This is a genomic window from Siccirubricoccus sp. G192, from assembly GCF_019084075.1.
GTDB lineage: Bacteria > Pseudomonadota > Alphaproteobacteria > Acetobacterales > Acetobacteraceae > G192.
Window position 1 is genome coordinate 57,672 of sequence record NZ_JAHREN010000003.1, and the last position, 57,671, is coordinate 115,342.

The 57,671-nt window shown below is 68.0% G+C and carries 40 protein-coding genes and 2 pseudogenes (2 of these 42 cut by a window edge); 25 read left to right on the forward strand and 17 right to left on the reverse strand.

The window, feature by feature from the left end:
* Both KSF81_RS28220 and KSF81_RS28225 read left to right on the forward strand, forming a co-directional pair.
* A protein-coding gene (locus KSF81_RS28220) for a hypothetical protein (protein WP_217382180.1) crosses the window boundary here: on the forward strand, positions 1-703 show its 3' end. Its footprint begins 3,323 nt before the window's first position; the window shows 703 of its 4,026 coding nt (coding positions 3,324-4,026); its start codon lies beyond the left edge, outside the window; the stop codon is at positions 701-703.
* Between the two features lie 254 nt (positions 704-957).
* Positions 958-2,916, forward strand: coding sequence for a putative baseplate assembly protein (locus KSF81_RS28225; RefSeq protein WP_217382181.1), 1,959 nt, complete (start codon positions 958-960; stop codon positions 2,914-2,916).
* Positions 2,917-3,173: 257 nt separating this feature from the next.
* Here the strand turns inward: KSF81_RS28225 and KSF81_RS28230 are convergent, their stop codons facing one another.
* Positions 3,174-4,046 (reverse strand): hypothetical protein, encoded by an 873-nt coding sequence (locus tag KSF81_RS28230; protein WP_217382182.1) that lies wholly within the window; start codon positions 4,044-4,046, stop codon positions 3,174-3,176.
* Here KSF81_RS28230 and KSF81_RS28235 point away from each other — a divergent pair.
* The 7 genes from KSF81_RS28235 (at position 4,045) to KSF81_RS28265 (ending at position 11,914) form a co-directional block, all read left to right on the forward strand.
* Positions 4,045-5,052 carry a phage tail protein gene (locus tag KSF81_RS28235; protein WP_217382183.1) on the forward strand — a complete coding sequence of 336 codons (1,008 nt, stop codon included), beginning with the start codon at positions 4,045-4,047 and terminating at the stop codon, positions 5,050-5,052. The genes KSF81_RS28230 and KSF81_RS28235 overlap by 2 nt on opposite strands.
* 10 nt (positions 5,053-5,062) lie before the next feature.
* Entirely contained in the window at positions 5,063-6,550 is a 1,488-nt protein-coding gene (locus KSF81_RS28240) for a hypothetical protein (protein ID WP_217382184.1), read from the forward strand.
* A gap of 17 nt (positions 6,551-6,567) precedes the next feature.
* Positions 6,568-7,410 carry a hypothetical protein gene (locus tag KSF81_RS28245; protein WP_217382185.1) on the forward strand — a complete coding sequence of 281 codons (843 nt, stop codon included), beginning with the start codon at positions 6,568-6,570 and terminating at the stop codon, positions 7,408-7,410.
* Between the two features lie 396 nt (positions 7,411-7,806).
* A complete protein-coding gene (locus KSF81_RS28250) occupies positions 7,807-8,340 on the forward strand; it encodes a hypothetical protein (protein WP_217382186.1) in 534 nt (177 codons plus the stop codon).
* The gene (locus KSF81_RS28255) at positions 8,337-10,841 is read left to right on the forward strand and encodes a hypothetical protein (protein WP_217382187.1); all 2,505 of its coding nucleotides are present in this window, start codon (positions 8,337-8,339) and stop codon (positions 10,839-10,841) included. Before KSF81_RS28250 ends, KSF81_RS28255 begins: the two co-directional genes overlap by 4 nt.
* Complete coding sequence (locus tag KSF81_RS28260; RefSeq protein WP_217382188.1) at positions 10,838-11,590, forward strand: hypothetical protein; 753 nt, start codon at positions 10,838-10,840, stop codon at positions 11,588-11,590. The genes KSF81_RS28255 and KSF81_RS28260 overlap by 4 nt, the downstream gene beginning before the upstream one ends.
* A gap of 12 nt (positions 11,591-11,602) precedes the next feature.
* The gene (locus KSF81_RS28265; RefSeq protein WP_217382189.1) at positions 11,603-11,914 is read left to right on the forward strand and encodes a hypothetical protein; all 312 of its coding nucleotides are present in this window, start codon (positions 11,603-11,605) and stop codon (positions 11,912-11,914) included.
* A 33-nt stretch (positions 11,915-11,947) separates the two neighbouring features.
* On the opposite strand, the gene KSF81_RS28270 is transcribed toward KSF81_RS28265, so the two are convergent.
* The 3 genes from KSF81_RS28270 to KSF81_RS28280 all read right to left on the reverse strand — a co-directional run bounded on the left by KSF81_RS28270 (position 11,948) and on the right by KSF81_RS28280 (position 13,703).
* Entirely contained in the window at positions 11,948-12,382 is a 435-nt protein-coding gene (locus KSF81_RS28270) for a kelch repeat-containing protein (RefSeq protein ID WP_217382190.1), read from the reverse strand.
* A gap of 1 nt (position 12,383) precedes the next feature.
* Entirely contained in the window at positions 12,384-12,920 is a 537-nt protein-coding gene (locus KSF81_RS28275) for a hypothetical protein (protein WP_217382191.1), read from the reverse strand.
* Positions 12,921-13,049: 129 nt separating this feature from the next.
* Entirely contained in the window at positions 13,050-13,703 is a 654-nt protein-coding gene (locus tag KSF81_RS28280; protein ID WP_217382192.1) for a response regulator transcription factor, read from the reverse strand.
* Positions 13,704-14,070: 367 nt separating this feature from the next.
* Here KSF81_RS28280 and KSF81_RS28285 point away from each other — a divergent pair, with 367 nt between their 5' ends.
* From KSF81_RS28285 to KSF81_RS28295, 3 genes are read left to right on the forward strand one after another with little or no spacing between them, the layout of a single operon-like run.
* Complete coding sequence (locus tag KSF81_RS28285; protein ID WP_217382193.1) at positions 14,071-15,846, forward strand: tyrosine-type recombinase/integrase; 1,776 nt, start codon at positions 14,071-14,073, stop codon at positions 15,844-15,846.
* A gap of 3 nt (positions 15,847-15,849) precedes the next feature.
* The gene (locus KSF81_RS28290) at positions 15,850-17,031 is read left to right on the forward strand and encodes a site-specific integrase (RefSeq protein WP_217382194.1); all 1,182 of its coding nucleotides are present in this window, start codon (positions 15,850-15,852) and stop codon (positions 17,029-17,031) included.
* Positions 17,024-17,857 carry a hypothetical protein gene (locus tag KSF81_RS28295; protein ID WP_217382195.1) on the forward strand — a complete coding sequence of 278 codons (834 nt, stop codon included), beginning with the start codon at positions 17,024-17,026 and terminating at the stop codon, positions 17,855-17,857. The genes KSF81_RS28290 and KSF81_RS28295 overlap by 8 nt, the downstream gene beginning before the upstream one ends.
* Before the next feature lie 351 nt (positions 17,858-18,208).
* On the opposite strand, the gene KSF81_RS28300 is transcribed toward KSF81_RS28295, so the two are convergent.
* From KSF81_RS28300 to KSF81_RS28310, 3 genes are all read right to left on the reverse strand, one after another.
* Positions 18,209-18,832 (reverse strand): DUF3800 domain-containing protein, encoded by a 624-nt coding sequence (locus KSF81_RS28300; RefSeq protein WP_217382196.1) that lies wholly within the window; start codon positions 18,830-18,832, stop codon positions 18,209-18,211.
* 219 nt (positions 18,833-19,051) lie between these two features.
* The gene (locus KSF81_RS28305; protein ID WP_217382197.1) at positions 19,052-20,065 is read right to left on the reverse strand and encodes a replication protein RepA; all 1,014 of its coding nucleotides are present in this window, start codon (positions 20,063-20,065) and stop codon (positions 19,052-19,054) included.
* Between the two features lie 759 nt (positions 20,066-20,824).
* Positions 20,825-21,493 (reverse strand): ParA family protein, encoded by a 669-nt coding sequence (locus KSF81_RS28310; protein ID WP_217382198.1) that lies wholly within the window; start codon positions 21,491-21,493, stop codon positions 20,825-20,827.
* 293 nt (positions 21,494-21,786) lie between these two features.
* On the opposite strand from KSF81_RS28310, the gene KSF81_RS28315 reads away from it, so the two are divergent.
* A complete protein-coding gene (locus KSF81_RS28315; RefSeq protein WP_217382199.1) occupies positions 21,787-23,499 on the forward strand; it encodes a DEAD/DEAH box helicase in 1,713 nt (570 codons plus the stop codon).
* A 72-nt stretch (positions 23,500-23,571) separates the two neighbouring features.
* Positions 23,572-24,375: a hypothetical protein gene (locus KSF81_RS28320; protein ID WP_217382200.1), complete on the forward strand. Its 804-nt coding sequence runs from the start codon at positions 23,572-23,574 to the stop codon at positions 24,373-24,375.
* Between the two features lie 109 nt (positions 24,376-24,484).
* On the opposite strand, the pseudogene KSF81_RS28325 reads toward KSF81_RS28320, so the two are convergent.
* Positions 24,485-24,682, reverse strand: a pseudogene (locus tag KSF81_RS28325) (IS5/IS1182 family transposase); the annotation flags it as partial.
* A gap of 409 nt (positions 24,683-25,091) precedes the next feature.
* Between KSF81_RS28325 and KSF81_RS32615 the strand changes: the two are divergent.
* The 7 genes from KSF81_RS32615 to KSF81_RS28360 all read left to right on the forward strand — a co-directional run bounded on the left by KSF81_RS32615 (position 25,092) and on the right by KSF81_RS28360 (position 37,439).
* Positions 25,092-25,340, forward strand: a complete 249-nt coding sequence (locus KSF81_RS32615; protein ID WP_375293388.1) for a CopG family transcriptional regulator — start codon at positions 25,092-25,094, stop codon at positions 25,338-25,340.
* Positions 25,340-28,558 (forward strand): anti-phage-associated DUF499 domain-containing protein, encoded by a 3,219-nt coding sequence (locus tag KSF81_RS28330; RefSeq protein ID WP_217382201.1) that lies wholly within the window; start codon positions 25,340-25,342, stop codon positions 28,556-28,558. Before KSF81_RS32615 ends, KSF81_RS28330 begins: the two co-directional genes overlap by 1 nt.
* Before the next feature lie 189 nt (positions 28,559-28,747).
* Entirely contained in the window at positions 28,748-29,221 is a 474-nt protein-coding gene (locus tag KSF81_RS28340; RefSeq protein ID WP_217382202.1) for a DUF3780 domain-containing protein, read from the forward strand.
* Positions 29,222-29,223: 2 nt separating this feature from the next.
* A complete protein-coding gene (locus tag KSF81_RS28345) occupies positions 29,224-30,135 on the forward strand; it encodes a DUF1156 domain-containing protein (protein WP_217382233.1) in 912 nt (303 codons plus the stop codon).
* A gap of 154 nt (positions 30,136-30,289) precedes the next feature.
* Positions 30,290-32,416 carry a hypothetical protein gene (locus KSF81_RS28350; protein ID WP_217382203.1) on the forward strand — a complete coding sequence of 709 codons (2,127 nt, stop codon included), beginning with the start codon at positions 30,290-30,292 and terminating at the stop codon, positions 32,414-32,416.
* A complete protein-coding gene (locus tag KSF81_RS28355; RefSeq protein ID WP_217382204.1) occupies positions 32,413-34,509 on the forward strand; it encodes a DUF262 and DUF1524 domain-containing protein in 2,097 nt (698 codons plus the stop codon). The genes KSF81_RS28350 and KSF81_RS28355 overlap by 4 nt, the downstream gene beginning before the upstream one ends.
* The gene (locus KSF81_RS28360; RefSeq protein WP_217382205.1) at positions 34,509-37,439 is read left to right on the forward strand and encodes a phospholipase D-like domain-containing anti-phage protein; all 2,931 of its coding nucleotides are present in this window, start codon (positions 34,509-34,511) and stop codon (positions 37,437-37,439) included. Before KSF81_RS28355 ends, KSF81_RS28360 begins: the two co-directional genes overlap by 1 nt.
* A gap of 157 nt (positions 37,440-37,596) precedes the next feature.
* Here KSF81_RS28360 and KSF81_RS28365 read toward each other — a convergent pair whose 3' ends face one another.
* Both KSF81_RS28365 and KSF81_RS28370 read right to left on the reverse strand, forming a co-directional pair.
* On the reverse strand, positions 37,597-37,845 hold the full coding sequence (locus KSF81_RS28365) for a toxin-antitoxin system HicB family antitoxin (RefSeq protein WP_217382146.1): 249 nt from the start codon (positions 37,843-37,845) through the stop codon (positions 37,597-37,599).
* Complete coding sequence (locus KSF81_RS28370; protein ID WP_217382147.1) at positions 37,842-38,270, reverse strand: putative toxin-antitoxin system toxin component, PIN family; 429 nt, start codon at positions 38,268-38,270, stop codon at positions 37,842-37,844. The genes KSF81_RS28365 and KSF81_RS28370 overlap by 4 nt, the downstream gene beginning before the upstream one ends.
* 119 nt (positions 38,271-38,389) lie before the next feature.
* On the opposite strand from KSF81_RS28370, the gene KSF81_RS28375 reads away from it, so the two are divergent.
* Positions 38,390-39,160, forward strand: coding sequence for a recombinase family protein (locus KSF81_RS28375; protein ID WP_217382148.1), 771 nt, complete (start codon positions 38,390-38,392; stop codon positions 39,158-39,160).
* Between the two features lie 66 nt (positions 39,161-39,226).
* Here the strand turns inward: KSF81_RS28375 and KSF81_RS28380 are convergent, their stop codons facing one another.
* The 4 genes from KSF81_RS28380 to xerC form a co-directional block, all read right to left on the reverse strand.
* Positions 39,227-43,114, reverse strand: a complete 3,888-nt coding sequence (locus KSF81_RS28380; RefSeq protein WP_217382149.1) for a YCF48-related protein — start codon at positions 43,112-43,114, stop codon at positions 39,227-39,229.
* 887 nt (positions 43,115-44,001) lie between these two features.
* Positions 44,002-44,961, reverse strand: a complete 960-nt coding sequence (locus KSF81_RS28385; RefSeq protein ID WP_217382206.1) for a hypothetical protein — start codon at positions 44,959-44,961, stop codon at positions 44,002-44,004.
* A 126-nt stretch (positions 44,962-45,087) separates the two neighbouring features.
* The gene (locus KSF81_RS31730) at positions 45,088-46,167 is read right to left on the reverse strand and encodes a site-specific integrase (RefSeq protein ID WP_217382207.1); all 1,080 of its coding nucleotides are present in this window, start codon (positions 46,165-46,167) and stop codon (positions 45,088-45,090) included.
* Positions 46,164-47,888, reverse strand: a complete 1,725-nt coding sequence (gene xerC, locus KSF81_RS28395; RefSeq protein WP_217382208.1) for a tyrosine recombinase XerC — start codon at positions 47,886-47,888, stop codon at positions 46,164-46,166. The genes KSF81_RS31730 and xerC overlap by 4 nt, the downstream gene beginning before the upstream one ends.
* A gap of 637 nt (positions 47,889-48,525) precedes the next feature.
* Here xerC and KSF81_RS28400 point away from each other — a divergent pair.
* Positions 48,526-49,377 (forward strand): annotated as a pseudogene (locus KSF81_RS28400) (IS256 family transposase); the annotation flags it as partial.
* 694 nt (positions 49,378-50,071) lie between these two features.
* Here KSF81_RS28400 and KSF81_RS28405 read toward each other — a convergent pair.
* Positions 50,072-55,441: a HEAT repeat domain-containing protein gene (locus KSF81_RS28405; protein ID WP_217382210.1), complete on the reverse strand. Its 5,370-nt coding sequence runs from the start codon at positions 55,439-55,441 to the stop codon at positions 50,072-50,074.
* 606 nt (positions 55,442-56,047) lie between these two features.
* Between KSF81_RS28405 and KSF81_RS28410 the strand changes: the two genes are divergently transcribed.
* Positions 56,048-56,509, forward strand: coding sequence for a transposase (locus tag KSF81_RS28410; RefSeq protein ID WP_217382156.1), 462 nt, complete (start codon positions 56,048-56,050; stop codon positions 56,507-56,509).
* A 60-nt stretch (positions 56,510-56,569) separates the two neighbouring features.
* On the opposite strand, the gene KSF81_RS28415 is transcribed toward KSF81_RS28410, so the two are convergent.
* Positions 56,570-56,863, reverse strand: a complete 294-nt coding sequence (locus tag KSF81_RS28415; RefSeq protein ID WP_217382157.1) for a hypothetical protein — start codon at positions 56,861-56,863, stop codon at positions 56,570-56,572.
* 64 nt (positions 56,864-56,927) lie between these two features.
* On the opposite strand from KSF81_RS28415, the gene KSF81_RS28420 reads away from it, so the two are divergent.
* Positions 56,928-57,212, forward strand: coding sequence for a transposase (locus tag KSF81_RS28420; protein WP_217382158.1), 285 nt, complete (start codon positions 56,928-56,930; stop codon positions 57,210-57,212).
* Between the two features lie 348 nt (positions 57,213-57,560).
* Here the strand turns inward: KSF81_RS28420 and KSF81_RS28425 are convergent, their stop codons facing one another.
* Positions 57,561-57,671: the 3' end of a tyrosine-type recombinase/integrase gene (locus KSF81_RS28425; protein WP_217382211.1), read on the reverse strand. 1,002 nt of this gene lie beyond the right edge of the window; 111 of the gene's 1,113 nt are visible here — the last part of the coding sequence; its start codon lies off the right edge, out of view; it ends in the stop codon at positions 57,561-57,563.

Below are 57,671 nucleotides of genomic sequence, written 5' to 3' on the forward strand. Positions count from 1 at the left end.
GGAGCTGCGGCGCGACGACCCGGGCCGCGTGCTGATCGATGTCGAAGGCCAGCCCGGCGCCTGGGTACGCTGGCGGGAGGTGGGCGATCCGGACGACGCCGCGCCGCGCGAGCGCGGCTATGCGCTCGACCATGCAAGCGGCGAGGTCCGCTTCGGCGATGGCCTCGCCGGGATGATCCCGCCGCCCGGCCTCGACGCGGTCGCCGCTTTCTCTTATCGCCGCGGCGGCGGTGCGGCGGCGAATGCGGTGCAGGCTTGGGATGCGCTGCAGCTCGTCACGCCGGTGGAGGGGGTAGAGGCGGTGGTTGCGCCCCGGCCTGCCGCGGGTGGCGCCGATCCGGCCGGAGCGGAACGCACCATCGCCTTCGCGCCCGGACGCATCCGCCATCGCGACCGCGCCGTGACGGCGGCCGACCTGGAGGCGCTGGCGCTGGCCGGCTCGCCCGAGATCGCGCAGGCGCGCTGCATCCCGCAGGCGCGCCCGCCGCGCCTCGTCGTTGTGCTGCGCGGCGCCGATCCGCGCCCGGGCAAGGAGTTCCGCGACGCGCTGCGGCGACGCCTGGTGGAGCATGCCGCACCGGGACTCGGCGCCGCGGGGGGCTGCGCGTGGATGCGCCGCTCTTACGCCGGCTGCGTCTCCGGCTCGGCTTCGTGGTCGAAGAGCTGGCCCTCTCCGGACCCCTGGAGGAAGCAGCGCGGATAGCGCTGCAGCGCTTGCTAGATCCCGCGGAGGGCGGCGTGGGTGGCGGTGGCTGGCCGCTTGGTGCCGTGCCGCGGGACGGCGAGGTGATGGCCGTGCTCGCAGGGTTGAAAGGGCTGCTGCGCGTGGAGTCCATCGCGCTCGAGGAGGTGCACGAGGCGACGGCAGGGTCCTTCCCCGAGCGGATCGCCGCGGGGGGAGCTCGTGATTCTCGCGCCCGATGGCATCGTCATCGGTTTCCGGCAGGAGATCCCGTGATGAGCGGCTCCGCTCTCGCACTGCGCGTGGACGACACGGATTTCGCGGCGCTGGTAGAGCGTGCGCGGGCGCAGATCCCCTCGCTCGCACCGCACTGGACCGACCACAACCTCCACGATCCCGGCATCACGCTCCTCGAGTTGCTGGCCTGGACGGCGGAAGCGCAGATCTACGGCCTCGGCCGGATGCGCCGGGACGAGCGGCAGGCCTATGCCGCTCTGCTCGGCGTCATACCGCACGGGCCGCGTCCGGCCGAGGGGATGATCTGGCCGGACAGGCCGCTCCCGCAGGCCGAGGGGGTCTGGCTGCCGCCCGGCACGGCCGTCCTGACGGAGCGGCAGGAGGCGCCGCCCTTTCGCGTCCGCCGCGGGCTGTGGCTCACCGGAGCACGGCTCGCCGGGCTCCGCACGGAACCGGCGGAGGGCGGCACGCCGGTGGACCACACGGCGGGGAACGAGCGCGAGCGTGCGAGCTTCGCGCCTTTCGGCGATGCCCCGCGCTCTGGCACGCGCCTCGTCCTGGCGCTCGCCGGTCCGCCGCCGCTGGCCGGCTACGACGCGGCACGGGGACACCGGCCGCTGGTAGCGATCGGCGTCGAGGTGGAGCCCTTCGCGTCGGGCGAGGCCGCGCCTTCCGCCGGCGCATGGCGGCGCGGCGGGGCGCGGCTGCGTGCCTGGGTCACTGTCGGCGGCGCCAGGTTGCCTGCCGTGATCGTTACGGATGGCAGCGCAGCCCTGTCACGCAGCGGCGTGCTACTGCTCCGACTGCCCGATGCGCTAGCCGGGGCCGTGGGACCGGCAGAACTCACGATCGAGCTGGCGGGCGGCGCCTTCGCCCTGACCCCGCGGCTGCTGCGCCTGGCGCTCAACGTGCTGCCCGTGCAGCAGATCGAGCGCGCGACCTGGGACCATTCGGGCAACGGGCTGCCGGACCAGGAGGTGGTGCTGCCGCGTCCCCGGCGCGCTACTAGGCCAGATGCGCCGGCCGGGCGTCCCTGGCTGCGCCATGGACCGGGCGCGACCGCGCCGCGGGTGCGGCTCTTGCCGGACGAGCCCTGGCTGCGGGTCGCGGACCTCGCCCTCGCCGGTCCGGATGACCACGTCTTTATGCTCGACCCAGAAGCGGCGATCCTTCGCTTCGGCAATGGCGTGAACGGATGCGTGCCACCCTCCGGCGCCACGCTGCAGATCACCTATGAGGTCTGCGACGGACGGGATGGCTCGGTGCCTGCGGGGCTCGGCTGGCGCGTGCCGGGCCTCCCCGGCGTGTTCGGCCGCAATGCGGCGGCGATGGAGGGCGGCGCCGACGCCGACGGCCTGCCCGAGCTGCGGCGGGAGGCGCGCCGCCGGCTTCGCGAAGCGCGGCCGCTTGTCACCCATGCCGACCTGCGTGACGCTGCCCTCGCCGCGGGGCTGCATGTCGCCCGGGCGGAGGTGGTGCCGGACTTCGACGCCGGCACCCCAGCGCGCGAGACGGTGCCAGGCGGGGTCCGTACCCTGGTCGCGCTGCGCCGCCGCCGCCGGAGCGAAGCGGCGAACGAGGCGGAAGCGCCGGCCTGGCTCGCAGCGCTCGAGCGACGGTTGCGTCCCATGCTGCTGGTCGGCGAGCAGCTGCGTGTGGCGGGACCGCGCTATGTTCCGCTGCGCCTGCGCGCGCGCCTCATCGCCCAACCAGGAGGTGATCCGCGCGCGATCGAGCGGGAGGCCCGTCGCCTGCTGCGCAGCCGCCTCGCGCCGCTACCCGGGGGCGGCGAGCCGGCCTGGCCGCTTGGCCGTGACCTCTCTCAGCGCGAGTTGCTGGGCTGGCTTCGGCGGCTGGACGGCGTGGCTGCGGTGGCGGAGCTTAAGATTGAGGACGCAAAGAAGGGTGTCCTGGCACTGCCACGGCACGGGCTACCAAGGTTGGACCTCGCGCCCGGCGACATCCGCGTCGAGGCGCCGCGGGACGCCTCGCCATGAGCGGCGCGGGCGGACGAAAGGTCTATCGGTTCGCCAGCGGGCCGCAGTGGCATGCCGGACTGCTGCAGGGTGCGACGCCGTGCGCAGCGGGCGGGCCGGAGCCTTTCCTGCCCTTCGGCGCCGCGCAGCGTGTCCAGGGCGGCAGGCCAGGCCGCGCGCTCGCGGTCGCCGCCGACGGCATGGTCCTGTGGCAGGACGGATCGGGAGGCGTCGTGTGGCTGCCCGCCGGGGCCGGAGAGGGGGCAGCACCCTGCGTACTACCCTCCGGTGCCGGCGCGATTGGCCGCGGGACGCGGCTCGTCGCCGGGCGCCGCCGCCTGTGGTCGGCGCGGCGCGGACGCCGTCTCATCTCCTGCTACGCGCTGCCGACGTTGCAGGTGCTGCGCGACGTCCCTCTCGACGGCCGCGTGCTCGACATCGCGGCAGATGCCAGCGATGGCGTGCTCGCGCTGGTGGCGCGGCGCGGCGGCCATGCGCTGGCACGGTTTGGTGCCGAGGGTCGCCTGCGCGGCACGCAGGAGCTGCCGTGCAAAGCGTGCCCGATCCTCGTTGCCGCGGTAGCCGATACGGTGGTGCTGCTGGAGGCCGACCGCAAGCGGCTCCGCTGGTTCACAGAGCGGCAGCCCGGACCGATGCTCGACCTTGCCGAGCTCTTGCCGGGCTTCCATGCGCGGGCGCTCACCGCAGACCGGGCCGGGCGCTTCCTGCTGGCCGGCAGGGCGCGCGACGGGAGCGGCAGGCGAGCGCGGTGGCTGCTCGTGCTCGGGGCCGATGGCAGGCTGCTGGAGCAGCACCCCTTGAGCACTTCGGTTGGCACTCTGCGTGGAATTTCGGGCGATCGCGGCACGGCGTGGATCGCCGCAGCGAACGGCCTGTGGCGGCTTGCCGCCGGCGGCCCGGGTGCGACTCGCGGAGCGGAGGGCGTGTTCCTCACGCCAGCCCTGCACTCGCCGCTCGGCCAGGAGTCCGGCTGGTTGCGCGCCGACGTCACGGCGGATTTGCCGCCCGGTGCAACCGTTACCGCCCGCCTGGCAAGCACGGATGACGAGGCTCGCGCAGCCGAGCTGCGGGCCCAGCACGCCGATCCGGCGCTGCCCCCCCGCCATGCGGCTCATGAAGGTCAGCGGCATGCTCGACTGGAGCGAGCCCGTGGTGCTCGGCGCCGGCCGCGACGTGCCGCCGGACGCGGAGGAGTCGGAGGAGGAGCTGCCGCCCGCGCGGCTCGCCCTGCCGCTGCATGGGGTCCGCAATCCATGGCTCTGGATCGAGCTGCGCTTCACCGGCAGCCCCGGCCTCCCTCCACCGCGCCTGCACAAGCTGTCCATCCTCTACCCCGAACGGTCGCTGATGCAGCACCTGCCGGCGATTTACCGTGCAAGCGACCGGCGGCTTGGCCAGCTGCGCGGACTTGTCGCGCTGCTCGAGACCGGCACGCAGGCACTAGATGCGCGCATCAACGCGCTTGGCCGCCTAATAGACCCGGCGACCGTGCCGCCCGACTGGCTGGACTTCCTCGGCTCGTGGCTCGGCTTGCCCTGGGAAGCCGCGCTGCCGGAGGAGGCGAAGCGGGCGATGCTGCGCTCTGCCGGTGCGCTGCTCGCCGCGCGTGGCACCCGTGCCGGCATCACGCGGCTGGTGCGCTGCCTTTTGCCGCGCCGCCCAGTCCGCCTGCTGGATCCGGCAACGGATCTCGCGCCGGCGCTGCTCGGCACCGCCTGCCTGCCGGCCGTGGTGCTCGGCGCGGCGCGCGACCGGCCGCGCCTCGGCAGCAATGCCGTGATCGGGCGTGCCTGCCTGCCCGAATCCGTCGCGCCGGGCGCCCGCGATCTGCTCGAGCCGCTCTCCGGCTGGGTCCGTGTCGAGCTGTCCGCGACCGAGGCGGAGCGAGCGGCGCTGGAGCCGGTGATGGAACACCTGCTTGTCGGCTTCGTGCCGGCGGGCATCCGCATCGTGCTGCGCTGGCGGCCATGGCCGTCCAGCGGCATCGGGCGCCGGATCGGGGAGGATCTGCGGCTGCTCGCTACCGCACCAGCTGTGCTGGGCCGCGGCGCAGGCCTGGGCTCGGTCACAGTCGCCGCGGAGGAGCCGTCGCGCCTCCCGGCGGGAGGACTCGCGACGGGGTTCCGGCTCACCTAGGAGGGCGCGCATGCAGATCACACGGAAGCACGACCAGTCGGCGCCCTGCGGGGATGTCGCGGAGGCATGCGCGCCGGGCGCGTCGCGCAATCGGTACTTCGGCGGAAAGCTGATGAATGCCCGCGACTTCACCGCTGAGCAGGGCTACCTCGTCGCGCGCCGCAGGCTGGTAAACCGTGCCATGTTCGGCGCAGGCGTGGTGCATGGCCTCGCCGTGCGTGGACCGGATGGTAAGCGCGAAAGCCGGACGGAAAGGCTGGAGATCGGGCCGGGCCTCGCCTTCGACCGACACGGGCGCGAAATCGCGCTCGCCATGCCGCTGCCGGTGAAATTGGACGAACTGATTGTCAGGATCGACGACAAGAATTGGTGCAGAGAGAGGCCGACGGAAGGGCATTGGCTGCTCATGGCACATTACGCCGAGCGTCTGTCCGAGGCAGTGCGTGTACCCGACCCCTGCGGCTGCGGGGAGGCGGAGTGGAGCCGCATCTGCGAGACCATCGTGCTTTCGCTCCGTAGGATCGGCCAGGAGGGCTGCAAGGCCCCGCCGGAGCCCTGTCCGCGCTGCGCCTGTCCGCCTGGCTCGGAGGCGCGCCGGCCGACGGAGCATGCGGCCGAGCAGATGCAGTCCGACTCCGGGTATTTCGGCGATGCGGATGCGCCAGGGCCCGTACGCAGGGCATGCCTCTGCGGATGGGCCGAGCAGGTCGAGGTTGCGGGCGAGCCGGGTGCCCTCTGTGAGTTCCGCCCGGGGCTTTCCTTCGATCCGGCGAGTGGTGTTGCCCTGGCCTGCGTCAAAGTCGAGATGAACGATGGGTGCCCCGTCTTCGTGTTGCCGGCCGATGAGTGCACACCGCGCCCCATCGTGAAGCGCAATGACCTACTGTATGACCTCATCCGCGGCTGCGACCTGACCAGGCTGGCCTGGATCAGCTGGGCGGAGTGGCATCGTGGTGACCCCGTGCCCTGGGACAAGTTCGCAGGGTCCTTCGAGCCGGCACCGCCCAACTGCCCGCCTGACGAGCTGGCGGAGTGCGTCACCCACTTCACCTTTGGCTTCGACGGACCCGTGATCATCGACACCGTCACGCCCGATGCCGTGGCTATCACCGCCCTGATCCAAGACGGGGTTTCCGAATGGGGTGGTAGGGGCACACGCTGGGGCGACACTTGGCGGGTGCCCGTTATACGGCTGGAGCCGCATCCCGAGCCCGACGACCCGGCGGGAACAGCCCGCTCCTTCACCATCGTGGTCAACGGCCGCTGGGCCGAATCGCAGATCTTCAACACCGACCTCTGCCGCTTCCTCGGAGGTCCGTCCACCATCGAGATCGAGATCCGCGGCGACATGATCCTCGACTGCCGCGGCCAAGCGGTGGACGCCAACACGTTCGGAGCCCACCGCCCCGACGCGCAGCTTGGTGGCGGCCGCGGGCGGTCAGGTAATGGCACACCCGGCGGCAGCTTCCTTTCTCCCATCCATCTTGAGCGGCGCTAGGCCGATGGAGACAAGACATGAGCGCTACGACAACCTCCACCGGCAGGCAGGACGCGAAGGAGCGCGTGTGCGGCACGGGGATGATCTCGCGCCCGCGCTTCAGCCCCGGCCTTCTCCTGCTTGATGACGATCTGACGGCCGGCGTCGAGTATACCCGGCAGCTCAGCCGGCTGCTGTTCCGCCACCTCTTCGGCTGCGGCGTCGTCTGCGGCCTGAAGGTGACGGCACGCCACGAGCGGCACGGCGACTGTCTGCATGTCGATGTCGATGCCGGCCTCGCGCTCGACTGCGAGGGCGACCCCGTGCATGTGCCGCACCCGCAGAGGCTCACCGTGCGCCGCGAATGCGGTGAGCCGCTGCCGCGCGAGCTCTGGGTCCTGCTGCGCCGGACCCAGCAGGATTGCGTGCCGCGCGGCTTGGCATGCCCGCCCGAGGATGGCGGCAGCGACAGCGTGGCGACGCGCCTACGCGACGGCTACGAGATTGCGCTCCTGAACGAGCGCCCGAAGGAGTCCTGTGGCTGCCCGGAATTGGCGGAGCCCGTTGGGGGGGGTAGCACCGCGTCACCGCGACTCGACGAGGGAGCCTCCACGGTTGGCGGGGCAGGCGTGGAGGAGCACGTGGCGCCGAGGGACTCCGCCCCGGGGCCGAAGTTGATGACCGAGACGGACCGCAAGGCCTGCTACGAGGACCATGTGGCGGGTACGTGCGCCGGCTGCTGCGCGCAGCGTGGCTGGCTGATCCTGGCGAAGGTTTTCTTCCACACGGACGACAAACTATACGTGCGCCATGGCGTGCGACGCTTCGTGCGTCCGGCCCTGCTCGCGGATCCGCTCTTCGCCGACATCCCGCCGCCCTGAAGCGAGGGATGTAGCCGCCGAGGGGTATCCATGGCGCCCAAGCCCGCCGCGGCCCGTCAGCCCGGAGCGCCGGAACGGCGCCCGGCCGCAGCGCCGCGTGCCGCGGCGCCGGCACCGGCCGCGCGCGGCCCGGGCCCGAGCCCCGCGCAGGAGCTGCGCAACCGGCTCGGCAATGCGGGCACGCAGGCGCTGCTCGGCCAATTCGTACAGCCCGCGCTCGCCGACGCGGCACCGGGCGCGGCACGTCGCCCGGGGGACGAAGGGCGCGCCTCGGCACCGCCTGCGCGTGCCGCACCCCCACAGCCTGCCGAGGCGCCTCCAGGACCGGAGAGCAGGGGGAGGGGGGCCGGCGAAGAGGCCACGGCGGAGCTGCGCCCGGCGGGACATAATCAGGGCTTGGCGCGCCTGCGCAGCCAGATCGAGACACAGGCGCGCCGCCAGGCAGCCCATCCCCCCGCCGGGCCTGCCGTGGCGGTGGCACAGGCGGCGGCCGTAGCGCCCGGGCCGGCCGCACGCGGCGCAGCGGCCCGGGCCGCGGTGCAGGAATTGGCGGAGGCGCCGAGCTCGGGCTTCGAGGCGGCGGAGTTCAAGAACGCGCTGCGCCGCAAGCTTAATGAGGTGATGCCGGCGCCGAACTCGGCCGAGGATGCGCAGAAGTCGCTGCAATCGGGCACGGCGCATGCGGCGGGTAGCGCGATGCGCGGCGAGCTCGACACGCGCAAGGACCGGGCGACGGGGGGGCATGGAGGCCGCCGCCGGTGCCGCCCCCGACCCGGCGCGCTTCCCGCAGGCCCCGCCGCCTGGCCTTCCGCCACCGCCCCCCCGCACCTGCGCCCGCGTCGCTTGACCCGAAGGGCGCCGTCCCGCCGCCTCTTCCGCCGGCTGCGCTCGACACGCGTGCCAATCGCTCCGAGGCGGATCGGCAGATGATGGAGGCGCGGCTGACGCCCGAGAAGCTCGCCCGCGCTAACGAGCCGAGCTTCGCCGCCGCCGGGGTGGCGCGTCAGCAGGCGGAGGGGCACAGCCGGACCGGACCTGCCGAAATGCGCCAGGCAGAGGCGCAGCTGCGCGGGCAAGCGCAGGCGGAAGCGGTGCCCGCGCTCGCGCAGGGGATGGGTGAGCTGGTACGCGCGCGGGGCGGTGCCTTCGGCCGGGTGGCCAGCCAGCAGGGAGCGACGAAGAGCCAAGACGAGGCGGCGCGCGAGCGTGTCTCGGCGCAGCTCGACGCGATCCAGACGCGGACCCGCGCCGATGTCCAGAAGACCCTCGACGAGATGGACGCCGAGGCAACGCGGCTATTCGAGGCTGGTCTCGCCCGCGCACTACAGGCCTTTGAGCGGGAGCGCGAGCGGCTAGAGGAGGAAGCGCGGCGCGAGCAGGCCTCGGAGTGGTTCAACACCGCCGGGCTGCTCGGCGCCGTCGTCGGCTACTTCTGGAGCCTCGGCAAGGAGCGGGTCGAGCGTGCCATCGCCGGCGCGCGTGCGGCCTACGACAATGTGGTTCGGGAGACCATCGACCAGGTGGCGGCGGTGGTCGGCGGGAAGCTCACCGCGGCGAAGGACCGCGTCCGCCAGGGCCGCGCCGAGGCCGACGCGCTGGTGGCCGGCCTGCCTGCGGAGCTGCGGACCTTCGGCCAGGAGGCACGCGCGAAGCTCGACGGCGAGTTCGAGCGCATGGGCGGCGAGATCGAGGAGCGAAAGGGCGGCTTGATCGACCGGCTCGGCGAGAAATATGCCGAATCCCGCCGCCAGGTGGATGAGCGGGCGCAGGCCTTCCGCGACGCCAACAAGTCGCTCTGGGACCGCGCGAAGGAGGCGGTGGCCGGCGTCATCCAGACGATCATGGAGTTCCGCGCGCTGCTGCTCGGCATCCTCGCCAAGGCGGCCGGCGTGGTGGATTCTATCCTCGACGACCCGATCCGCTTCCTGCGCAACCTGGTCAGCGGCGTGAAGGCCGGGCTGGACGCCTTCATTGCGAACATCGTGAACCACCTGAAGGCCGGGTTCATGCAGTGGCTGTTCGGGACGCTTGCCGCAGCCGGCATCCAGATCCCCGAACGCTTCGACCTGAAGGGCATCTTCGGCCTGATCCTGAGCGTGCTCGGCCTAACCTATGCGAACATCCGCGCACGGGCCGTGCGGTTGCTCGGCGAGCCGCTGGTCGCGAGGCTGGAGTCGGTGGCGGAGGTCTTCAAAATCCTGATCACCGAGGGGCCGGCGGGGATCTGGCGCATGCTGCTCGAGCGGCTGGAGGCGCTAAAGGAGCAGGTGCTCGGCCAGGTCCGCGAGATGCTCATCGTGCAGGTGCTGAAGGCTGGCGTGGTGTGGCTGATCGGCCTGCTGAACCCAGCCTCCGCCTTCGTGAAGGCGTGCAAGGCGATCTACGACATTGTCATGTTCTTCGTCGAACGTGGGCGGCAGATCGCCGAGTTCGTCAACTCGATCCTCGACAGCCTGGCTGCGATCGTCGCCGGCAATCTCGGCGCTATGGCGCGCGCGGTGGAGGGCGCTCTGGCGCGGGCGGTCCCGGTGGTGATCGGCTTCCTGGCGAACCTGCTCGGGCTGGGCGGCCTGTCGGAGAAGATCAAGAAGATCATCGAGAAGATCCAGGAGCCCGTGAACAAGGCAATCGACTGGGTGATCGGGAAGGCGGTGGAGCTGGCGAAGAAGGTGGGCCAGCTCTTCGGGGGGAAGAAGGAGAAGGGCGCGAAGGAAGAGGCGGATCCGGAGAAGAAGGCGAAGATCGAGGCTGGGCTGGCGGCGCTCGAAGAGGCCGAGGCAGCGCGTGAAGTAGAGGGGAAGATCGATCGGAAGGAAGCCGAGGCTGTCGCTATCCAAGTCAAACGGCAGCACCCGGTGTTCAAGTCGATCGTCGTGGTCGATGGGGGCGCCAGCTGGGATTACGAGTACGTCGCGAGCCCCGGAATTCGCTACAAGGGTGGCTTCAAAGGTGCAAGCAAGGCCGTCAGGGAGGGCATCGCGCGGCTGCGAGCACTCGCGCAGAACGAGAACATACCCTATCCATACAGGATAGGCATCAACGCGCAGCTACGAAGGGCAGAGGAACTGCACAGAAGCGGCCGGCTAGTTGGCGTAGAGGTGACGCAGCCCCAAGGGAAGGGGCGCATTGACTTCGAGCTGACTGATCCAGATCAGGTCGTTGAGTACAAATACTGGACATCAGAATACACTCAAAACAATATGGCTAAGCTCATTGCGCAGCTCCGAAAGTATCAATCAGCCGGTAAGCAGGTCGTGCTGGAGTTAGGCACTACTAAGACAAAGCCCATCACCATCGGGTTTGTGGAGGGTGTTCTCAGATCCGAGCTGGAAAAATTCAATCTGACGTTCGAGGCGATCAGCATCCGCGAACACGAGGCGATCATCTCGGTTGAGATCATGACAATACCTCCCCAGGGAGCGACGAAGTGAATGACCTGCCGGTGGAGCTCCGGATGCTCCAATGCAAGCAACTCAGCCCTAGCAGCGCTGTATCACTCGCAGCAGTCATGTTGGACTGCGGCTTCAAGCTGATGGTACGAGCAGACGGCGGGATGCGATTAATCCAATCGAAAGCGGAGCTTCAAGAATTGCTCCAGTGGCAGTACACCGGGTCGCAGTATGCTGATAACGGCCGAGTGGAGGACGCTGAGTGGTCATTCATGTTCCCGGCGCGGCTAGATAGCCTTCCGGGGTTCGACAATGGAATCGTTGAAATCCGACAAATGGCTGCACATACCAATAAGATTAGCGTCTATTGCCTTGCTGATTTCGAGTTCAAGGATCAGCGCACCTTTGTCGAGCCACTTGCGCAGGCTCTGCGAACACTAGCGGAGGCGCTTTATTCCGTTTCAAAACCCGAATTTACTGCAGTTGACAACGGGAATCGCCTGAGCGTCACACCTCGCGACGTGTCCCAAACAAGACTGACCACCATCAATTGGCTCAACATCTGGGGGCCGGGCTATGTAGCTCGTTATGGCCGGGATCTCTTGCTGCGCGTGCCTGGTCATGAGGCGCGCACTATCGAGGACGGCGCCATACTTTATCAGCTGACTCCAACCTTTGTGGCCAACGATGCCAACAAGGCGAAGGAGATGCGGAGCACGGTAGTGAAGCATTTTGCCGATGCCGGCCTGAAGGTGCGCTGTCACGCTCCCTATGCGCTCCCGCCGACTTGAGAGTACTCGGCAATGTACACGCGTTCCACGGACGACGGTTTCCAAGTCTACCTCAGCGAGATGCTCGCAACGACATTCGTGCTTACGGAGGGTGTGCGACTGAAGCCGGTCTTTATTGAGTGGAGCGGCTTGACGAAACGTCAGCAAACACTGGCGCTTGCCCGTGTTCGGCAAGTGTGCACAGACGAGGTGCGCGCACTGCCGTCCGGATCGCGCTTGCACGTCGAGTTCAATGAGATGACAGACGATCTCCACCAGTTACTCATTGAGGTCGCAGGCGAGAACAACCCAGACTTTACGTGGTCCATCAATTCGCCCGGATGACAATGCGTCGAGCAGCATCCCTTCTTGGATGCCTCAGGGCGTGAACACGTGGTGATGGTCGCAGGTCCCTTGCATGTTCGGACCCGTGGCGCCGCCCAGCAGATGGATGCCGTCCTCCAGCGCGATCGCGCCAAGGCCATGCCGCGTTTCCGGCATGACATCGTGATGGGTCCAGTCCTTCGTCGCGGGATCATACTTCCAGACATCTGCGAAGGCTCGTTCCGGCGGAGCCAGTCGCTCACCGCCGAAGACGTAGATGCATCCTCCCCACACTGTTGCGGCGGCGCCGGCCAGTGCCTCGGGCAGGTCCTTGAGCTCCTCCCACCTGTCCTGGGCCAGGTCGTAGGCCTCATGGGTGGATACGTTCACGGACCGGCCGGCCCTCACATCCTTCACCTGCCGGCCGCCGATAACGTGCAATCTGCTGCCGAGCACCGCTGCTGCCGCGCTGTTCCGGGGCGTCAGCATGTCACGCCTCCGGGCCCAGGAGGACGCCCCCCGGCGCGAGCACGAGGGTGCTCGGCGTGTCCGCATGGTCCTCGTAGCGGCTGTTGAGGAGGGTCGAATGCCGGTATCGGCCGCCGGCGATGATCACGTGTTCGTCGATGACGCCCGCCGAGAACTCGGCGCGCGGCATTGGCAGAGTCGGGCCTGGTGTCCAGGCGGTCATGTGCGGTAGCGGAAGCTCGAAGACGGTGTCCCTCATTCTCCAGGCGTCGGACACCTCTCCCACTTGGGGAAGTAGCAGTGAGCCGGCACCGAATCCGCCGATCGCGAGAACAGCGTCTGATCGTGCGAGAAGGCAGGGATGATGAAGCGGCTCCGGAAGCGGCTGCACATAATGCCAGTTGTCATGGGCGAGATCGTAATGCACCACCTCATCGGTCGCAGCACGCGAGGCGGACCGGAAGGCAGCAATGCCACCCGCAAGCAGCACGCCGTCACCAACCGCGGTGGGATAGATCTCCTGCACCGGCGTGAGCAGCGCTCGGCGTTGCTGGAACATGAGCCCGATCTCCTGTCCCGGTGATGGCGTTCGTTAAGCGTGCCGATCACCCCTTACTGAGCCCTGCCATGGCGAGACGACGAGGAGAACATGTAGCCTGCACAGGCCGGGCATGGCCTGCGATGTGCTTCACCCCGATGTCGCGACCCAAGGCGCCTCGCGCACCCGACGCATTGCCTGGGCCCGCCCGACGACGCCGAGCTTGCCTAGCACGCTGTGGACGTGATGCTTGACAGTCGCCACGCTGAGCTGGAGTTCGCGCGCGATTTCCTTGTTGCTGAGGCCGCGCGCGACCAGGCGCAGCACCTCGCCCTCGCGGTTGGTCAACTGGGCATCACCCGGTGTCGCCCTCGTTTGAACCATGGCCTCAGCTGGCCGAAAAAGCGCCCGGATGAGGCCGTTCGCGATTTCGGCAGGACATCGAAGTCTCCCCGCAACGGCATCGGCCATTACTTGGCGGAGATCGGCCAACGACGCATCGCATGGGATATAGCCTGCAAAGCCGGCTCGGCCATACCGCACCACCTCCTCGCGCCGCTCGGCCAACCCGAGCGCTAGGAGCAGCAGTTCGGGCAGCCCCGTGGCCGCCAGCCGAACCTCCTCAAGATCGAGGGGCTGCGTTACATCGATCAGCGCGACATCTGGAGCGCCACGGCTGATTATGGCTAGGAACGCGCCGAAATCCGACGCGGTCTCCGCCGCCACGATCCCATCTTCGGTCAGGAGGCTGGTGGCCAAGCCTTCACGGAACAGCCGCACGGGTGAGACGACAACCACTCGCATTTTCCCGCCTCCTGGTTGTGATGAGGCAAACAGGAAAGTAGGGTCAATTCGCATGGAAAATCTTGCAATCCTTACGGCTGTAAGCAAGCAAAAAAGACAACCGGCAGTCGGCCAAAAAATGAGACAGGCGCTTGGCGAAGCGGTCCTCGATCCAGCGGCAGAGCGCCGGTAGCGTCCAGTCGGTTCGGCTACCACAGATGGCGGTTCAGGCCGAACGGCTGGGTGCCTATCGGGTTATCGCGCCATGATTGTCGGTGTCCATGTCGACGAAGGATATGGATATGATGTTTTCACAAATTTGGTTTCCAAACAGGGCCGAACCAGAGCAGGATCGGGCTGAGACAAGCAGCCCTGCGGGTGCCCGACCATGACCGCTCTCAGCCGCCATCCAGCCCCACAGCCAAGTGGTGACCTCGTTGGTCCAGCGCAGTTCGCCCTCTTCAAGGCCTCCGATGTCGGCCCGTCTGCCAAGCTGACCTTGGCTGACGTGCTCGCGGCGCTGCCCAATGCGTCCAACGTCACGTCGCGTCAGCGGGAGGAGATGGCCTCAGCCATCCGCACCGTGGCACGCTTGCTTGGCGAGGACCCGGCCCAGATCCCCGCCAATCGTCGCGCCTTGAGCCAGCGTTTCAGAACTGTCGCTCCCATCGCCCACGGCATCAGCAAGGCCTCCTGGAGCAATGTCCATTATCGGCTGAACAAGGCATTGGACCTGGTGCTGCCCCCGCATCTCCGGCGACAGCGCGACCTGCCGCTCGCGCCCGAGTGGCAAGAACTGAAAGCGCGGATCGCCGACCAGTGGACGCGCAAGAGTCTGTCTCGTCTCTTCCACTTCTGCAGCGAGGCCGGCATCAGCCCCGAGCAGGTAGGAGAGGGGACGCTGGAGCAGTTCCCTGGCTACCTCGACATAGTCCGGCTGAAGGGCTCCGCTGGGCTGCTGCGTGATACCCGTCGCGCCTGGAACCGGGCGTGCAGCGAGGTGCCGGACTGGCCCGGCAGGCTACTGGAAACGAAGCCGCGGAAGGGCCTCCGCGTGCTGCCTTGGGAGACCTTCCCTGCCAGCCTGCGCGCCGACCTCCAGGGCTGGCTTGACTACCGTGCGGGTATCGGTCTGCCACCCGAGGCGGAGGGTGAGAGGGAGGACGACGGGCCGTCCAAGCCGGCCCGTCCTACCACCCTGAAGCACCGCGAACATCAGGTCCAGCAGTTCGCCTCGACGCTCGTGAAGCAGGGTGTGGATCCGAGCTCGCTGCGACGGCTGGCCGATCTGGTTGAACCCGCCACTCTGAGGCTCGGCGCCGAGGTCTATCGCCGTGACGGCAAGTATATGCCGTCCTTGCCCGGCCTCGTCGCCGGACTGCAGTCCATTGCCCGTCATTGGGTGAGGCCGAAACCCAGCGCCGACGATATGCAAAAGATTCGGGTCCTCTTGAAGAAGATCTGCAAGCAGGTCCCGCGCCGCGGCATGACGACGAAGAACCGAGCCCGGCTCTACCCCATCCTCGACGATCCGGAGGCGGCACTCGCGCTGCTGCGACTGCCTGGAAAGCTGCTTGGGCTCGCCGAAAACGTGCAGCACCCGCACCGCGCTGCTCTGCTGGCGCAAGTCGCGCTCACCATCGAGATCCTGCTGATGGTGCCCTTGCGCATCGGCAACCTCGCGGCGCTCGACACCGAACGGCACCTTGTCCTCCCAAGGCGTCCCGGCGGCAAAGCGCGCATCGTTATCGACGCGGACGAGGTCAAGAACGAGTATCACCTCGATTACCCGCTGCCGGAGCCCACCGTCGTTCTGCTGCGGCGCTACCTTAGGGAATTCCGCCCCACCCTCGCTGAGCCGGGCAGCACGGCCCTGTTTCCAGGCCAGCTCGGCCGGGCGAAGAACCCGCAGGCCTTGGGCCGGCAGATTAGTCGCGCGGTGTTCGAGCACACGGAGCTTAGGATGAACCCGCACCTCTTCCGACACGCCATGGCTTCACTCTACCTCAAGGCTCGGCCCGGCGACTTCGAGACGGTGCGTCTCGTGCTGGGCCACAAGTCGCTTGCGACCACAGCCGGCACCTACGTCTTTACCGAAGAGCAGGCCGCCATGCAGCGGTTCCGGGACGTGATTCTGGCCATGCGCGACGGGACGGCGCTGTGACCAATGATCGTCGCCGTGCCCCCCCGCCTATGCCTCCCCCGCACGAACTGGCCGGCCGAGCACCGGCAGCTCTGGGAGGAGGCCCTGCGGCCTGAAACCCTGCGCGACGACGGCGGCAAGCGTGCCCGCTTTAAGCCGATCAGCAATCGCAAGGTCGAGAAGGGCTACGGGCGTTGGCTGTCTTGGCTGGCGCACACTGGCCGGCTTGATACAGCCCTGACGCCCGGTGATCTCGTCACGCGCAAGGCGGTCGACGCCTACATTCACGACCTCGGCCGGGTGAACACTACCTCCACCCTGAAGAATCGCCTGCAGGAACTCTACGAGGCCATGCTGGCGCTGGCGCCGGACAAGGACTGGCGCTGGATCCTGCGCGTCGTGACAAAGGGCCGCAGCCACCATGCGTCTCGGAAAAAACGCGCTGAGATTCCTGAGGCGGTGGAACTGCTCGAGCTTGGCCTAGCGCTCATGGCAAGTGCGGATCTGGAGACGACGCCACGCAAGGCGGCCATGCGGTACCGCGATGGGCTCATTATCGCTTTTCTTACTCTCTTCCCGTTGCGCCGAGCTGACCTCGCTGCATTGCAGCTCGGGCAGAACGTGAGCCAGGAAACCGGGAAGTGGCGCGTTAGAGGCACGCACTCCAAGACGGACCAGCTCTTCGATCTGCTTTGGCCGGAGATCCTGGTGCCCATGCTGGAGACTTACCTCTCGGTGCATCGCCCGGTCCTGAAGCAGCAGCGAAAGCGCTGGGCCCAACCCATCGGTAACGCGCTCTGGGTATCGAGCGATGGCTCCTCTCTGGGCCCTGAGCGGCTGTACGTCTGCGTCGCAAACTATACGGCTGCCGTTTTTGGGGACCGCATTGGGCCGCATCGATTCCGCCATAGCGCGGCAACCTCAGTCGCGGTGAATGCCCCCGAGCATGTCGCCATTATCAGAGTAATACTTGGCCATGCTGGGCACGCCATAGGAGGGCGCTACTACAACCTCGCCAAGACGTCCCAGGCCGCGCGCCGCTTCCAGCAGATTATGGCCCGGTTGCGGGATGGTACGCTGGCCTTCCCTGATGACTCGAACAGGGACTGTCAGGGAGTTCCACCGCCAGCATCTCCCAGCGACACCACGGCGATACACGTGCAGGAGGCATCTCCTGTCACTGCAAAAATTACGTCGGATGGGTGATCTGACCGGGCAGACCTTCGGCCGCCTTGCTGTTCTAGAGCGCACGGGCCGGACGGCTAAGGGCCATCCGAAGTGGCGGGTGAGATGCACCAGCTGCGATGAAGAGAAGGAAATGCAGCGCGGCGCGCTGCTGGCCATTGCCTCTCCCACGGCAGGCTGTGACCTCTGCGAGCACCTTGACCAGCTCAAGCAGGAGTTTCTCACCGGCCAGACTGTCGGGGGAGGATGCGTTGTAGATTACGTTGGTCGGGATCGGCATGGCTTTCACTCCTGGCGCTGCCGCTGTCAGTGCGGCGCCGAATCCATGCGGGAAACGGGCAATCTTCGCCGGGCCATCAAGACCGGAAGCATTGCTTGCCGACGTTGTGCGCACCTCGGCGATTTGGAAATGGCAGGGGTTCAACAGAAGCCCATTCGATCACACAGTTACCAGCCTACTCGGCCGGGACGGCGTCGCGTGGATCTCGTCGGCGAGGTAAATGGACGGCTCAAGGTCGTAGGGTATGCCGAACCGCATCCGATAACAGGTCAGACCATGCTGCTGGTCGAGTGCCAAGTCTGCGGCGAGCAGAAGATGATGCAGGTCGGGAATTTCCGCGGTGCCAAGCACTGCACGGCCTGCCAAGGCATGCGCAAGGACCTCACCGGCTACAAGAACGGCAGATTGGAGGTTCTCGGCTTTGCGCATTCTGCCGATTGGAAGGCTTACTGGCAGTGCCAATGCGCGTGTGGTGCTGTGGTGCTGCTGTCGACCAGCGCCTTGACACACGAGCATCAGCAAAGCTGTGGGCGCTGCGTGCGGGATCACCAGCAACGAGTCGCTTAAGCGACCACGTGCCAATCGGCAGCACTTCTACAACAAGCTGATTTGGGCACGGGATTCTTACCGAAGCGGAGGTGGGCGGAGTTCCGAGGAGAGGAAGCCCGACGCGATGGAGCAGCACGAAGGGCCTGGGGTGCGGCCCTTGGTCGCCTTGCCCCCCGCTGCCGGGCGTGCCCCGCCTGGAAGGCGATGCGCGTTGAGGAACCGATCCAGATGGCTCCTGCCACGTGCACCAGGCAGCCGAAGCGGTGTTCGGTGGGATCGCCCGCGGCGATCCAGCGATGCCGCCGCAGGTTCCACGCCACCTGCCAAACTAATGATATGATCTATCCACTACTTGCTACCTGATACCTGCTATAAGGTAGCGATCTCTGCGGCGTGCCGGCTTTCCCTAAACCCGCCGGCGGCGGGGATACCTATGGTGCCGCAGGGGGTCCCTGCGTGCGACCCGTCCGGCCGCGTGTCGGGCGGGCGCGGTGGCCACCCGGAGGCCGAAAGCCCCGGTTGCCGGCCACCCTCCCTGCCCTCTTCCGGGAGCCGCCCTCGCCGGGCGGCTCTCACCGTTTCAGGGGAGCTGGATCCCGAACCGCTTTCGAACCCGGTGGCGTTGAGCTCGGCGCTCACGATCCACTTGCACGAGTAGGCCACCATGTCCGCCAGCTGGAGCAGCCGCGAGGCAGCCGAGTCCAGGCGCGCAACCCGGTTCACCCCGCGGAACCGTCCGTCCTCGCGCCGCGCCCGCTCGATCTCCGCCTCGAAGGCGGGGTGGTCGTTGTGGTGGTTCACGTCCGTGATGACGCCGACGTTGCCGATCGTCTCGCGCCCCAGCACGTCGCGCTTGAACTGGGCGAGCCCGGCCTTCGCCGTCTCGACGACGGCCGCCGCGTAGAGCACCGGGGCGGGCCCGCCGCGCGCCGCGACCTTCTGGTTGACAAGCACGACCCGGTCGCGCGGCGCCGCCGACCAGAAGCACTGCATGAGGCCCTGGAGGTAGCCATCGTCGAGCCGGGAGCGTGGATCTCGCCCGCGCCGGGCTCAAGCAGGTCGCTCAGGCACTTGTCCACGTGGCCGGCGTCGCGCGCCAGGACCACCACGGCGCCGAGGTAGAGGTCCCCGGCGCTCCCGTACTCGTCGATGAAGAGGAGGACCTTCTTGTTGAGCCGCCCGGCCAACCCCACCGCACCTACCTGCTAGCTTCTACCGCCTACGCGGTAGTTGCTTCGACGTAGCGCTCGCCGCCGGGGCGCGGGCGCGCTCAGGCACCGGGGCAGGGGAGGGCATGAGGGTGATGGCCTCGTCGTCCACGCGCACCTGCGCCTCCGGGTAGGCGGAGAGGGCGAGGGCCAACGCCTCGCGGGCGTGTGCCTTGAATTGGCGCTGGAGCGCGAAGCCGGCGCCGAACTGCCGATAAAGCGCCGGCCACGGGACCCTGGTCTGCTTCGCAAGGTGGTGGAGGCGGTAGGCGAGCCAGATATAGAGGTCGATCGCCATGCTGCGTCCAGACAGCGCGCGGATGGCAGCCTCGCGAACGGGGAGGGGGTGCCGGATGAGACTTTCGTAAAAAACTTCGTCGAGCACGACCGTCTCGCGCCAGAGGGAGAGCTGCGCGCCGTCGATGTCCCGGCCTGGCAGGATCGCCTCCCGCACGAAGCCGCCGTTCATCACGGCTTCGCCGCCCTCGCCGATGCGGTAGAAGGTCAGCCGGCAGAGGCTGAGGCGCCGGCTCTGCTCACGGACCGCCTCGTAGCCCTTGCCGCCGCTGTTCAGGCCCATCGCCTTGAGCCAGCTGTGCATGGACCGGCCCAGCTCGACCTCGCGGGAGCGGGTCTTGATGGCCTCCGTCTGTAGGTAGAGGAGGATCAGCCGGGCCACGTAGCCGAATGGCACACCGACCGCCGTCCCGTCGTGCGTCTTGCCGCTATCGATCCTCAGGCGGATGTCCGCGCCGTCGCGGACCCACTCGTTCGCCTCGATCCGCTTGTGGGGGAGGGCAGTCATGGCGAAGCCGGCGTGCACGAAGTTGGGCGTGCCGTCTTCGTCGGTGAGGACCATGTGGATGGCCTCGACGCAGCGGCGGTCGATGGCCGTTGGGGCGAGGTTCAGGGCCTGCTGGATGCCGAGCGTCTCCAGCCGGCCGCGCAGGCGCCCTTCAAGAGCCTCTTCGGCACCCACGGATAGGGCCCAGGCGGTGGTGTCGGTGGAGTCGCGCATGCAGAAGCACGCTGCACATCCCAGGCTGTCGGCGCAATTCGTACCCTGCCGACGCGCCTTCGATGGCGAGCTTTTCCCCTTGCGCGGCTTGTACCCTGCCGACGGCCCTAGGGAAGCTAATTGAATCCCTATTTGGATGCGTCACCAGGGTACGGGGAACGACTCGGGTTTCGTCGGTCGGGTACGAAGCGGCGTCACCAGGGTACGAATCGACTGTGGATAAGCGGCGCCGGATCGGCCCGCGCCAGGGCGTCACCAGGGTACGAAATCGGGGCGGCCTGAGTGCCCACACGCGGAGAAGGCAGGGAAGCGGGGCAGGGAAGGGGGTCGATTCGATTCGTACTCTACCGACGCCCTCATCGTAGTTGCTAGCTGCTGCCACGACGCCGTGGGGCGGGGGTCGCCCGGAGGTCCTCCGGGTGCACGTCGAAGCCCGCGGCCGCGAGCGCCCGACACACCAGCACCTTCTGCGTCGTGCCCTCCGCACGTGCCCTGTCGGCGAGCTGGTCGCCTAGGGCGCGGCGGACGCGGATGTTCACCTGCACGAGCTCCTCCTCGGGCGGTACCGGGGGGAGGGGCAGCCGGGGCAGGGGAGGGGGGCCGCGGCGAGAGGGAAGCTGGCGGCAGCCCGGCCTGCTGCGCGACGGCGTCGGCGGCGGCAAGCGACTCCCGCGCGGAGGGGCGGGCGATGGCGGGCTTCAGGCCCTTGCTGGACATGCGGGGACCTCGTGCGTGCTCATATCTGCTAGCATATACTCGCTATGCGCGGGCGCGGGCCGCCTTGGGCTTCGGCGGCAGCCAGCCAAGCTTTCGCAGCTCCGCGACCAGCTCCGCGACCTCCTGGCCGGCGTCGCCGCCGGAGGGTACGCGCCCGGAGAAGGTCATCTCGGCGAAGGCGACGCGGTCGCCGATCCCTGCGGCGGTGCGGGGGAGGGCGGCCGCGTCGAGCTCGGCCACGGCGTGCCGCGACACCGCGGTCGCCTGCTTCAGGCGCGATGGCACCACGCGCGCGGGGATGGCGCGCCGCGCCGCCCGGGCCGCGCTATCCACCAGCTCCAGCGTCTTCGCGGCCTGCTCGACGTCGGCGCGGCTCGGCGTGCAGGGCACGAGCACGGCGTCGGCCGCGGTCATGGCGAGGAGGGCTGCGCGGTTGCCGAAGCCGGCCGTGTCCACGAGCACCAGGTCGGCCTGGGGTGAGAGCTCGTCGATCGCCGCCGCGAGCCGTGCCTCGTCGGCCTCGGCGCGTACAGCGACGGCGGGGCCCTCGTAGGCCTGCTCGGCCCAGGAGGCGTAGGCACGGTTCGGGTCTGCGTCCACGACAGCGACGCGTAGCCCCTCGGCCGCCAGCGTGCCGGCGAGCGCCATCACGATCGTCGTCTTGCCGGCGCCGCCCTTTGTGGACGCCACCGTCAGAACCGTCGCTGCCACTTGGTCCCCCTATTTCGTGGAGAACTCCCACCAGCTATGAGATAGCAGCAACATGCTACCAAAGACAAGGTAATTGCTAGCTTCTACGTGCCGCCGCCGAGGTAATGACCAAGGCGTGCCAAAGCGATCCAACCCGGTGGCTTCGGCAGAGGCCAGACATGCTCCGCCGGTCAGAGGGCCTGCACCGCCTCGTTGCGAGAGGGGCGGGTCGGCAACAAAGTGCGGCTCGTTGGCGACTTTCCTTGGCTCGCATGCCGCGTTATCTTTCGTGTTATTCTTCGCACGGTATGATTGTGGCATTCAAGAACTCCCCTCCGCCTTCCATCGTGTCCGATAGCCCGGAGAAGGTCCTGCTGGACTTGCCGCGCCGCAAGATCGACGGCGTTCTCCTGCATCAGGGCGAGGTCATGAGGACCTACGCTGCCAAGGCCGTGGACGCGCCCGACGTGGCCCTCCAGCTCCCCACAGGCAGCGGCAAGACCCTGGTTGGGCTCATGATCGCGGAGTGGCGGCGGCGCAAGTTCGGCGAACGGGTCGTGTATCTCTGCCCGACCCGCCAGCTCGTCAACCAGGCCACCGGGCAGGCTGATGAGCAGTACGGGCTCGCGGTGAACGGCTTCACCGGCTCGGCGGCCGGCTACGCCGCGGGCGCCAAGGCGGAATACCAGAACGCCGACAGAGTCGCGGTCACTACCTACAGCAGCCTCTTCAACACCAACCCCTTCTTTTCCAACCCGGACGTCGTCATCGTCGACGATGCGCACGCCGCGGAGAACTACATCGCCGCGCTCTGGACCTTGAGGGTCGAGCGCCATAGGGACGAGCACGCCGCGCTCCATGCCGCGCTCGCCGGCGTGCTCAAGCCGCTCCTCGATCCCTCCAACTTCGTGCGCCTCACCGGGCAGTGGGAGAGCACCGCGGACCGCGTCTGGGTGGACAAGATCGCCTCGCCCGACCTGGCCCGGGTCAGGGGCGAGGTGCGGGCGGTAGTGGACGAGCACGTCGCCGGCACGGAGCTGAGGTACCCCTGGTCGATGCTGCGGGACCACCTACACGCCTGCCAGCTCTACGTCTCCACGCAGGAGGTGCTGCTCCGGCCGCTGGTCCCGCCCACCTGGACCCACGCGCCCTTCGCCGGTGCGCGCCAGCGCATCTTCATGTCAGCGACCCTCGGCGCGGGCGGGGACCTGGAGCGCCTGACGGGCCGGCGCTCCATCCTGAGGCTCCCCGTCCCCGAGGGGTGGGACCGGCAGGGCATTGGGCGGCGGTACTTCGTCTTCCCCGAGATGTCGCTGCCCGAGGCCGAGGTGCCGGGGCTGCGCCGCGCCATGATGCGCCGCGCCGGACGAAGCTTGGTGCTGGTGCCCAGCGACAGGCTGCACGACGGGGTGGTCGCCGACGTCGCCGAGCACCTGGGGTTCAAGACCTTCGACGCGGACGACATCGAGGCATCGAAGAAGCCGTTCACGGCCGAGGAGCAGGCGGTCGCGGTGGTGGCCAACCGCTACGACGGCATCGACTTCCCGGGCGACGACTGCCGGCTCCTCTTCGTCGAGGGCCTGCCCAAGACGACGAACCTGCAGGAGCGCTTCCTAATGGCGCGCATGGGCGCCGCCGTCCTGCTCAACGAGCGGGTCCAGACCCGGGTACTGCAGGCGATTGGCCGCTGCACCCGCTCCCTCAAGGACTTCTCCGCCGTGGTGGTGACCGGCGAGGAGGTCCCGGACTACCTGGCCGACCGGCGGCGTCGCGTCTTCCTGCACCCCGAGCTGCAGGCCGAGCTGGAATTCGGCGTCGATCAATCGAAGGACCAGACCGCGGCGGGCCTGCTCGAGAACCTAGACATCTTCCTCCAGAACGGGAAGGACTGGGAAGAGGCCAACAAGGAGATCCTTGCCAAGCGCGAGGGTGCGGTGCAGCAGCGCTTTCCGGCGATGGACGATCTGAGGGGGGGTCGTTCCGCACGAGATCGACTTCCAGACGCGCCTCTGGCAGGGCGACTTTGAGGCGGCACTCGGTTGCGCGGAGCGGGTCCTTGGTGGCCTCGCCGCGCCCGAGCTGCGGGGCTACCGGGCGCTGTGGCACTACCTCGCCGGCAGCGCAGCCTGGTCGGGCGCGGAGGGGGCATTACCGGCCTGTCGGCCAAGGCGCGCGCCCACTTCGGGCAGGCAAAGGAGGCGGCGCGGGGGATCCCCTGGCTGGTCGCACTCGCCCGCTTCATCCCTGACCAGGCCGCGGCAGCCGCGGACAACACGGCTGTGCTGCGCCAAGTGGAGCGGATGGAGGGCGTGCTCGCTGGACTCGGCACGCTCCACGACAGGAGCTTTGCGCGGCGGGAAAAGGAGATCCTGGCGGGGTTGTCCACGGCCAGCAGCTTCGAGCAGGCACAGCTCAGGCTCGGCGAGCTGCTCGGGTTCGACGTAGGAAAAATCGAGGCAGACGCATCGCCCGACCCGTGGTGGATCGCAGACGACGTCTGCCTCGTCTTCGAGGACCACGCCGGCGCCGAGGCCGACTCCGTCCTGGACGCGACGAAGGCGCGCCAAGCCGCCTCCCACCCAGCCTGGATGCAGGCCAACGTGCCCGCTTGCCAGGGCGCGCAGATCCTCCCCGTTCTCGTGACGCCCGTGACGAAGGCGAAGGAGGGCGCGGCGCCGCACCTGAACAGCGTAGCCCTCTGGCCTCTGCAGGAGTTCCGAGAATGGGCGAAGGGGTCGCTTGCGACTATTCGCGAGCTGCGCCGCACCTTCTCGGAGCCGGGCGACCTCGTGTGGCGCGCCCGGGCAGCCGAGATGCTGGAGGCCGAGGGCCTGGACGCGCCCGGCTTGCATGCCCGGCTCCGAACGAGGCCGGCCGCGGAGGGGCTCAAGACCGTAAAGTAATGCGCAAACGCGAGCCGGAAGTGGTTGGTGGGTTAATTCCGCCAGATGCAAGCTTCATGTCCTGCACGCCCGCTTTTTCCTTCTTCATCCCTTTAGGGGCTGTTGACGGTCATCTTGAAGCGATGACGGCGGCGAGGTGGATGGAGGCGGCGTAGGAGGCGGCGTAGCTGGTATCTGTCTTGTCGTAGCGAGTGGCGACGGCTCTGAACTCCTTCAGCTTGGCGAAGGTGTTCTCGATGAGGTGGCGCCAGCAACACATGTCGCGGTCAAGGTTGATCTGGACCTTGCGGTTGGCCTTGGGCGGGATCTATCCCGGCATAGTGCTCCATGGTCGTCCCTCGATGATGCTTGTGGCAGGCCGCCACGGCCCGACCCCGTCCACGACACCATCAGTCTGAGGGACGACCACCCTCGCCACCTACGCCGGCGGCCGGCCCGTTGCGCCATCTAGCGGGGGTCAGACGAAAAATCTGGCGACCTCGGCCATCTGGATGAAGAAACAGCGTCCGTCGGCCGAAAGGGATGGGAATTTGTGCGCTGCGTGGAATGAGGCGTCCGTTTGATTCTTGGCGCCCACCACGAAGGCGTAGGTGGCGATCTAGCTTCGAACAGTCCGGCCCTTGCCGCGGTGCAGTCATTTGTCGGCAATCCGGCAACTCCACGGCCTTTCGCCTCCAGACCGCAGCGCAGAGGTCCTTCCGAAGCCAGAACTTCGCGTGTTAAGCTATCGTGATAGGAACTTAGCGCGTAGGGGCAGGCATTGGTCGAGCGACAAGAGCGGGGGGGGAACCGCCGAAAGGCGGCAATTCCTTGTCCACATCGACGCGGACCTGATCCGACGGATCAAGATTCTGGCCATCGACCGAGGCGTCTCCGCGTCCAGCCTGGTGCAGCAGGCCCTCACCGAATTCCTGAAACACGAAACACACCCGGCGTCCCGAACGGGCGCCCCGGAGTCCGAGTGATGCAGACTGCCCGTGACCTGTGTGAACCCCACCCGAACGTCCGGCGGTCCGATCCCGAGCCGGACATTGAGGATATCGCCGAGGTCATCGAGGCTGCGGAGCAGGACGCGGCCGGCTTCTTCGCGCGCAACCACATCACGGGCGGCATGCGCCAACTGTTCGAGCTCGGCATCGCCCGCCTCGACAAGCGAAGTGACCAGGCGGTCTACACGCTCACCCAGGCTATGGGCGGCGGCAAAACGCACCTGATGGTCGCGTTCGGCCTTATCGCGAAGTCGGCCGCCCTGCGCACCAGGGTTCTCGATGAGGCTGGCATCAACGCGCCCAACGGCTTCGGCGACGCCAAGGTAGTCGCCATCTCCGGCCGGAACCCGACGGACAACTTCATCTGGGGCGAGATAGCCCGCCAGCTCGGGCGCGAGGACACCTTCCGGAGGTTCTGGGAGAACGGCGCTCGCGCGCCCGGCGAGAAGGACTGGGTCGAGCTAATCGGCGACAGGCCGACGCTCATCATGCTGGACGAGCTGGCGCCCTACCTGGACTACGCTCAGACGCGCGAACTTGGCTCTGGCACCCTAGCCAACGTCGTCACCTACGCCCTGGCGAACCTGTTCTCGGCCGCCATCAAGCTGCCGCGGTGCATGGTCGTTGTCTCCAATCTCTCAGCCGCCTATCAGGGCGCTAGCAAGTCCCTCGCGCAGACGGTCGCGAACCTCAGCCAGGAGGTCCGCCGCAGCGCGAAGGAGATCACTCCCGTCGCCCTTAACTCCGGCGAGGTGTTCGACATCCTCCGGCGTCGCCTGTTCACCAAGCTTCCAGACCGCGAGGCCATCGACAAGGTGGCCGTGGCCTACGCGAAGAGCATGGACGAGGCCGTCCGCTCCCGCGTGGTGGCCAAGACGCCCGAGCAGTTCGCGGACGAAATCCACCGCTGCTACCCGTTCCATCCGAGCCTGCGCGACCTGGTCGCCATGTTCAGGAACAATGAAGGCTTCCGGCAGACCCGCGGCCTGATGCGGATGGTCAGCCGCGTCGTACGCGACGTGTTCCGCGAGGGCAGGCCGAACAACGTCTACCTTATCGGCGTCCAGCACATGGACCTCAACGATTCCGACATGCGGAACGAGGTCCTGCCCTTGGCGAACCTGCACAACGCGGTCGCCAAGGACATCGCCGACGGCGGCCAAGCCCACGCCGAGACCGTCGACAAGGAGCTGAGCTCCGACGCGGGTACGCAGGTGGCCAACGTCCTGCTCTCCGCGTCGCTGATGCAGGGCTTCGACTCGAAAGCGGGCCTAACCAAAGAGCAGGTCATCGAGTGCCTGATCTCGCCTGGGCGCACCATCGAAGAGTTCCAGAACGCATTCGATGCGCTGCTGAAAGATGCCTGGTATCTGCACCGCGGCTCGGGCGATGTCGTCTACTTCGCCCAGCAAGAAAACATCACGAAGCGCCTGCAATCCGAGGCCGAGAAAGCACCCCAGCCCCGGATCGACCAGAACATTCAGGAGCGCTTGGCGCTCGTTTTCAAGGCGGTCTCCGGCAAGGCGTACCAGGAGGTCCTGGCGTTGCCCGAGATCGGCGCCATCGACCTCTCCGGCCCGCGCAAACTCATCGTGGTCAGCCCCGACAGCAAGCTGCCGCCCGAGACGGCCGAGAAGCTCTTCGCGGGCCTGACCCAGAAGAACAACTTCCTCGTCGTCACGGGCAGCCCGACCCACTTCGCCAGCCTGGACGGCGTCATGCGCCGCCTCTACGCGGCCGAGAAGGTTCTTCGCGACCTCCGCGCCGATGACCCGCTCCGGTCGGAGGTCGAGGATCGGCGCAACGGCGCCGAGTTCGAGTTCCTGACCACGGTCGAGCATGCCTTCAACCGCATCTGGTATCCCGGCAGGAAGCCCGATCGGTCCATGGGGCTGCTGGAGCAGAAGTTGGAACTTCGGACGGCGAAGGGCGCCGACGGCCGCTCCTCGCTGTCGGGCGAGGCCGCCATCGAGACCGCCCTCATCAAGGCGGGCAAGTTCGAGCCGAATCCGGAAGCCAAAGCCGATGGCTTGATCACGCGCATCTCCGGCAACCCGGAGACGAACCAGGGTGGTCAGCTTTGGCCCGACGGCTCCGCCTTCAACACCATTCCCTGGTCGGACATCACGGCCCGGGCCAAGGAGAACCCCCAGTTCGTCTGGCTCCCGCCAGGCGGGCTGGAAGCCATCAAGCGCGAGGCCACCAAGACCGGGAAATGGCGTGACCGGGAGAACGGCAAGATCCAGCGGGGACCGTTCCCACCCGACATGACGCGCGTCTCCATCACCGAGGAGGGCCGCAACCATGACACCGGCGCGGTGACCCTGTCCGTGCAGGCCGTGGATGCCGGGCAGACGCCCCGCATCCACATGGCGGAGGGCACCTTTGTCAACGGAAGCAGCCCCGAGCTCAAGGAGCTCCGCTTCACGACCACGGCGCTCCGCCTCGCCTTCCTGGTGATCGACCCCAAGGGTGACCATCCGACGGGCGACGCCTATGTCTGGCGCAACAGGATCACGCTCCAGCACACCACATCGCCGAGCGCGGATGGCCGCAAGGTGGAGCTGTTCGCCAGGCCGTCGGCGGCGGCCATCCGCTACACGACGGACGGGTCCAACCCGCGCGAAGGGACCGTCTACGAAGGTCCATTCACCGTCACGCCCTTCATGGCGCGCGGCGGCAGCGAGGTGATGGTCCGCGCTATCGCCATCGATGGCGATCTCGAAGGGACGGAGGACTTCCGGATCTCCGTCCAGAAGGCAAAGCCGAAGGAGCCCGGTGACCCGGACTCTGTGGATACCGTCCCCACGCTTCGCGAATACGTGGACGAGACCCGTGCCGCGAACTTGACGCTCGACATCAGGCAGACCAGCACGGAGAGCTTCTTCGCGCTGGCCGGGGCGCTGAAGGATGCGAAGGCACAGGCCGTGATCGCGCAGATGCAGGTCGGCTTGGGCCAGGAAGCCTTCTCTATGCGCCTCGGCAGCGACCTGCGGCTCTCCGGTGAGGGGCTGTCGAACGTCGTCGAGTCCATCCGCGTCGCCGTCGGGCAGCCGAACGCCGATGTCACCGCCCACGTGAAGGCCGTCAGCTTCCCCACTGGGCGCGATCTCATCGCCTTCGTGGAGACCCTGAAGGTGGACGTCGGCGATCCGCGCGACTGCGTGACGCAGCCGCAGACGAGGTCCACATGATGGCCGCCGCCGTCAGGAAGGATCCGGCGCCCGGGCGGGAGCGCGCGCCCAAGGGCGACCCGACGGTCGTCGACTCCCGCAAGGCCGTCGAGGCGGCGCGCAAGAACGCGCGGAAGGCCGCCGTCGTCGGCTTCGGATGCCCAGCCGTGGACTGGCCGCACCACATCCGCGTGGTGATCCCCACCGGACGTGGCGAAGACATCCGGCTGGTCGAGGACTTCGGCATCCTGGGTCATTCGGGGGGGGCGCCCCGACGAGCTGGACCGGTGCATCATTTCCCGGCCGCGCTGGAACGCGATGGCCGAGACAGCGAAGCAGGACCTGAACGCCAAGCTACGCGAGAAGGGCCTGCCGACCAGCCGCTGGCAGACAGGCGACAACAAGGTCGAGCGCATTCTCGGCACGGAACTCCTGACTCTGGCCTGGGCTGTCGCCGCGGCCGACGAGGGCGACATGGCGGCCGTGATCGCGACCTGGGTGTCCCTCCAGTCCGCCGAGCGGCTGTGGCTGGCCGGGCGCGTGCTGGCAAACCCGAACGACCGGGTCCGGCGCGGGCTGGCCCTGCTCATGTCCGCGGGTCCGACCGCTGTCACCGAACCTTTCGCCAAGTCAGGCCCGTCCCAAAAGGGAACCGGCGGCCTGCCCCTGTTCGAGGCGCCCTGATCATGGATACCGCTGCCACCAAGGGCGGCTTGGCGCCTTTCAGCCTCAAGGACGCGCCCGCCCTCATCGAGCGGGTCTTCCCGGCCCAGAAGGTCGGCGCCGAAGCGCAGAAGGAGCGCAAGGCCGTTCAGTCGCAGACCCTCACAGCGCTGGGCTCCTACTGGAAGGGTCGGAAGCCGCTTTCTCTGGTGAGGGCTTGCGTCCTGGCATCATTGCTGCCCGCGACGGACGACCCGGAGGCTGACCTCCAGACCTTCGAGGCACTAATGCGAATGGACAGCGCTGGAGTCCTTCGCCGTTCACCCGTGCTTTCCGCCCAGGATGTTTGGGATAGCGCCGCGGTTTCGGCCGACGAAAAGCTGAGGCACATCGAGCATCCCACGACAACGGGAGGTCGCAATGATGCTTCCTCCGACGACGCCGACGCGGGCGGAGCAGCGCGCTGGATTCGACTGTCCGGCCTACCAACGCGAGAGAAGAAGCTCATCGAGAAGGAACGGCAGGAGATGAGCGCGAGAGCTCTCCTTGCGATGCCCTTCGCGGAGCAGGTAGCCCGCTGCAAGAGAGTAGAGAACGTCGAAGACCTAGGGGACCCGAACGACCCCCTCTACGCTGGGGTTTGGATCATCATTGGCGCCAGGCTCGGCACCGCGTCGCGGAACCTACCGGACTTGGTCCGCGAGCTCGGGATCGCGCGGTACGGACATAACCCGACAGTGGGCGACCCATTCTGCGGTGGCGGGTCGATCCCGTTCGAAGCTGCTCGCATCGGCTGCAGCGCCTTCGCGAGCGACCTGAGTCCCGTTGCAGCGATGCTCACGTGGGGGGGCGTTCAACATCGTCGGTGCCAGCGCAGAACGGCGCGAGGCTATCGCCCAGGCGCAACAGCTCGCCGCACGTGCGGTTGCGAGTGAACTCGAGCAGCTGAAGGTAGAGACCAACGAGCGAGGAGACTTCCCTAAGGCGTACCTATACTGCCTTGAAGTGGTCGATCCGCAGTCAGGCTGGCGGGTCCCCCTCCTCCCCTCTCGGCTGATCAGTTCGCGTCGTCGCTGCGTGGCTCGACTCGTGCCAGACCATGCCCGGAAGCGGTTCGACATCCTCATCGAGGAAGGAGTGTCATCGCGCGAACTCGCGGCTGCCGCCACCGGAACTCTAAAGGACGGTCACCTCGTCTACCAGGTTTCCCCCATACCAGGTGAACCCGAGCGAGAGTGGCGCATCCCGATCACGCGGCTGCGTGGCGATGGTGAAGGTGGTGACGGAGCGCAACTTGCCCGTGGAAACCGCCTACGCGCCTGGGAGATCAGCGATATTGCTCCAAGGGAGCCAGAATGGGTTGCCGACGCACCGCCCGTGGTGCCCGGTGCACCACGTGGGGCATGGCGCGGTGGCGACATCTGGCTCGAAAGACTCTACGCAATCCAGTGGATGGACGGACGGGAGGTCCGGCAGGGCAAATCAAGGCCGAACACATTCTTTGCCGTCCCGGATGCGAATGACCTATCCCGAGAGCACCGCGTAACGCGCTTCGTCTCGGACAACCTGGCCAATTGGCAGGCGCAAGGCTTTGTTCCCGATATGCGGATCGAGCCCGGGGAGAAAACCGACGAGCCGATACGAACGCGGGGCTGGACGTACTGGCACCACCTGTTCGCCTCTCGCCAGCTTCTGTTCCTCGCGTTGGTACAGAAACAAGTCAAACAGCTGGACGAGCCAGCGCTTGCTCTTGGCCTGGCGCGCATGGCGGATTGGTCAACAAGGCTGTGTCGCTACGGAACTGGTGCCTCGCGAGAGTCCATAGCTCAGACCTTCTACAATCAAGCCTTGAATACCCTCTACGCATATGGGGTCCGACCATTCCACTTTGCCCAGGAGTACCTCCTCGAGCCGTTCAGCGCGTGTCCGATGGCTGGCGACGGCCGTGTAGAAATGGGGTCTGCAGCAGAAACCCCATACCGATGTGACCTTTGGATCTACGATCCACCCTACGCGGATGCGGTGGTATATCACGAAATCTCGGAGTTCTTTATCGCCTGGCTGCGACGAAACGCTCCTGCGCCCTTTGACCGTTGGACCTGGGACAGCCGACGTCCTCTGGCCATCCAGGGCAAGGGAGACAAGTTCCGCGCCGACATGGTCGCCGCCTTCCGAGCGATGGCGACTAGCATGCCAGATAACGGCCTGCAGGTCTGCATGTTCACCCACAAGGATGCGGGGGTCTGGGCGGACCTGGCGCAGATCGTGTGGGGCGCCGGGTTGCAGGTGACGGCGGCTTGGTATGTCTCGACCGAGACGACCAGCGAACTGAAGCAGGGCGGCTACGTCCAGGGCACCGTCCTCATGGTGCTGCGGAAGCGCGTCGGCGACGAGCATGGGTTCCGCAGCGACATCGTGCCGGAGGTCCGGGACCGCGTGGCGAAGCAGGTCGCCACGCTGACGGGCCTCAACCAGAAGGCCCACGGTCGCGGGCGGGACGAGAACGTCTTCAGCGATGCCGACATCCAGATGGCAGGATACGCCGCCGCGCTGGAGGTGCTGACCGCCTATACGCATATCGACGGCACGGACATGACGCGCGAAGCCCTCCGGCCTCGCGAAGGGAAGCGCACCACCGAGGTTGGCATCGTCGAGGAGATGATCACCCTCGCCGTGCAGACCGCCAACGAGCTCATGGTCCCGGACGGCATTGCCGAGGGCATGTGGGAGCGCTTCAGCCCAGAGGAACGCTTCTACCTGAAGATGACTGCCACCGAGGCCACTTGGCCTGCCGGGCAGCTCGGCGGGAAGCTGGACGACTACCAGAACTTCGCCCGGGTCTACCGGGCGACGGATTGGGAAGACCTCATGGCGGAGCGGTCGCCGAACAAGGCCCGCCTGAAGGGTGCCGCCGAGTTCAAGCGTGCCCTCATGACCGGCCATCCCTTTGCCGCCGGGACCATCCGCCCGACGCTCTACGCCATCGCCGAGCAGTGGCGCGCCACCGCGCAGGACGAGGACCCCAGGACCTCCGGCGATCGCATCCTACATGGCCTCCGCGACCACTTCGGCCTGGAGAACTGGAGGCAGGCGAGGGACAACGTGCGGGCACTCGCCGCTTGGTTCGGCACCGTCTGGGAACGCCAGCGCGCCGAGGAGGCCGCCGCTGCCCGGGTCGTCGCGGGCCTGATCGCGTCCGAGAGGCTCGCAGGATGAAGGCGAAGGAGTCCCGGCTGCTCGACTTCCTCGGCAGCTCAAAGCAGTTCGTTATCCCGATCTACCAGCGGCCCTACCGCTGGGAGGAACCGCAGTGCCGGAAGCTGTGGCAGGACGTGCTGCGCGCGGGCCGAAACCCGAACGCGGCGGCCCACTTCGTCGGGTCGGTCGTCTACATCCAGGACGGCCTCTATAACGTCACCGATCAGCCATCCCTTCTGGTCATCGATGGGCAGCAGCGCCTGACGACCTTCATGCTGATCATCGAGGCCCTGGCACGTGCCCAGGGCGAGACCGAGCTTTCGGGCGACTTCGCCGCCCGCAAGCTGCGCCACTACTATCTGAAGGACAGCGTCCAGGACGGCGAACGCGCCTATAAGATGCTGCTGTCCGCCACGGACCGCACCACGCTGAAGGCCATCATCGACGGAAAGCTTCTCCCCGACGACCACAGCATCCGCATCAAGCAGAACTTCGAGCTGTTCCAGTCGTTGATGAAGGAGGCCGACCTCGGCGAGGTTTGCCAGGGCTTGGCGCGCATCCTGATCGTGGACATCTCGCTGGAGCGGGGACACGACAATCCGCAGCTCATCTTCGAGAGCCTGAACTCGACCGGAAAGGAGCTCGGCCAAGCCGACCTCATCCGGAACTACGTCCTGATGGGCCTCCCGCCGAAGCAGCAGACCCAGCTTTACGAGGACCACTGGCGGCCCATGGAGGTGGCCTTTGGGCAGGAAGCCTACGCCACCCACTTCGACAGCTTCATGCGCCACTACCTGACGCTGAAGACGGGCAACATCCCGAAGATCGAGGACGTGTACGACGTGTTCAAGACCTTCGCCCGCGAAGAGGAGGGCAAGGGCACCACCATCGGCAACCTGGTGGCCGACATCCACCGGCATGCGCGCTACTATTGCCGGATGGCTCTCGGCAAGGGCGAGCCGGACAAGGCGCTGGCGGAGGCCCTTCAGGACATCCGCGAGCTGAAGGCGGAAGTGACGTTCCCCTTCCTGCTGGAGCTGTATGCGGACCACGCCGATGGCGTCCTGAGCCGAGACGACCTGCTCGCGGCGCTGCGCATGATCGAAGCGTATGTCTTCCGGCGCGTGGTCTGCGAGATCCCGACCAACTCGCACAACAAGACCTTCTCGACCTTCGGCAAAGCCTTGCGGAAGGACCGCTACCTCGACAGCATCCGGGCGCACTTCCTCACACTGCCGTCCTATCGGCGCTTCCCCAACGACGCCGAGTTCAGGAAGGCGATGGAGACGCGCGATCTCTACAACTTCCGGAACCGCTCGTACTGGCTCCGGCGGCTGGAGAACCATGATCGGAAGGAGAGGGTGGCGGTCGAGGAATACACGATCGAGCACATCCTCCCGCAGAACGAGAACCTGTCGGACGCCTGGAAGGATGCCCTGGGTCCGACATGGCAGTGGGTGCGCGACACCTACCTGCACACGCTCGGGAACCTGACGCTCACCGCCTACAACCCCGAACTGAGCGACCGGGCGTTCCTCGAGAAGCGGAACATGACCGGCGGCTTCGCGGACAGCCCGCTGCGCCTCAATAAGGGCCTGGGCCAGCTACTGAACTGGGACGAGGCGGCCATCCGGAAGCGGGCGGAACGCCTGTCCGAGATGGCGCTCACGGTGTGGCGGCCGCCAGTCCTGGATGACGCCGTACTGGCAACCTTCAAGCAGAAGAAGACCGAGCAGCAATCCTTCACCATCGCGGATCACCCGTACCTCGCCGGGGGTCCCGTGCGTGCGCTGTTCGATGCCCTTCGTGCCCAGATCCTCGCCCTCGATCCGGCCGTCGCCGAGGTGTTCCTGAAGCTCTACGCGGCCTACCGGACAGAGGAGAACTTCGTCTCCGTCGTGCCGCAGGCAGCCAGGCTGAAGCTCTACCTCAACATGCCCTTCGCGGACTTGCAGGACGCCAAGGGTGTGTGCCGGGACGTCACCAACATCAGCCACTGGGCCACGGGGGATGTAGAGCTGGACTTCGGGAAGCTGGACGACCTCCCCTACGTCATGGGCCTGGTGCGCCAGGCGTTCGAGTGGCGCATGGACATGCCCGGGGCAGACTGATGAACGCGCCCGATGACGCGGCACGGGAAGCCGCCCCTGATCGCGGAGCCGGTATTCTGCGGTTCAGTTCCCGCCGCCAGCGGCTGGATCACGCCTTCCTGCGCGATCGGCTGCGGGGCGCCCAGACGTACGACCGGATCGCAGGCTACTTCCGGTCCTCTATCTTCGAGGTCGCCGCCGAGGAGTTGGCGACTGTTGGCCGCATCCGCGTGGTCTGCAATTCGGACCTGAACCCGCAGGACATCCACGCCAGCAAGGAGGCGCGGACGCGCGCCCTGGTGCAGCGCTGGTGGGAGGGCAGCGGCGAGGCGGGGGTGGCCGTCGAGACCCTGCTGAACAGGAACCGCTACGTCATGCTCCGGGATCTGCTGCAGGCCCGTGACGCCAATGGCGGACCGAAGGTCACCATCAAGGTTGTGGACCGCCTCACCGCACCGCTGGTCCACGGCAAGGCGGGTATCATCACCCTCGCCGACGGGTCGAAGACCTGCTTCATGGGATCGGTCAACGAGACCCGCGAGGCGTGGCAGGACCACTACGAGCTGATCTGGGAGGACCCGTCTCCTGAAGCGATCGGCTGGACCCAGGAGGAGTTCGACTTCCTCTGGGACAAGGCTGTCCCCCTTCCGGATGCGGTCATCTCGGAGATCGCCCGGTGCGCCGCCCGGGTGGAGATCAGGCTTCCCGACTGCCCGCCATGGGACGAGCGCGGCACCACGGACATCGCCCGCGCCGTCCTGGCGGAGGCACCCCTGGTCCGGGCTGGCGAGGGTCTCCAGCCCTGGCAGAAGGCGTTTGTCTCCGAATTCCTTCGGCAGCGCGAGGTACACGGCAAGGCCCGCCTGCTGCTCGCCGACGAGGTCGGCGTCGGCAAGACCCTTTCGATGGCAACCTCCGCCCTGGTCACCGCCCTGTTGGGGGACGGCCCCGCGCTGATCCTGGCGCCCGCGACCCTCTGCGAGCAGTGGCAGACCGAGCTTATCGAGAAGCTCGGCGTGCCGTCGGCGCGGTGGATCTCGAACAGGAAGGAGTGGATGGACCATCGGGGCCACGTGATTCCCAGCCGACCCGAGGACATCGTGCGGTCCCCCTACAAGGTGGCGATCGTCTCCACCGGCCTCGTGATGCGGGACAGCGTGGAGCGGAAGGCGCTTCTGGAACGCCGCGCCCGCCCCGGGGAAAGCCCGTATGGCATCGTCATCCTGGACGAGGCCCACAAGGCCCGCGGTTCGGCGACGCCGAGCGGAGAGCGCGAGCCGAACAACCTGCTCCAGTTCATGTCCCGAATCGCGCTGAAGGCCCGGCATGTCATTCTGGGAACCGCCACCCCGATCCAGACCGACCCGATGGACCTGTGGGACCTCATGAAGGTCCTTGGGTCCGGCGCCGACCACGTGCTCGGCGATGACCTCTCAAGGTGGCGTAACAGGCCGGAGGACGCTCTGCGGCTGATTAGGGGCGAGGTGCGTCCCCGGGCGGAGGCCGATGCCTGGGAGTGGCTGCGAAACCCGCTGCCGCCGGGCGCCGAAAGAGAGGCCCTGTTCGGCTTCATCAGGCAGAACTTCGGCATGCCCGACACGGTCGCGGTCACCGACCGCTCCCCTGTCGATCTTGACGAGTTCTATCGGCAGGACCTCGCCGACAGGCTCACCCACGACCCGGATGGCCGGGCCTTCTTCCAGGAGCACAACCCGGTCGTCCGGCACACTGTGCTGCGTCGCAGGCGCGCGCTCGAGGAGGCGGGCCTGATGAAGCCCGTCGCGGTGGACCTGCATCCCCGCGACGACGAGCCGGACCGCCGCACCCGTGCCTTCTTCGGCGCGACTGGGAAGGCGGTGATCGCGACCATCGCCCTCCAGGACGCCTTCAAGGTGGCCGACGCCTACACGTCGGCCCTGATGTCGAGGAACAAGGGCGCGGGCTTCCTGAAGAGCCTCCTCCTTCAGCGCATCTGTTCCTCCTCGACGGCCGGGCTATCGACGATGCTGGCCATCGCGCGCCGCTCGGGGGTTGCGGAGGCGGGGCCGGACGAGCAACCGACGGTGCTGGGTGCCGACGACGACGACGAGATGTTCGACCTCGGCGATCTCGGCGAGGCCAGCACCGCCGAACGGAACGCGCTCCGCGAACTCCTCACGCATCTCCGCAGAGCCCAGCAGGCGTCCCCGACAGGCGCCGACGCAGATCCGAAGCTCCAGGTGCTGCGGCACTACCTGAAGGAGGCCGGGCTCAACCAAGGGCGCCGCGGCTGGCTGGACGCGCATGGGTGCATCATCTTCAGCCAGTACTACGACACCGCCAAATGGGTGGCGGACTGTGTCGCGGCCGAGTTTCCCGCGATCCCGGTCGGTCTCTACGCCGGAGCCGGTCGTTCGGGGATCTACAAGGACGGCCAGTTCGCCTCGACGGATCGCAACGTCATCAAGACGGCGGTCCGGAACCATGAATTGCGGCTGCTCGTGGCTACGGATGCGGCATGCGAGGGTCTGAACCTCCAGACCCTGGGCACGCTGGTGAACATCGACCTGCCCTGGAACCCGTCGAAGCTGGAGCAGCGGATCGGTCGCATCAAGCGGTTCGGCCAAGTGCGGGACCGCGTGGACATGCTGAGCCTCGTCTACGAGGGTAGCCGCGACGAGGTGGTCTACGATCGGCTGTCGGAGAGAATGAAGGACCGCTTCGACATCTTCGGCCAGCTTCCTGACACGCTGGACGACGACTGGATCGAGAACGAGGAGACCCTCGAGGCCGAGCTGCGCAAGCACGCGGACCGGAAGCGCCAGGCATCCGCCTTCGACGTCCGCTGGGGGGGCACGGCCACGGGCGAGGGCGCCACCGAGGCCCAGCGCTCCTGGCAGCGGGGCTGGGAAACGTGCACGCAGGTGCTGGCGCGTCAGGACGTCGAGGAGGTGCTTTGCCGCGGCTGGTAGATCGTACTGTTTGCCGAACTCTGACGACGCTGCGGGAGCTCTGCGGCGCTCAGTTTAGGCGCTCCATGGCGAGGCTTGTCGAGCCTTCTGGATCCTTATTACCCACGGTAACTGCCATTACCGCAGGCGACGGAGGGCGTCGGCGCGCGTGCTCGACCTAACTGCCAAGTTCATCATCTTTTGCAGGTGCCCTTCCCTGCCCCGCCCGCGCCAGGATCTCGTGTGCCCGTCCAGGCCGCGAACGCGCAGCACGAGCCGCGAAGTAGCGCTCCGCCTCCGCCTGCGCGCCGACACGGGCGGCGATCGCCGTCGCGATGTACTGATTCAGGCTAATGCCCGCGGCCTCGGCCTGCGCGGCCGCGCGCTCCTTCAGGTCGTCGGGCAGCCGCAGCGGGAAGCTGCTCATTCTCTCATCCTCCTGAGCACATTCCCCGGCCGCTCGGCCGGGATGCCGAACCGCGCCGCGCCGTCGCGCAGGTCGGCCAGGTTGAACGTCGCAATGGCGTCGGCGCTGCCATTCACTGCCGTCTCCAGCACCAGGTCGTCGTCGGGGTCACGCGCGCCGGGGCGGACGCGGAAGTCGAACACCACCGGCACGCAGACACCGGCGAGTTCGTCGAGCACCGCCAGCACCTCCTCCGCCGAGATGCCCGCCATCTCGAGCACGGACGCGCGCGTGAGCACGGCCTCGTACTCGAGGATCAGGGGCGTCGAGAGGAGGAGCCGCACCTCCCTATCGAGCGCCGCGAGCAGCAAGCGACGCGACGCGCCGGCGGCGCTCGTGAAGCCTGCGACCACGACATCGGTGTCCAGGACCACGCGAAGCACCATGACATCGTATATGACATCACTGTGTCGCTTTCGTCTACCTCAGGCCGCCTGTCACGGACCGTCAATTGGACGTTTGGTTGCGTGACACAGCGGCAAACGGCAGCGACACTGGCTCCACGATGCCCGGCGATACCCTGAATCCTGTCCTATCCGCCGCCAGCCCGGGCCCGGCCCGCTTCGTCGCCTACCTCCGGGTCTCCACCGACCGCCAGGGCCGCTCTGGCCTCGGCCTCGAAGCGCAGCGCGCCGCGGTCGGCGAGCACGCCAGCCGTGCCGGCGGCGCGGTGCTGGCCGAGTTCGTCGAGGTGGAGAGCGGCAAAAGGAACGACCGGCCGCAGCTCGCCGCGGCACTCGCCGCCTGCCGGGCGCATCGCGCCACGCTGCTGATCGCCAAGCTCGACCGCCTGGCCCGGAACGCGCGCTTCCTGCTCGGCGTGGTCGAGGGCAGCGGTGAGGGCGGCGTGGTGTTCTGCGACCTGCCCCAGGTCCCTCCCGGGCCGGTCGGCAAGTTCCTGGTGACCCAGATGGCCGCCGTCGCCGAGCTCGAGGCCGGGCTGATCAGCCAGCGCACCAGGGCCGCCCTCGCCGCGGCCAAGGCACGGGGAGTGAAGCTCGGCAACCCGCGCCTCGTTGCCGGCACCGCCGAGATGGCGCGTAAGGCCGGCGCGGTGCGGACGGCGCAGGCCCAGGCGCGGGCCGCCGACGTGCGGCCCTACATCGAGCAGGCCCGCCGGGCCGGCGCCACGACGCTGCGCCAGCTCGCGGCCGCGCTCACCGCCCGCGGCATCCCGACGCCGTCCGGCACCGGGCACGCCTGGCGGGCCGAGCAGGTGCGCCGAGCTCTCGGGCGGAATCAGCAATACTTCCCGCCTTCAGGCCGTGCTGTGTAGGACCACCTTGGTGTCCCAGCAACTGCGTGCGGTACAGGCTACGCTCGGCAGTATTGCGGGCCTCTTTCAGCCCTGGACCCTGACGCCAGCCCAGGCATCCAGGAAAGCCCGTACCTCCGCTGGGCTTGGTGCAAAGCCTTCAAGATCCTGAAGCGCTGCGACGATGGCGGGCCACACGGGAGCCGATCCCACAGTGGATCGCACCAGCGCGGCCTGCCGCAGATCCGTCCCGTCAGCAGCAAAGCCTTCGAGCAGTCCACGATCAGCGTGGGCAAAAACCGCCAACCCGACCGCCGTTGGGCCGTCACCGATTCCTGCTGCGGTGGCCGCCAGCCGCAGCCGGTTGAGAAAGCGCTTCATTTCCCGCGGCGAAGGGCGGGCGAGGAAGGCGGCCTCCGCCCAGTGGTCGAGCGCTCGGGCAAAGGCAGGCTCGTCTTCCTCTACCAGCGGCAGGGTGCGGCGTCGCCAATGTAGCCCGGCGGCGAGAGCGATGAGGCCGAGCACGGGCGCGAGTAGTAGAGCAACGGTCCGGGGCGTCAGCGCCGGCCCTGGGCTGCGCTGCTCGATTACCCAGGCCGGCCGCTCCTCTGGCCTCTCCGGCTGGGGCGTGCTGGGCGGGGTTGTCGGCGGGATGGGCACGGCTGGAGGGGCCACAGCCGGCGCGGGCGCCGGGGCTTGTACGGCCGGCGCTGCCCTATCCGGGATCAGCCCGACCAGCGTCCATCCACCGAAGAATGCGGATCCCGCGAGGCCTAGTACCACCAGCCCGATCGCCGCCGCCTTCCAGGCGGGATCGCGCGGCGCCTCATGCTCCCGCGCTGCCTCTCGCATCAGCCGACGGGCCGCGGCGGCGCCGAAGCTAGGCACTTCCACCTCGATCTGGATCAGCTTCTGCAGGTAGCTCTCGGCGTAGGCCGCACGCTGCTGCCGCTCTTCCGTCACGCCCTCAGGCGCCATCTCCTTTGCCATGGCGGCATGGGCGAGGCCCATGGCGGTCAGGATCTGCTCGCGCGCGATCGCCAGGATGATGAAGCAGCCAGTGGAACTCGAGAGGAAGTTTAGCACCTCCATTACCTCCGCCACCTGGTCCGGCCGGCAGCGGTCAAGGTCGTCCACGATGATGGTGAGCGTCCGGTCACCGAGCGCCTCCGTTACCTCCCGCAAGGCCTCGGCAAAGCGGGCGCGGAAGGCGAGTTGGCCTCCGAGGTCCTGCCAGCGTACCGCACGCGTGCTGGCGGCGAGCAACTTGCCGGGATCGAGGCCGGCGGATTTCAGCTTGTCGCGAAATCCAATGGCAGCAGTGAGCGCGGTGAGCAGCAGCGCGACCAGTGGGGCGAGGACCTTCAGCGCGGCCTCTGCGCGCTCCCACCCCCAGCTCGTGCGCAGCACCCCCTGTTGCGGCCGTGGCCAATCGGCAGCGAACAGCATACCAACGATGGCCGCGAGGAGGATAAGCGCCGCGGCCCAGAAAAGGGGCCGCCGCTTTATCCGGCCACACCACAGCCGGCCTCGCACGGCAAAACCGGCAATGGTCATGACGGACGGTACCGCCTGATCTCGCACCTGCTGCAGCAGGGCGGCAAAGATGTTTTCTTCCTTTTGGTGGTGCCAGGCATTGAACCAGACCGGGCGAATGCCGTGCGCGCGGAGATCGTCCTGTAGGCGCGCGAGCACGCTGCTTTTCCCGCTACCCCAGGCGCCGGTGATAGCGATTGTTAGCGGCGGCTCGGTCCGACGGTTACGGAGGAAGCGGGAGAGGCGGGCGGCGAGGTCCGTGGTGCCGGCCACGTCAGGGTCGTCGGGAGCGAGCGGCCGGTCGGTGGCGAAGAGCGAGGCAGTGTCGCCGACTGCAGCACGGCGAGCCGGTGGGAGCGGCTGCATGGCCGGCAGGACGGCAATGAAGGCGCAGCCGAGAAGAAGCCAGGATAGAAGCGGGGGATAGCGCTGGTGGGCGATGCGCTGCCAGGTGGCGCCGGCATCGGTGCTGCGCAGCAGCGTGCCGCCCGAGCCCGCGGCGAGGGCGGTGCGCCCGTCCGGCGCGATCGCCAGGGCGCGGAGCCATGCCCTGCTGCCGGCGACGACGGGGGCCCAGGTGGCGCCGGCATCGGTGCTGCGCAGCAGCGTGCCGTCCGAGCCCGCGGCGAGGGCGGTGCGCCCGTCCGGGGCGATCGCCAGGGCATAGAGCCATGCCGTGCTGCCGGCAGCGACGGGGCCCCAGGTGGTGCCGGCATCGGTGCTGCGCAGCAGCGTGCCGTCCGAGCCCGCGGCGAGGGCGGCACGCCCGTCCGGGGCGATCGCCAGGGCGCGGAGCCATGCCCTGCTGCCGACGACGGGAGCCCAGGTGGCGCCGGCATCGGTGCTGCGCAGCAGCGTGCCGTCCGAGCCCGCGGCGAGGGCGGTGCGCCCGTCCGGGGCGATCGCCAGGGCATAGAGCTCTGCCGTGCTGCCGGCGGCGACGGGGGCCCAGGTGGCGCCGGCATCGGTGCTGCGCAGCAGCGTGCCGCCCGAGCCCACGGCGAGGGCGGCACGCCCGTCCGGCGCGATCGCCAGGGCAGTGAGCCATGCCGTGCTGCCGGCGGCGACGGGGGCCCAGGTGGCGCCGGCATCGGTGCTGCGCAGCAGCGTGCCGTCCGAGCCCGCGGCGAGGGCGGTGCGCCCGTCCGGCGCGATCGCCAGGGCAGTGAGCTCTGCCCTGCTGCCGGCGGCGACGGGGGCCCAGGTGGCGCCGGCATCGGTGCTGCGCAGCAGCGTGCCGCCCGAGCCCGTGGCGAGGGCGGCACGCCCGTCCGGGGCGATCGCCAGGGCAGTGAGCCATGCCGTGCTGCCGGCGGCGACGGGGGCCCAGGTGGTGCCGGCATCGGTGCTGCGCAGCAGCGTGCCGCTCACGCCTGTGGCGAGGGCGGTGCGCCCGTCCGGGGCGATCGCCAGGGCGCGGAGCCATGCCCTGCTGCCGGCGGCGACGGGGGCCCAGGTGGCGCCGGCATCGGTGCTGCGCAGCAGCGTGCCGTCCGAGCCCGCGGCGAGAGCGGTGCGCCCGTCCGGCGCAATCGCCAGGGCAGTGAGCCATGCCCTGCTGCCGGCGGCGACGGGAGCCCAGGTGGTGCCGGCATCGGTGCTGCGCAGCAGCGTGCCGTCCCTGCCCGCGGCGAGGGCGGCACGCCCGTCCGGGGCGATCGCCAGGGCATAGAGCTCTGCCGTGCTGCCGGCAGCGACGGGGCCCCAGGTGGTGCCGGCATCGGTGCTGCGCAGCAGCGTGCCGTCCGAGCCCGTGGCGAGGGCGGTGCGCCCGTCCGGGGCGATCGCCAGGGCATAGAGCTCTGCCCTGCTGCCGGCGACGACGGGGGCCCAGGTGGCGCCGGCATCGGTGCTGCGCAGCAGCGTGCCGTCCGAGCCCGTGGCGAGGGCGGTGCGCCCGTCCGGCGCGATCGCCAGGGCATAGAGCTCTGCCCTGCTGCCGGCGGCGACGGGGGCCCAGGTGGCGCCGGCATCGGTGCTGCGCAGCAGCGTGCCGTCCCTGCCCGCGGCGAGGGCGGTGCGCCCGCCCGGCGCGATCGCCAGGGCGCGGAGCTCTGCCCTGCTGCCGGCGGCGACGGGAGCCCAGGTGGTGCCGGCATCGGTGCTGCGCAGCAGCGTGCCGTCCGAGCCCGTGGCGAGGGCGGTGCGCCCGTCCGGCGCGATCGCCAGGGCTTGGATATCCAAACCAATGATCGGTAGCCGGGCGAAGGCGTGCGTCTCGCCCGGCTCGATCCACCAGGCGAGGCTACCGACACCTGCTGGCCTATTCGGGTCATCCCGCAGTGGCAGGAGACGCGCCGCCGCCAGTGCTGCGAGAGCAAAAGCCAGCGCCAGCAGCAGCCAGGGTCCGCGCCGCCGCCGCCACCGGTCCCAGCGCACACGTGCCGGCCCAACCCCGGAGCTGGCGGTGGCTGTCTCGGGCAGCGGTGCTTCCGGCATGGGCGGACCTCGCGTCCTCGTCCCTAGGCTAACCGCCGCCCTGACAGGTCCTCAATGACCTATGGCACTGCCCGGACCCGCGAGGCGGCAATGGCCTCTGCCGAGGCGGCCGCCGCATAGGTTCGGGGATCCGGCCTGCCCAGAAATTAGTCCAGCATCTCATCTGGGATCACCGGCTGTTTGCATCCTGGCATACGATGCCTCCTCAGCGGCATCGTACGGCCCCACACACGGAAATCCCCGAGCGTCTCCTGATTGCAGATAGGATTGCTGGACCGCGCAGTTGCCTTTCGTTGCAGTCCGCCTCAGCGCCGCCATGGTCGGACCGCGCTGCCGACACGCCGGACATGTCTCTTCAACAGTGCCGGGCGCCGCCAGGAAGCGGCGCCCCCGAAGGAGACCACCATGCGAAAGCTTCTCGCGGTCGCCGCCCTCGCTGTGCTCATCGGCGGCGCGCAGGCTGCCACAACCTCCGCCACGGCCGCGCCATGGTCAGGTGGCGCCACAGTGGCACCGGGCAGCGCGTCCGCACCGCTGCTGCAGGACGCCCACTACACCCCGCGCGGATACTATCATGCCCCGCACAGCCGTCAGCACTATGCGCCGCCACGGTACCAGGCGTGGCATCAGCCCTATTGGCATCGCCCCGCGCCGCCGCCGCGCTTTGATCAGCGCCATCCTGGCCACTGGCGCTGAACCTCGTCATGGCGGTCGGGGCGGAGATCAGCCCTCGCCAGCCGCTTATCCGCCTCGGGTGACACAGGTACGGTCCAAGCCGATTGGCTGGGGTGCCTACCGGGTTATCGCCTCATGATTATCTGTATCTATGTCCACGAAAGTCGGATGCATCCATACCCGCTGAGGCCCGTGCTGTATGTGAGCCATCGTCATGCGGCGCTGACCCGCTCAAGAATAACATCGACTCCTCGGCGACCGGCTGGGATCCGCTCCGCCTCCGGCAAGGGACATGGTGCGGAGTCTCGGCAGTGCATAGCGTTCCGGACCAGGCCCCCGTCGGCTGACAGCAGGAGATCGCATTCCGGCAGGTAGGTCGCCAGTTGCGCGTCGCACGGAGTTCCATCGTTGACCTTTTGGAAGCGCTGCAGGTACTCGAACGCCCACCACAGCCAGAAGCGAGGCATAGCCGCGGCATTCACCTCATGGAACCAGAATCCACCCCACGAAGGATCGCCGAAATTCAGTCGTTCGACTTGTACCCAAGGCTTCAGCCAATCGAGGTAGGGGTGACCGGGTATGCACAGTGCCATTGTCGTGGTGGTCCACGCATTGAAGCGCCAAAGCGCGACCGGTTCACCGCTCCAACCCGGAACGGCGGGAGCCGGAGTGCCGGTGATGGTCTCAAGCGACGCGAATTTTGGTAAGGGAATCTCGCGGAACTCCTGGCGCCGTTGACGCGCCTCCTGGCGCGCCGCTTCCAGCAGCTGGCCGTGCCAGCTGTCCTCCGCCGCAATGTGCCTGGCCATGGCCTCGGTATCAAAGCGGGTCCGATCCCAGAAGCCGCCCCGTTCCCGGGTCCAGTCGTAGCGCTGCCTAGCGAACTCACCGCGATCGGGTTTCCTGTGCAGCCACTCTGGGTGGAGCCGCCGGATCTCGCCCAGCAGTTCTCCGCACACGGAGTAGGCCTCGGGCATTAGTCGCCGCCATTTCTTCAACGTGAGCAGGCTTATTTGCCGGCGCCTGCCCTCGATGTTAGGCCGGTGCAGTGACTCGAACACCACGGCAGGCGCGACCAGGATCTCCGTGTGGCCGTCGCGGACGGCGCGCAGCAGATCCGGACCTGCGCCCTCATCCGCGAGATAGCTCCACGCGTTGGTGTCCAGCAGCACGCGCCTTGGCCGCCGCGTTCCGTTTGCGGCGACCGGAATCGTGGCCGCGGACGGCCGTGTGACAGGTGGTTGCTTTACCTGGCTTTGTCGTGCGGCCATCACTTCTCTGCCCTGCACCATGACCGCTCAGCACCCGGCCGCAGGCGGTGAAAGCTTTCCGTCGCGCAGGTCTGACAGCACGGACTGCAGGCTCCGCGTCGCCTCGATGCCGCTTGCCTGGTTGTAGTGGCGCGTGGCGATCTCGTCATCCCGGTGGCCGAGCAGCGGCGCCGCGATGCCGATGTGCCCGGGATCCTCGGTTGCCAGTGAGGTCACGGCGCTGTCCCGGAAGAGGTGCGGATTGACCCCCCGGCCGAACTCCCTGCGGGTCCGCAGGATGATCCGGTCGTAGACGGCGTCACCCACCATGGCGGAGCCGTCTCCCGACACCCAGAGCGCCGCGTTGGCCGGACGGCTCCAGCGGCCGCGCTGCCGACAGAGGAAGGGCCTGTGCTCGGCGAGGTACATCTCCAGCCGCGGCACCAGGGCCTCGGGCCAGGGCATGTCGATTTCCGTCTCGGTCTTGGTTTCGTGGGCCGGGACCCACAGCCACCAAATCGAGTCGCGGCAGGCGACGTGGCGGCCCAGCCGCAGCCCAGTAAGGTTACGGCGCCGCAGCGGTCGAGCGGCCAGGAAGGCGATGATCAGGCCGTCGCGGAACTGAAAGGCGCGTTGCCGCAGTGTCGCCCTCACCGCGGCGCTGTCCATCAGCCGCAGGCCGAACTCGTAGAGCTCGCGGCTGCCGACCGTGCGCGCGCACTTGTCCCGGACTGGGCGGTGACGCGCGCGTACGCGAGCGGCGGCGTGCCGGATCCAACCCCAGTCGCGACCCGGGTCCATCACCCGCGCCACACTGTAGAGCTCCACGAGACGCGACTGCTGGGTGGAGGTGGAGCGTGTGGCCGCGACATCGCCGAGATAAGCCTTAACTCGCTCCGGCGTGATCCGGTCGCCCGGCGGTACTGCTGGGTCGAGGGCCCCGGCCGCGTCGAGCCACTCGAGCCAGCATCCATAGCCAAAGGCGAACTTAGTGTTGCTGATCGGCCGGCAATGCGCCCGCGCGCCACCCGGCTCCAGCCAGTCCCCCGGCTCGAGCGCGGCGAGCCAGAGCCGCCGGTCGGCCCCGGGCCAGGCAGCAAGGGGGCGGGAGACACGCCGCCGCGTCACGGGCCGCCATCCGTGCGCAGGCCCAGGATGGTCCGATCGAAGTGGCGGACTGCGGCCGGGCTCTCGAGGCCGGTGTAGAAGTCCCTGGTGGTCTGCATCGAGCGATGGCCGAGCACGCGCCGGACCACCTCGTAGCCACCCGGGTTGGCGTCGAGGAACAGCTTGGCCCCGATATGGCGGAACAGGTGCGGGTGGACCTCGAGGCCGGTGTGCGTGCGCACGGTCCGGCTGATGCGCTGGCCAAAGCTGTGCCGGTCCTTCGAGCTGCCGTCACGGCCCGGGAAGAGGGCGGTGCTACCCTTCGGCGCGAGCCGCTTGCGGAAGTCCTTAAGGTAGCGGTCGAGCAGGGCGGTGCTCTCGAGCGGCAGCGGGTAGTCGAGAGGGTCGCCGTTCTTCACCTCGTAGCCGCGGATGACGAGGTGCAGCGCCCCGCTTCGGCGGTCCAGGTGGCGCTCGATGTCCAGGCCGACGAGGTTGCTGATGCGGAGAGGGGCCATCAGCAGCAGCTCGATGGCTAATGCGTCCTGCGCCAGCAGGGCTGCGCGCCAGGGCTGCCGCGTGCATCCGGCAAGGTCGAGGAGCTTGCGCGGCAGGTTGAGCAGGGCACGCACCTTCTCTGGATTGTTAAGGGCGCGCAGCCGGTCCCGGTTCGTCTCGGTCATGCCAGGGTTGGACGCGTTGAGTCTGCGGACCGAGACGGCAATGGCGGCGAGTTGCTTGGGCGGGACCTCCACCCAGTGCCGGGCGACGGCCTTCAGCATGCCGGCGGTCTCGGCGATGTGGTGGGGTGGCTTTTCGTGCGGGCGCTCCTCCTGCAGGCACTCCTTCTTCAGGCGCCTCTCCCTCCAGCGCTCCAGGAAGTAGCGCAGGCCCGCCTTGAACGCCTCGAGTTCCACAAGGTCGGCGAGCCGCTGGAGCGAGGTTGGATCGCGGCCCTGATGCACGAGCGCTGAGGCGAACCGGCGAAGCTGGTACTCCCTCAGCGCCAGGGTGATCGGGCGGAGGGGGCGCGCCGGCCCTTTTTCGTCGAACGGGTCGAGCCCGGCGAGGCGGTCGAGCCATGCGCGGACATCCGTGTACAGGCTGGCGGGGAAGGCGCTCCAGGGCAGGGTGAAGAGGTCAGTGCGGGCGGGGGGGACGGCGAGCGGCCGGCCAGGCCAGTCGGGAATCTCCCGGCAGGCCCGGTTCCAGCCACGGCGCGCCTCACGCAGCGCCTCGTCGGGTGCCTTGAGCAGACCGGTGGCGACGTAGGCGGCGAAGCGCTCCATCACCGCCTCGTCCACGCTTGCGGGATCGACGCCGGTGTCGCTGGCGAAGTGGCAGAAGTACGAGAGTGCGGTCTTGAGGCGGCGCGACCCGAGCCGGTCCCAGAGCGCCTTCCATTCGGGCGAGAACGGCCTGCGATGCCGGCCCGGGGCGGCGGGCCGCAGCAGCGCGACGGCGGCGTTCAGCAGGGAGCGGACGTTGTGCCAGCGCTGCCGGCTCAGCCCGTGCGCAGCGGGAGCGACCTCGGCGAGGCGGCGCCGCAGCAGGTGCGATTCAGCCCTGACCAGGGAGGGCTCCCGCCCGATCGCCCGCGCCGCCGTTCGAACGGCGGAGGCGAGGTCCTGGCGGCGGCGGGGCGGAAGGTCGGCTTGGCCGACGACGGCCAGCACGTCGGCCAGGGTGACGACGGCCGGGACTAGGGCCACCGGGGCGACTGGAGGGCGGCGAGTGGACATGGGATGCCTCGTTATGCCACGAGATCATTAACCCTGATTCGGTAAAACTCCCTATCACAAACCAAGCTGATTCGGGCGTGAGATTCTTACCGAGGCGACGGTGGGCGGAGTTCAGAGGGGAGGAAGGTCGCCGCGATGGAGCAGCACGAAGGGCCTGGGGTGCGGCCCTTAGTCGTCTTGCCCCTCGCTGCCGGACGTGCCCCGCCTGGACGGCGATGCGCCCCGAGGAATCGCTCCAGATCGGTCTCCGCCATGCGCACCTGGAGGCCGAAGCGGTGTTCGGTGAGGTCAACCGTGGCGACCTCCGCAGCGTCGAGCAGCTTCCCCCTCTGGCGCTCGTCTGGCGCGGTCACGGGCTGCCGGCTGACGTGTGCCATGCCCGGAGATCCTCCTATCCACATGGCGCGCATTTTCGGAGGGCCTCGACGACGGGCGTCACCGCGACATCCGTGACGAGGACCGTGTTGCCGAACCAGCCATCGTGAGCCCAGCCCCTCACTCCTGGCCGGTCTCGGCGTGTGCTGCCGTAACAACAGGGGGGGTGCCGTCGCGGGTGTGGTGGGAAATCGGGGTGGCGTAGTCTCCGGCTTGTTCAACGAGCCATGACCGGCGTTGGCGCGCCGGTGGAGACCACGCCATGGACAAGAATAGCAGCAGGGCGCTTGCCGAGCAGGCGCTGTTTGCCGGGGAGGCTTGGTTCGACCCGATTGAGGCTGGGCTCCGGGGCCGGATCCGGGGCCTGATCGAGGAGATGGTGGAGCAGGAGCTCGAGGCGGCGCTGGGGCGCGGGCGCTACGAGCGGGCTGGCGGGGCCGTGGGGCACCGCCATGGGCACCGCCGGCGGCAGCTGACCGGCTCTTTCGGGCCGGTCGAGCTGGCGGTGCCGCGGGCTCGGCTGCAGGCCGAGGACGGCAGCACCCGGGAATGGCGCAGCGCCGTGCTGCCGCGCTACGCCCGGCGGACCCGCCAGGCCGAGGCCCTGATCGCCTCAGCCTATCTCGCCGGCACGAACACGCGGCGGGTGCAGCGGGCGCTGGCGGCGCTGTTCCGGGACGCGGTGGGCAAGGACGTGGTGAGCCGGGCCTGGCGCAAGGTAAAGGCGGATTGGGAGGCCTGGGGCCGGCGTGACCTGGCGGGCGAGGACATCGTCCGCCTCATTCTGGATGGCACCGTGGTGCGGGTCCGGCTGGATCGGAAGGCGACCTCTGTCTCGCTGCTGGTGGTCCTCGGCATCCGCCGGGATGGGCAGAAGGTGCTGCTCGCCATCCGCGCCATGGGCGGGGAGAGCGAGGCGGCGTGGCGGGCCGTGCTCAATGACCTGCTCGCCCGCGGGCTGCGGACCCCGGAGTTCCTGATCATCGACGGCGCGGCCGGCCTTGAGAAGGCGCTGGCTGCGCTCTGGCCGGCGGTGCCGGCCCAAAGGTGTACCGTCCATAAGCACCGGAATCTCCTCGCCCATGCGCCGGAGCGGCTGCATGAAGAGATCTCGAGCCCGGCGGCGGCGCGGCCTGCACCACCACCTCGGCGGTCACCGCGTCACGGTCGCGCTTGGCACCCCGCCGGCGCCGCGACCGCTTGCCGCCTTTGCCCGCCCCGGCGCCGCCGCCGGTTGCCTGCTCCATCCCGGAAGGCCGCGACGGTGGCCGCGGCGGCAGACCCTTCAGCCGGGCTACCTCGTCGCGCAGCGCCTGGTTCTCCGCCTTCAGGGCCGCATTGTCGGCCGTGAGTTCGGCAACCTTCGCCACCAACGTGCCGACAAGGTCTCGGAACTCGGCGAGCGACAACGTCTCCAGCAGTGCCGGGTCGGGTGGCGACATGAACAGGGTGAATCACGACGCCCCCCGCAGGCGCAACCGCCTCGCCCAGGAATTTGCCCCAGTTACCGGCGGGGGGATGTCCGCCAAGCCCGGGAGCGTAACGCGAAGGCCGACAGCCTATGTTACAGTTCCGGACACTCCGTTATTTTTGGCCCTGGCGGAGCAAAGATCTACGGTGCCGGCAATGTCGCACAGTCCTCCAACGAAATCGCAAAACGCTGGGCGAGGATGGCGTAGCGGCTCTGCACCTCGGCAACTTCCAATTTCAATGACCTAGCTATTGTCTGCATGCGACCAAGCCCGATTGGATTGCGCGGGTCCATGAATGGCGGAAGGCCGTCAAGAGCTCTTGAAAGCAGTTTGCGATCAATCTCCTCCAAGGTCTGAGTAAGCCCACTGATTGCAATGCGGTGCTCCCCCCGCATCGTGATGCTTGAGGGCTTCTCTGAAGCTGCGCATCGCGTGGGGATCGCCGAGTTTGCCGAGCGCCCCGGCCGCGGCGCGGCGCACCCTCCAGTCCTCGCCGGGAGCAAGGCGGGCGAGCAACGGCTCGACCGCGCGGGGATCGCCGAGCTTGCCGAGCGCCCCGGCTGCGGCCTGGCGCACCCAGGTCCCCTCGCCAGGAGCGAGGTGGGCAAGCAGCGGCTCGACCGCGCGAGCGTCGCCGAGTTCGCCGAGTGCCCCGGCCGCGACGCGGCGCACATCGATGTCCTCGTCGGCGGCGAGGCGGGCGAGCAGCGGCTCGACCGCGCGAACGTCGCCGAGCTTGCCGAGCGCCCCGGCCGCGCCGTGGCGCACCGTCCAGTCCTCGCCAGCGGCAAGGCGGGCGAGCAGCGGCTCGACCGCACGAGGATCGCCGAGTTCGCCGAGCGCCCCAGTTGCGCCGTGGCGCACCCTCCAGTCCTCTCCGGGAGTGAGGCAGGCGAGCAGCAACTCGACCACGCGAGGATCGCCGAGCTTGCCGAGCGCCTCGGCCGCAGCATGGCGCACCCTCCAGTGCTCGCCAGGAGTAAGGCGGGCGAGCAGTGGCTCGACCGCGCGGGGATCGCCGAGCTTGCCGAGCGCCCCGGCTGCAGCCTGGCGCACCCAGGTTCCCTCGTCGGTGGCGAGGCGGGCTATCAGCGGCTCGACCGCGCGAGCGTCGCCGAGTTCGCCGAGCGCCTCGGCTGCGGCGTAGCGCACCCTCCAGTCCTCTCCGGGAGTGAGGCGGGCGAGCAGCGGCTCGACCACGCGGGGATCAAGGAGCTTGCCGAGCGCCCTGGCCGCGGCGTAGCGCACCCTCCAGTGCTCGTCGGCGGCGAGGCGGGCGAGCAGCGGCTCGACCGCGCGAGCGTCGCCGAGTTCGCCGAGCGCCTCGGCCGCAGCCTGGCGCACACTGACGTCCTGGTCGGCGGCAAGGCCGGCGAGCAGCGGCTCGACCGCGCGAGCGTCGCCGAGCTTGCCGAGCGCCTCGGCCGCGGCTTGGCGCACATTGACGTTCTGGTCGACGGCGAGGCGGGCGAGCAGCGGCTTGACCGCGCGGGGATCGCCGAGTTCGCCGAGCGCCTCGGTCGCAGCTTGGCACACACTGACGTCCTGGTCGGCGGCGAGGCCGGCGAGCAGCGGCTCGACCGCGCGAGCGTCACCGAGTTTGCCGAGCGCCTCGGCCGCGACGCGGCGCACATCGATGTCGTCGTCGGCGGCGAGGCGGGCAAGTAGCGGCTCGACCGCGCGAGCGTCGCCGAGCTTGCCGAGCGCCCCAGCCGCGGCCTGGCGCATCCTCCAGTCCTGGTCGGCGGCGAGGCGGGCGAGCAGCGGCTCGACCGCGCGGGGATCAAGGAGCTTGCCGAGCGCCCTGGCTGCGACGCGGCGCACATCGATGTCCTGGTCGGCGGCGAGGCGGGCGAGCAGCGGCTCGACCGCGCGAGCGTCGCCGAGTTCGCCGAGCGCCTCGGCCGCGGCCTGGCGCACATCGATGTCCTGGTCGGCGGTGAGGCAGGCGAGCAGCGGCTCGCCCCCGCGGGGATCACCGAGTTCGCCGAGCGCCCTGGCCGCGGCCTGGCGCACATTGATGTCGTCGTCGGCGGCGAGGCGGGCGAGCAGCGGCTCGACCGCGCGAGCGTCGCCGAGTTCGCCGAGCGCCTCGGCCGTGACGCGGCGCACACTGACGTCCTGGTCGGCAGCGAGGCGGGCGAGCAGTGGCTCGACCGCGCGAGCGTCGCCGAGCTTGCCGAGCGCCTCGGCCGCGGCCTGGCGCACATTGATGTCGTCGTCGGCGGTGAAGCGGGCAAGCAGCGGCTCGACCGCGCGAGCGTCGCCGAGCTTGCCGAGCGCCCTGGCCGCGACGCGGCGCACATCGATGTCCTGGTCGGCGGCGAGGCGGGCGAGCAGCGGCTCGACCGCTCGGGTGTCGTCGAGTTTGCCGAGCGCCCCGGCCGCCGCCTGGCGTACCCGCCGCGGGCGGTGGTCCGGCAGTAGCTGCTCAAGCATAAGCAACCATTCCTTAAGCTCGGCCGGATGCAAGGCTTCGAGAATTTCTACAACGGCGTCCTCGTCGGACTGCTCGCACAGCAGGAAGTCTCCTAACCGAGCGACAGTAGTGGACATCGGGCGCCAGCCAGCCCTCAACAGGTCGGAAATCCGGGCTCCGGCAACGAATTGCATCGCATTGCTGCCCGCCAGCCGGTTCAGCAATGCCTCACTGACCTGGCTTAGAGCTGGTTCCTTGCTTGAAGTATCAAGCATACTCAGGGCCAGCATTGCCTCGATCTCGCTCCCGCTCTCGATAGTCTCGAGAGACAGCTTCGGTTCGCGTACCATCTGGCCAGCCGGGCTCGCCTTCCATGCTAGGTCTTTGGTAAGGCGCCAGAGTGCCCGGCGCTCATCGCCTGACTGATGCGCTAAAGCTGCTAGCAATGCTCGCGCAAAGGTGGTGCGCCAACGCGTCGTGGCCAGTTCATATACCGCCAAGACGAGGCTCGACGTGACCCAAAGGTTCATTTCTTCGGCTCGCACGGATGCCGCGAACGCAGTCGCAATCTCCGCACCTACCGCCTCGCTGGCGTTCGGCTCGTCCGCCAGGCAAAGGGCAGCTTGCTGCGCCCGCGCGCGCTTGAGCCCAGGGCCATCCCCTGTCCCGAGAATCGCGTGCAATGTCGGATCTACATCGATGTCCCGGCAAATCGCGATGCAGAGCCGGAGCGCCTCGCGCCAGCTTTCGACGACTACGACGTCCTCGTCCTTAAGCAAGCCCGTCGTTTGCACTCGCTCGACGCGGCCTGCGAGCGGCCCAATCTGGTCAGCAAGGCGGCGTTCGGCAGTATAACCCGGGTACTTACCATCTGCCAGTGCTCGGGCCGCGAGATACTCCTGAAACGTCAGATGGCGGAATTCATACACCGGGGTCTGGCGGCCGCTGATCCGACGGCGACCTGCCTGATACAGCAGGCCGGTACGCGCCTCAACGACGCGCAGAAAGTCTTCCGGCGATCGCGCTCGCACATCGTGCGCCGCAGGATGCTCGGATCGCATGTCCTCCAGCAGCCGCACTATCTCCGTTTCATCTAGTTGCTGCACGCCGCGATCGCACATTGCATATGCGAGATATGCAAGTTGCGGGACGGCTTCCCGCCACTCAATCGGTCTGTCGACCTCTGGTCTCATGTTCAGCAGAACGTCGATCGCTTCTTCGTAGAGGTCGGCTCTACGCTGCGGTAACTTGCCGACCTTCCGCTTTACAAGCGCCATGGTGGTGAGCAGGATAGGGCTTCCGGTGAGACGCTCGATCCTATCGCTACTGTGGATCTCTGCGATCAACTCACGGGCGGCGGCGTCCCGCCGCTCTGGCCGCTCCGTCAACGCACACCACTGGCGCGCAAAGGCATCCTTCTCGCTGCCTGCCAAATCGGCCAGCGTGGCGTGTAGAAAGCCTCGTGCTAAGCGCCTTCCCATGTCCCGGTAGCCGACAATGCGCGATGTGGCGACGATCCTAAGCTGCGGTTTGGCCTGCGCCAGCTGGTCGACGCGCTCGCAGAATTTCGCACGCTCCCGGGGATCATTGATCTCGTCCAGGCCGTCGAGCACCAACAATGCCGTGCCGGCGTCGACCACACCGCGCAGATAGGGGACTAAGTCCGCAGATTCTGTTGGATCAAGTTCATTGCTACGGAAACTGCGTCCGAGGAGTGTGTTAAGGTCTCCTGCCATGTCTGCCGGACGTAGATCACGGCAGCGAATCAGGATGGGCAGTAGATCGGTGTCCGGCAGCGAACCGACCTCCGGCAGATCCTTCCAAGAAGGGTCGTGCTTCAAACGGAGTAGATATGCGGTGGCGATCCAGCGGGTGAAGGTGGTCTTACCAGAGCCAGGGTCGCCAAGCAGTACTACACGAACGCTGCGCGAAAGGCATGTGCCAATAGGCACACGCTCTCGACGGCTGCCTTCCTGAGGAGACCGTCCGTCCCGTGCCACTCCTCGTTTCGCGTCGGCCCTTAGCTGTTCCAACTCCTTAAATTCGGCGTCACTCTCCTTACTATCCGGAACTACGAGCACGCGCGCCGGCATGTAGAGGCGCCGCAGTTGTAACTCCCGCTGAACCACATGCACGTCCGATGCTGGTAAGTTGGCGAGGTCCAGCAAATCACAGGTTTCTAGTAAAAGGGTGCGATACTTCGCCGCAGCGGCCTCTCGTCGCTCCGTGCTCGTGGTGCCGGGGCCAGTAGAACCTCGGCCCGAACGGCGCGGTGCCCGTCTCCGTCTCAGCCGAGTTGGCAGCTGAAATCCGAAGTATCCACCTTGGTGAGTATCGTGGTCAGCCGCCCAGACCGCGCCCCTATCATTCCATTTGCGCAGATAAACAGTCCCTCTTCCACGCGCAAAATCCATAGAGACGAAGTTATAAGCATTTGTATAGCGCGGATTCTCTGCTGTGCGCCGATCGTACGCGGCTCCGGCAGGAATGAGTATGAAGTCTCCTCCGGGTCCGAGTGCAACGGCTACGTTCGGCTCGTGTTGATGGCCACACAAGATCACGTCGACGGCTCGTTGCAGGCGTTCCTGTACGCGGGCGCGATCAAAGTCAGCAAGCCATGCAAAGGGGTGGTGGATTACGGCAATGCGGAGATCGTGCTCAGAAATTCGTTGCAACGAGCCGTGGATCTGTGGCTCGCCGACAACAAGAACGCCGTAGTCGTTCACCTCTTCATTCTTGCCCTCCGCCTTTCGTCTCGCACACATCCAAGCAGAGTTTAGGCCAAGTAGGGCCACCCGCCGTCCAGCCAGTTCCCACTCCCGTAGCGACGCGAAGGTAGGATCGGGCTGACCGGTGTATCCTGCAACAAAATCGTGGAATGCGCGCAATGGCTCCATTGCGCGGTCGCGGCGCCGATCATCGGTCAGCCATTGATGCACCGCGGCCTCGCCCGGTAGGGGCTGCTGTAGCGGCGGAGGCGCCATATCCCAGGCAATCTGCCGGTCAAGATCATGGTTCCCTGGCACTATGAACAGTCGCTCGGGTTTCAGTCCGAGTGCTTCGAGCACGGGATCAAGCAGAAGTTTTCGTGCCGCAGCAAACTCTGTCGGCTGGCCAGCGAAGGCGAGATCACCACTGAAGATGACGAAATCCAAATTTGCGAGTGAGCGGTCGATATTCGCCCGCTGCCGAATGTCATCAATTAGGCGGTCGAGGACGACTGTCCGGCCGAAATCTTCGCCCTTTTGGTGCCAATCAGACAGGTGCAGCCAGTTGATGGTGTTCATTGTCAGCCCTCGAACGTCCTAAGACCCCCCACAGCAACTTTTTCACATTCATGAGCAATGCAACAAGCACCCGGCAATAGCAGGCCTCGTAAGAATCTGAACGCGAAATAAGCGGGCAGGTTAGTTCGGAACCGACACATTGGGCCATGCGCCAGCCCACCCCCACCATATCGGGCCGATGTCTCACACTGACTTTCTGAGCCCCGTTGATCTGCCACCGCCGTCTGCTCGCCGCGTTCCCCGCCCCAGCCGCGGCGACGGCTGGAACATCCTGGCCGATGTGGAGGTGTTCGTCTTCGCCGTCGAGGCCGAACTGGAGGCCATGGACGGCGAGCGGGTCGGCGTGCACCGCCGTGGCCGCAAGCCGGACCTGAGCTTGCGGCGGCGGCTAATCGGGCTGATCTGGATGCTGACCTTCGGCGGCATGCAGTGGCGCATCGCCGGCTGGCTCTCGGGCATTCCTTTCACCACGCTGCACACGAGCTTCGCCCGTTGGTCCCGGCTGGGGCTGTGGCGCCGACTGGGCCAGCGTCTCGCGCTGGACTGGCGGCTGGCCTGCGGTGATGTCGTCCTGCCCTCGGCGGTGGTGGTCGACAGCCGCTCGCTGTGCTCGGCCCCGAGCGCCTGGGCGCGGGGCATCGATGGCGGCAAGCTGGTCAAGGGCTCAAGCTCTTCGCCGCCTGCGACAAGCATGGCTCGCTGCTCGACCTTGAACTGCATCCGGCCAACACCGATGACCGCGCTGGCACCCTGCCGATGCTGCCGCGGCTGGCCGCGCTCGGCTTCCAGGGCGACCTGCTCGGCGACAGCGGCTTCAAGGGCGCTCCCTTCGCCGCGGCGGCACTCGGGCACGACATCCACGTCGCGGTCTCGCCCGGCGGAACGCGGGACGGGCACTTCCTGCCGAGCGGCATCCGCTGGGTTGTGGAGCGGTTGTTCGCCTGGATGAGCCGCTATCGCCGGCTCAACATCGTGTATGACCGCGCTCCCGACCTCTTCGCCGCGCACGTCTGGATCGCGATGATCTCCATCATCTCACGCCGGCTCGTCGCTCAAACCCAGGCGTAGCAAGGGATTTATTCGCGTACAGGGTCTAAGCTTGGCTTTGCACGTGCCGTGACGCTTTCGTCATGAGGCATGGATCCAGAAGAAGCCCTTGGTGGCGATGAACTCGAGGGCTTCGTCGAGCGGCATGACCTCCCGACCGAAAGGTCCGGGGTTGCCCCAGGCCTCACGTCGCCACCACAGCACCTGAACCCGGTTGCCCTGACCGGTTGGGCGCAGCCGGGCGACCGGTCCACCGGTGCGCCGGCTGTAGAGCGTGTAGCCCTTGTTGGCCCGCACCACCTCGACGCCGCCGCGCCGCGACGGCCAGGGGTAGGCTTCGATGCGGGCGCGCATATCATCGGGGCTGCTGGCCATCGGCCTCCCTCCTGCCTCCGGCCGCGTTTGGCGCCTCGGGGGTCTCGGGCGGAGGCGGTGTGCCATGACGCCGAGCGTGGGTCCGGCGGTGCTGGACGGCTGGATGCGGCCCTTCCGATGCCACTTCACCGCCGCGGTCTGGCGTCACGTGCTCGTGCTGGTCTGTGGCGCCCTGCTGGCGCCGGGACGGCGGACCGTTGCCGCGGCCCTGCGGGTCATGGGCCTCGGCGAGGCGGCTGGCTTTGCTGTCTACCATCGCGTGCTGAGCCATGGGCACTGGTGCTCGCAGGCCCTGGTATCGCAAACCGCTGCCAACTTTCAGCGATGCTCTCGCCCTGGTTCGGCATGAACTCTGGACCGCACAGCTTTTCGCCACCTCGCCGCCGACCGGGACAGCACAGAATGCCTCGGCCGATCTTATCGGCCGCCTGCTACTCGTCGCTTGCCGGCCGCCATGACACGTCATGACAGCCCGCGCGCGTTCGCCATCGACGACGAGGCGCTGGTACAGGTCGGCGTACTCACGATGCACGTCTGCGTGCAGCCCGAGCACGGGCGCCGCGGGCGGCTTCCGGGCGAGCGCCCCGTGAACCTCTGGGAAGGAGCGCTCGAGCGCCGAGGCGCCCTGCCCCCAAGAGGGCGCCCGACGATCATGAGGCCGGTAGAACGAGGCCGCATTTCCGACCGGTCGGGCTCCTCAGCCGTCCTCCTTGCGCGCGGTCCGGAACACCTTTTCGGTGACATTGTTGCGCCAGAGATCGGCCGGACGCAGGTAGCCCAGCGCCACCTCGGTCGAGCGGTGCCGGGT

Excerpts from the sequence above, each read along its gene's own strand:
- KSF81_RS28225 (WP_217382181.1), top strand. The coding sequence starts at position 958 with ATGAGCGGCTCCGCTCTCGCACTGCGCGTGGACGACACGGATTTCGCG.
- KSF81_RS28235 (WP_217382183.1), top strand. The coding sequence starts at position 4,045 with ATGCTCGACTGGAGCGAGCCCGTGGTGCTCGGCGCCGGCCGCGACGTG.
- KSF81_RS28230 (WP_217382182.1), bottom strand. The coding sequence starts at position 4,046 with ATGCCGCTGACCTTCATGAGCCGCATGGCGGGGGGGCAGCGCCGGATC.
- KSF81_RS28240 (WP_217382184.1), top strand. The coding sequence starts at position 5,063 with ATGCAGATCACACGGAAGCACGACCAGTCGGCGCCCTGCGGGGATGTC.
- KSF81_RS28245 (WP_217382185.1), top strand. The coding sequence starts at position 6,568 with ATGAGCGCTACGACAACCTCCACCGGCAGGCAGGACGCGAAGGAGCGC.
- KSF81_RS28255 (WP_217382187.1), top strand. The coding sequence starts at position 8,337 with ATGATGGAGGCGCGGCTGACGCCCGAGAAGCTCGCCCGCGCTAACGAG.
- KSF81_RS28265 (WP_217382189.1), top strand. The coding sequence starts at position 11,603 with ATGTACACGCGTTCCACGGACGACGGTTTCCAAGTCTACCTCAGCGAG.
- KSF81_RS28270 (WP_217382190.1), bottom strand. The coding sequence starts at position 12,382 with ATGCTGACGCCCCGGAACAGCGCGGCAGCAGCGGTGCTCGGCAGCAGA.
- KSF81_RS28275 (WP_217382191.1), bottom strand. The coding sequence starts at position 12,920 with ATGTTCCAGCAACGCCGAGCGCTGCTCACGCCGGTGCAGGAGATCTAT.
- KSF81_RS28280 (WP_217382192.1), bottom strand. The coding sequence starts at position 13,703 with ATGCGAGTGGTTGTCGTCTCACCCGTGCGGCTGTTCCGTGAAGGCTTG.
- KSF81_RS28285 (WP_217382193.1), top strand. The coding sequence starts at position 14,071 with ATGACCGCTCTCAGCCGCCATCCAGCCCCACAGCCAAGTGGTGACCTC.
- KSF81_RS28290 (WP_217382194.1), top strand. The coding sequence starts at position 15,850 with ATGATCGTCGCCGTGCCCCCCCGCCTATGCCTCCCCCGCACGAACTGG.
- KSF81_RS28295 (WP_217382195.1), top strand. The coding sequence starts at position 17,024 with ATGGGTGATCTGACCGGGCAGACCTTCGGCCGCCTTGCTGTTCTAGAG.
- KSF81_RS28300 (WP_217382196.1), bottom strand. The coding sequence starts at position 18,832 with ATGCAGTGCTTCTGGTCGGCGGCGCCGCGCGACCGGGTCGTGCTTGTC.
- KSF81_RS28305 (WP_217382197.1), bottom strand. The coding sequence starts at position 20,065 with ATGCGCGACTCCACCGACACCACCGCCTGGGCCCTATCCGTGGGTGCC.
- KSF81_RS28330 (WP_217382201.1), top strand. The coding sequence starts at position 25,340 with ATGCAGACTGCCCGTGACCTGTGTGAACCCCACCCGAACGTCCGGCGG.
- KSF81_RS28345 (WP_217382233.1), top strand. The coding sequence starts at position 29,224 with ATGGATACCGCTGCCACCAAGGGCGGCTTGGCGCCTTTCAGCCTCAAG.
- KSF81_RS28355 (WP_217382204.1), top strand. The coding sequence starts at position 32,413 with ATGAAGGCGAAGGAGTCCCGGCTGCTCGACTTCCTCGGCAGCTCAAAG.
- KSF81_RS28360 (WP_217382205.1), top strand. The coding sequence starts at position 34,509 with ATGAACGCGCCCGATGACGCGGCACGGGAAGCCGCCCCTGATCGCGGA.
- KSF81_RS28365 (WP_217382146.1), bottom strand. The coding sequence starts at position 37,845 with ATGAGCAGCTTCCCGCTGCGGCTGCCCGACGACCTGAAGGAGCGCGCG.
- KSF81_RS28370 (WP_217382147.1), bottom strand. The coding sequence starts at position 38,270 with ATGGTGCTTCGCGTGGTCCTGGACACCGATGTCGTGGTCGCAGGCTTC.
- KSF81_RS28375 (WP_217382148.1), top strand. The coding sequence starts at position 38,390 with ATGCCCGGCGATACCCTGAATCCTGTCCTATCCGCCGCCAGCCCGGGC.
- KSF81_RS28380 (WP_217382149.1), bottom strand. The coding sequence starts at position 43,114 with ATGCCGGAAGCACCGCTGCCCGAGACAGCCACCGCCAGCTCCGGGGTT.
- xerC (WP_217382208.1), bottom strand. The coding sequence starts at position 47,888 with ATGTCCACTCGCCGCCCTCCAGTCGCCCCGGTGGCCCTAGTCCCGGCC.
- KSF81_RS28405 (WP_217382210.1), bottom strand. The coding sequence starts at position 55,441 with ATGAACACCATCAACTGGCTGCACCTGTCTGATTGGCACCAAAAGGGC.
- KSF81_RS28415 (WP_217382157.1), bottom strand. The coding sequence starts at position 56,863 with ATGGCCAGCAGCCCCGATGATATGCGCGCCCGCATCGAAGCCTACCCC.
- KSF81_RS28420 (WP_217382158.1), top strand. The coding sequence starts at position 56,928 with ATGACGCCGAGCGTGGGTCCGGCGGTGCTGGACGGCTGGATGCGGCCC.